This window comes from Wolbachia endosymbiont of Tribolium confusum (assembly GCF_020405475.1).
Taxonomy (GTDB): Bacteria; Pseudomonadota; Alphaproteobacteria; order Rickettsiales; family Anaplasmataceae; genus Wolbachia.
Map to the genome: position 1 here is coordinate 1 of NZ_JAIZNT010000005.1, position 57,671 is coordinate 57,671.

General features: G+C 33.7%; 53 protein-coding genes, 2 tRNA genes and 2 pseudogenes (1 of these 57 running past the window's edge). 24 read left to right on the forward strand and 33 right to left on the reverse strand.

Annotation, left to right across the window (positions count from 1 at the left end; translation table 11 throughout):
- Both LEM02_RS03865 and LEM02_RS03870 read right to left on the reverse strand, forming a co-directional pair.
- Positions 1-837: pseudogene (locus LEM02_RS03865) on the reverse strand (IS4 family transposase); the annotation flags it as partial.
- Between the two features lie 328 nt (positions 838-1,165).
- A complete protein-coding gene (locus tag LEM02_RS03870; protein WP_226079874.1) occupies positions 1,166-1,984 on the reverse strand; it encodes a transporter associated domain-containing protein in 819 nt (272 codons plus the stop codon).
- Positions 1,985-2,389: 405 nt separating this feature from the next.
- Here LEM02_RS03870 and hemE point away from each other — a divergent pair, with 405 nt between their 5' ends.
- From hemE to LEM02_RS03885, 3 genes are all read left to right on the forward strand, one after another.
- Positions 2,390-3,406, forward strand: coding sequence for a uroporphyrinogen decarboxylase (gene hemE / locus LEM02_RS03875; RefSeq protein ID WP_226079875.1), 1,017 nt, complete (start codon positions 2,390-2,392; stop codon positions 3,404-3,406).
- A gap of 406 nt (positions 3,407-3,812) precedes the next feature.
- Positions 3,813-5,006, forward strand: a complete 1,194-nt coding sequence (locus LEM02_RS03880; protein WP_226079876.1) for a pyridoxal phosphate-dependent aminotransferase — start codon at positions 3,813-3,815, stop codon at positions 5,004-5,006.
- A 48-nt stretch (positions 5,007-5,054) separates the two neighbouring features.
- Positions 5,055-5,372: a DMT family transporter gene (locus LEM02_RS03885; RefSeq protein WP_226079879.1), complete on the forward strand. Its 318-nt coding sequence runs from the start codon at positions 5,055-5,057 to the stop codon at positions 5,370-5,372.
- Between the two features lie 16 nt (positions 5,373-5,388).
- On the opposite strand, the gene LEM02_RS03890 is transcribed toward LEM02_RS03885, so the two are convergent.
- Positions 5,389-5,901 (reverse strand): hypothetical protein, encoded by a 513-nt coding sequence (locus LEM02_RS03890; protein ID WP_226079880.1) that lies wholly within the window; start codon positions 5,899-5,901, stop codon positions 5,389-5,391.
- Between the two features lie 388 nt (positions 5,902-6,289).
- Here LEM02_RS03890 and LEM02_RS03895 point away from each other — a divergent pair, with 388 nt between their 5' ends.
- From LEM02_RS03895 to rpe, 6 genes and pseudogenes are all read left to right on the forward strand, one after another.
- Complete coding sequence (locus LEM02_RS03895) at positions 6,290-7,525, forward strand: MFS transporter (protein ID WP_226079881.1); 1,236 nt, start codon at positions 6,290-6,292, stop codon at positions 7,523-7,525.
- Positions 7,497-8,774, forward strand: coding sequence for a serine hydroxymethyltransferase (glyA, locus tag LEM02_RS03900; RefSeq protein WP_226079882.1), 1,278 nt, complete (start codon positions 7,497-7,499; stop codon positions 8,772-8,774). The genes LEM02_RS03895 and glyA overlap by 29 nt, the downstream gene beginning before the upstream one ends.
- A 70-nt stretch (positions 8,775-8,844) precedes the next feature.
- On the forward strand, positions 8,845-10,032 hold the full coding sequence (locus tag LEM02_RS03905; RefSeq protein ID WP_226080031.1) for a phosphoglycerate kinase: 1,188 nt from the start codon (positions 8,845-8,847) through the stop codon (positions 10,030-10,032).
- 55 nt (positions 10,033-10,087) lie between these two features.
- Positions 10,088-10,913 (forward strand): annotated as a pseudogene (locus LEM02_RS03910) (EndoU domain-containing protein).
- 76 nt (positions 10,914-10,989) lie between these two features.
- The gene (locus LEM02_RS03915) at positions 10,990-12,456 is read left to right on the forward strand and encodes an N-acetylmuramoyl-L-alanine amidase (protein ID WP_226079884.1); all 1,467 of its coding nucleotides are present in this window, start codon (positions 10,990-10,992) and stop codon (positions 12,454-12,456) included.
- A gap of 241 nt (positions 12,457-12,697) precedes the next feature.
- Entirely contained in the window at positions 12,698-13,378 is a 681-nt protein-coding gene (rpe, locus tag LEM02_RS03920; protein ID WP_226079885.1) for a ribulose-phosphate 3-epimerase, read from the forward strand.
- Positions 13,379-13,478: 100 nt separating this feature from the next.
- On the opposite strand, the gene pnp is transcribed toward rpe, so the two are convergent.
- The 3 genes from pnp to truB are packed head-to-tail and all read right to left on the reverse strand — an operon-like array spanning position 13,479 to position 17,120.
- Positions 13,479-15,755: a polyribonucleotide nucleotidyltransferase gene (pnp, locus tag LEM02_RS03925; RefSeq protein WP_226079886.1), complete on the reverse strand. Its 2,277-nt coding sequence runs from the start codon at positions 15,753-15,755 to the stop codon at positions 13,479-13,481.
- A gap of 14 nt (positions 15,756-15,769) precedes the next feature.
- The gene (gene rpsO / locus LEM02_RS03930; protein WP_010403478.1) at positions 15,770-16,042 is read right to left on the reverse strand and encodes a 30S ribosomal protein S15; all 273 of its coding nucleotides are present in this window, start codon (positions 16,040-16,042) and stop codon (positions 15,770-15,772) included.
- A 7-nt stretch (positions 16,043-16,049) separates the two neighbouring features.
- Positions 16,050-17,120, reverse strand: coding sequence for a tRNA pseudouridine(55) synthase TruB (gene truB, locus LEM02_RS03935; protein WP_226079888.1), 1,071 nt, complete (start codon positions 17,118-17,120; stop codon positions 16,050-16,052).
- A gap of 133 nt (positions 17,121-17,253) precedes the next feature.
- Here truB and LEM02_RS03940 point away from each other — a divergent pair, with 133 nt between their 5' ends.
- Complete coding sequence (locus LEM02_RS03940) at positions 17,254-17,730, forward strand: hypothetical protein (RefSeq protein WP_226079890.1); 477 nt, start codon at positions 17,254-17,256, stop codon at positions 17,728-17,730.
- Between the two features lie 62 nt (positions 17,731-17,792).
- Here LEM02_RS03940 and ribD read toward each other — a convergent pair whose 3' ends face one another.
- Both ribD and LEM02_RS03950 read right to left on the reverse strand, forming a co-directional pair.
- Complete coding sequence (gene ribD, locus LEM02_RS03945) at positions 17,793-18,968, reverse strand: bifunctional diaminohydroxyphosphoribosylaminopyrimidine deaminase/5-amino-6-(5-phosphoribosylamino)uracil reductase RibD (protein ID WP_226079892.1); 1,176 nt, start codon at positions 18,966-18,968, stop codon at positions 17,793-17,795.
- On the reverse strand, positions 18,968-20,167 hold the full coding sequence (locus LEM02_RS03950; RefSeq protein WP_226079893.1) for a deoxyguanosinetriphosphate triphosphohydrolase: 1,200 nt from the start codon (positions 20,165-20,167) through the stop codon (positions 18,968-18,970). The genes ribD and LEM02_RS03950 overlap by 1 nt, the downstream gene beginning before the upstream one ends.
- Before the next feature lie 47 nt (positions 20,168-20,214).
- Between LEM02_RS03950 and LEM02_RS03955 the strand changes: the two genes are divergently transcribed.
- Entirely contained in the window at positions 20,215-20,661 is a 447-nt protein-coding gene (locus LEM02_RS03955; RefSeq protein ID WP_226079894.1) for a HesB/IscA family protein, read from the forward strand.
- A 27-nt stretch (positions 20,662-20,688) separates the two neighbouring features.
- Entirely contained in the window at positions 20,689-21,363 is a 675-nt protein-coding gene (locus LEM02_RS03960) for an ABC transporter ATP-binding protein (RefSeq protein WP_226079895.1), read from the forward strand.
- A gap of 246 nt (positions 21,364-21,609) precedes the next feature.
- Here LEM02_RS03960 and LEM02_RS03965 read toward each other — a convergent pair whose 3' ends face one another.
- A complete protein-coding gene (locus tag LEM02_RS03965; RefSeq protein WP_226079896.1) occupies positions 21,610-22,308 on the reverse strand; it encodes an alpha/beta hydrolase in 699 nt (232 codons plus the stop codon).
- Positions 22,309-22,443: 135 nt separating this feature from the next.
- On the opposite strand from LEM02_RS03965, the gene LEM02_RS03970 reads away from it, so the two are divergent.
- From LEM02_RS03970 to LEM02_RS03980, 3 genes are all read left to right on the forward strand, one after another.
- Positions 22,444-23,631: a cysteine desulfurase family protein gene (locus tag LEM02_RS03970; RefSeq protein WP_226079897.1), complete on the forward strand. Its 1,188-nt coding sequence runs from the start codon at positions 22,444-22,446 to the stop codon at positions 23,629-23,631.
- 200 nt (positions 23,632-23,831) lie between these two features.
- Positions 23,832-24,554, forward strand: coding sequence for a Bax inhibitor-1/YccA family protein (locus tag LEM02_RS03975; RefSeq protein ID WP_015588059.1), 723 nt, complete (start codon positions 23,832-23,834; stop codon positions 24,552-24,554).
- On the forward strand, positions 24,555-25,091 hold the full coding sequence (locus tag LEM02_RS03980; RefSeq protein ID WP_226079898.1) for a cytochrome c oxidase assembly protein: 537 nt from the start codon (positions 24,555-24,557) through the stop codon (positions 25,089-25,091). It begins immediately after the preceding gene.
- A 37-nt stretch (positions 25,092-25,128) separates the two neighbouring features.
- Here the strand turns inward: LEM02_RS03980 and LEM02_RS03985 are convergent, their stop codons facing one another.
- Together LEM02_RS03985 and LEM02_RS03990 are read right to left on the reverse strand one after the other, a co-directional pair.
- A complete protein-coding gene (locus tag LEM02_RS03985; RefSeq protein WP_226079900.1) occupies positions 25,129-25,281 on the reverse strand; it encodes a hypothetical protein in 153 nt (50 codons plus the stop codon).
- A 334-nt stretch (positions 25,282-25,615) separates the two neighbouring features.
- Positions 25,616-25,828, reverse strand: a complete 213-nt coding sequence (locus tag LEM02_RS03990) for a hypothetical protein (protein WP_226079903.1) — start codon at positions 25,826-25,828, stop codon at positions 25,616-25,618.
- Positions 25,829-25,946: 118 nt separating this feature from the next.
- On the opposite strand from LEM02_RS03990, the gene LEM02_RS03995 reads away from it, so the two are divergent.
- Together LEM02_RS03995 and LEM02_RS04000 are read left to right on the forward strand one after the other, a co-directional pair.
- On the forward strand, positions 25,947-26,924 hold the full coding sequence (locus tag LEM02_RS03995) for a quinone oxidoreductase family protein (protein WP_226079905.1): 978 nt from the start codon (positions 25,947-25,949) through the stop codon (positions 26,922-26,924).
- 617 nt (positions 26,925-27,541) lie between these two features.
- The gene (locus tag LEM02_RS04000; RefSeq protein ID WP_226079907.1) at positions 27,542-28,051 is read left to right on the forward strand and encodes a hypothetical protein; all 510 of its coding nucleotides are present in this window, start codon (positions 27,542-27,544) and stop codon (positions 28,049-28,051) included.
- Here LEM02_RS04000 and dapA read toward each other — a convergent pair.
- From dapA to elbB, 9 genes are all read right to left on the reverse strand, one after another.
- Entirely contained in the window at positions 28,038-28,958 is a 921-nt protein-coding gene (gene dapA / locus LEM02_RS04005; protein ID WP_226079909.1) for a 4-hydroxy-tetrahydrodipicolinate synthase, read from the reverse strand. The two genes, LEM02_RS04000 and dapA, sit on opposite strands and share 14 nt — an antisense overlap.
- 9 nt (positions 28,959-28,967) lie before the next feature.
- A complete protein-coding gene (ssb, locus tag LEM02_RS04010; RefSeq protein ID WP_226079911.1) occupies positions 28,968-29,429 on the reverse strand; it encodes a single-stranded DNA-binding protein in 462 nt (153 codons plus the stop codon).
- Between the two features lie 68 nt (positions 29,430-29,497).
- Positions 29,498-29,571, reverse strand: a tRNA-Arg gene (locus LEM02_RS04015).
- Positions 29,572-29,583: 12 nt separating this feature from the next.
- Positions 29,584-30,372, reverse strand: coding sequence for a hypothetical protein (locus tag LEM02_RS04020; RefSeq protein WP_226079913.1), 789 nt, complete (start codon positions 30,370-30,372; stop codon positions 29,584-29,586).
- Positions 30,369-30,977, reverse strand: a complete 609-nt coding sequence (locus LEM02_RS04025) for a hypothetical protein (protein ID WP_226079915.1) — start codon at positions 30,975-30,977, stop codon at positions 30,369-30,371. Before LEM02_RS04025 ends, LEM02_RS04020 begins: the two co-directional genes overlap by 4 nt.
- 4 nt (positions 30,978-30,981) lie before the next feature.
- Entirely contained in the window at positions 30,982-32,421 is a 1,440-nt protein-coding gene (locus LEM02_RS04030) for a hypothetical protein (RefSeq protein ID WP_226080033.1), read from the reverse strand.
- A gap of 280 nt (positions 32,422-32,701) precedes the next feature.
- Entirely contained in the window at positions 32,702-33,628 is a 927-nt protein-coding gene (ispH, locus tag LEM02_RS04035; protein WP_226079918.1) for a 4-hydroxy-3-methylbut-2-enyl diphosphate reductase, read from the reverse strand.
- Positions 33,629-33,694: 66 nt separating this feature from the next.
- Positions 33,695-34,003 (reverse strand): hypothetical protein, encoded by a 309-nt coding sequence (locus tag LEM02_RS04040; protein WP_226079919.1) that lies wholly within the window; start codon positions 34,001-34,003, stop codon positions 33,695-33,697.
- A 137-nt stretch (positions 34,004-34,140) separates the two neighbouring features.
- Positions 34,141-34,839 (reverse strand): isoprenoid biosynthesis glyoxalase ElbB, encoded by a 699-nt coding sequence (gene elbB, locus LEM02_RS04045; protein ID WP_007302219.1) that lies wholly within the window; start codon positions 34,837-34,839, stop codon positions 34,141-34,143.
- Between the two features lie 141 nt (positions 34,840-34,980).
- Between elbB and LEM02_RS04050 the strand changes: the two genes are divergently transcribed.
- On the forward strand, positions 34,981-35,958 hold the full coding sequence (locus LEM02_RS04050) for a glycine zipper family protein (RefSeq protein ID WP_226079920.1): 978 nt from the start codon (positions 34,981-34,983) through the stop codon (positions 35,956-35,958).
- A 587-nt stretch (positions 35,959-36,545) separates the two neighbouring features.
- Here the strand turns inward: LEM02_RS04050 and LEM02_RS04055 are convergent.
- The 9 genes from LEM02_RS04055 to LEM02_RS04095 all read right to left on the reverse strand — a co-directional run bounded on the left by LEM02_RS04055 (position 36,546) and on the right by LEM02_RS04095 (position 45,189).
- Positions 36,546-37,070, reverse strand: coding sequence for a 5-formyltetrahydrofolate cyclo-ligase (locus LEM02_RS04055; protein ID WP_226079921.1), 525 nt, complete (start codon positions 37,068-37,070; stop codon positions 36,546-36,548).
- The gene (locus tag LEM02_RS04060; protein ID WP_226079922.1) at positions 37,054-37,674 is read right to left on the reverse strand and encodes a ferredoxin reductase domain-containing protein; all 621 of its coding nucleotides are present in this window, start codon (positions 37,672-37,674) and stop codon (positions 37,054-37,056) included. Before LEM02_RS04060 ends, LEM02_RS04055 begins: the two co-directional genes overlap by 17 nt.
- A 32-nt stretch (positions 37,675-37,706) precedes the next feature.
- Positions 37,707-38,834 carry a SurA N-terminal domain-containing protein gene (locus LEM02_RS04065; protein ID WP_226079923.1) on the reverse strand — a complete coding sequence of 376 codons (1,128 nt, stop codon included), beginning with the start codon at positions 38,832-38,834 and terminating at the stop codon, positions 37,707-37,709.
- Between the two features lie 117 nt (positions 38,835-38,951).
- Positions 38,952-39,042, reverse strand: a tRNA-Ser gene (locus LEM02_RS04070).
- 339 nt (positions 39,043-39,381) lie between these two features.
- Complete coding sequence (ppa, locus tag LEM02_RS04075; RefSeq protein ID WP_226079924.1) at positions 39,382-39,888, reverse strand: inorganic diphosphatase; 507 nt, start codon at positions 39,886-39,888, stop codon at positions 39,382-39,384.
- 80 nt (positions 39,889-39,968) lie between these two features.
- Positions 39,969-41,231 (reverse strand): WD1261 family protein, encoded by a 1,263-nt coding sequence (locus tag LEM02_RS04080; protein WP_226079926.1) that lies wholly within the window; start codon positions 41,229-41,231, stop codon positions 39,969-39,971.
- Positions 41,232-41,342: 111 nt separating this feature from the next.
- Positions 41,343-42,455, reverse strand: a complete 1,113-nt coding sequence (mnmA, locus tag LEM02_RS04085; RefSeq protein WP_226080035.1) for a tRNA 2-thiouridine(34) synthase MnmA — start codon at positions 42,453-42,455, stop codon at positions 41,343-41,345.
- Between the two features lie 227 nt (positions 42,456-42,682).
- A complete protein-coding gene (locus tag LEM02_RS04090) occupies positions 42,683-43,750 on the reverse strand; it encodes a rod shape-determining protein (RefSeq protein WP_226079928.1) in 1,068 nt (355 codons plus the stop codon).
- Between the two features lie 20 nt (positions 43,751-43,770).
- Positions 43,771-45,189, reverse strand: coding sequence for a gluzincin family metallopeptidase (locus tag LEM02_RS04095; protein ID WP_226079931.1), 1,419 nt, complete (start codon positions 45,187-45,189; stop codon positions 43,771-43,773).
- 271 nt (positions 45,190-45,460) lie between these two features.
- Between LEM02_RS04095 and LEM02_RS04100 the strand changes: the two genes are divergently transcribed.
- From LEM02_RS04100 to ftsH, 3 genes are all read left to right on the forward strand, one after another.
- On the forward strand, positions 45,461-45,940 hold the full coding sequence (locus tag LEM02_RS04100) for an OmpA family protein (protein WP_226079933.1): 480 nt from the start codon (positions 45,461-45,463) through the stop codon (positions 45,938-45,940).
- Positions 45,941-46,079: 139 nt separating this feature from the next.
- The gene (gene tilS, locus LEM02_RS04105; RefSeq protein ID WP_226079936.1) at positions 46,080-47,375 is read left to right on the forward strand and encodes a tRNA lysidine(34) synthetase TilS; all 1,296 of its coding nucleotides are present in this window, start codon (positions 46,080-46,082) and stop codon (positions 47,373-47,375) included.
- Positions 47,376-47,387: 12 nt separating this feature from the next.
- Positions 47,388-49,217 (forward strand): ATP-dependent zinc metalloprotease FtsH, encoded by a 1,830-nt coding sequence (gene ftsH / locus LEM02_RS04110; protein WP_226079938.1) that lies wholly within the window; start codon positions 47,388-47,390, stop codon positions 49,215-49,217.
- 214 nt (positions 49,218-49,431) lie between these two features.
- Here the strand turns inward: ftsH and LEM02_RS04115 are convergent, their stop codons facing one another.
- Together LEM02_RS04115 and LEM02_RS04120 are read right to left on the reverse strand one after the other, a co-directional pair.
- Positions 49,432-50,232 carry a hypothetical protein gene (locus LEM02_RS04115; protein ID WP_226079941.1) on the reverse strand — a complete coding sequence of 267 codons (801 nt, stop codon included), beginning with the start codon at positions 50,230-50,232 and terminating at the stop codon, positions 49,432-49,434.
- Between the two features lie 29 nt (positions 50,233-50,261).
- Positions 50,262-50,414 carry a hypothetical protein gene (locus LEM02_RS04120; RefSeq protein WP_226079943.1) on the reverse strand — a complete coding sequence of 51 codons (153 nt, stop codon included), beginning with the start codon at positions 50,412-50,414 and terminating at the stop codon, positions 50,262-50,264.
- Positions 50,415-50,650: 236 nt separating this feature from the next.
- On the opposite strand from LEM02_RS04120, the gene LEM02_RS04125 reads away from it, so the two are divergent.
- The 3 genes from LEM02_RS04125 (at position 50,651) to LEM02_RS04135 (ending at position 53,504) form a co-directional block, all read left to right on the forward strand.
- The gene (locus LEM02_RS04125) at positions 50,651-51,145 is read left to right on the forward strand and encodes a WBM0748 family T4SS-associated protein (RefSeq protein ID WP_226079946.1); all 495 of its coding nucleotides are present in this window, start codon (positions 50,651-50,653) and stop codon (positions 51,143-51,145) included.
- 277 nt (positions 51,146-51,422) lie between these two features.
- Positions 51,423-52,685, forward strand: a complete 1,263-nt coding sequence (locus LEM02_RS04130) for a pyruvate dehydrogenase complex dihydrolipoamide acetyltransferase (protein WP_226079948.1) — start codon at positions 51,423-51,425, stop codon at positions 52,683-52,685.
- Positions 52,686-52,742: 57 nt separating this feature from the next.
- A complete protein-coding gene (locus LEM02_RS04135) occupies positions 52,743-53,504 on the forward strand; it encodes a hypothetical protein (protein WP_226079950.1) in 762 nt (253 codons plus the stop codon).
- Between the two features lie 99 nt (positions 53,505-53,603).
- Here LEM02_RS04135 and LEM02_RS04140 read toward each other — a convergent pair whose 3' ends face one another.
- Together LEM02_RS04140 and LEM02_RS04145 are read right to left on the reverse strand one after the other, a co-directional pair.
- Positions 53,604-55,349, reverse strand: coding sequence for a type I secretion system permease/ATPase (locus LEM02_RS04140; protein ID WP_226079953.1), 1,746 nt, complete (start codon positions 55,347-55,349; stop codon positions 53,604-53,606).
- A gap of 287 nt (positions 55,350-55,636) precedes the next feature.
- A protein-coding gene (locus LEM02_RS04145) for an ankyrin repeat domain-containing protein (protein ID WP_226079955.1) crosses the window boundary here: on the reverse strand, positions 55,637-57,671 show its 3' portion. It continues 1,583 nt past the right edge of the window; only the last 2,035 of its 3,618 coding nucleotides appear in the window; the start codon falls outside the window, past its right edge; it ends in the stop codon at positions 55,637-55,639.

Sequence of the window (57,671 nt, forward strand, 5' to 3'; positions counted from 1 at the left end):
AAGATGTGTATCCATGTGATTTCGCTAATCTATTAGCCTTCCTTCTTCTAGCCATAGACTGTTCCTCAGTTAGCTTTTATTCTTACTCTAATCTTTGCCTCTTTTCCCAATAATACTTCTCTTTCTAGAAACAATTTATCCTCTAAACATTCCAATAACTCTATTTTTTGATTTGTTTCTATGTCATATATATTGGTATCTGATTTATACCGACTGATAAAATAAGCCCCTATGTCATTGATTTGTTTAAAAGAACTTTGCACAAAATAACCCAGATCAGATATTAGCAAATCATTGCTTGATATATTACTTAAATGTTTCCTATACCCCTGATCTTATTCCTTCCGTTAAATCAAGTTGGTCTAATGTCTGATTTAGATAGTCAAAAACTAATTGTAACTTTATTCCAGACTTAGTGTTGCTTTCATAGCCACTATAGCTGGTGCTATACCCTTGATACATATCTTCCATACTGTTAGTATAGCTACTGTCCAATAATTTACTCTATTAAATTGCTGCAAGATTTTGCAATCAACTTGCAAGATATTTTTAAATAGAACCATAGATTCATTATACATCCTTTTCATAAATTCCACTGACTCTTCAGTAAACCTAAAATCTAGACCCTGTTTTGTTATTACTACAGATGCTTCGTTTAATAATTGGCACATTGTATCTATGCTGCAGTTTGCAACTCCTATATTACCCCAAATTATAGCTTTTACGAATGATGAACCACTCAATTTTCTCTTTCTTTTCTGTTTCAATTGATATTTTATCTGCCTTTTCATTGAAAAATTCGTTGAGGTTATTTGATAAGCAAGTTATTTTATTCATTGTTAGTTCTCTCACTAAAAATATATCTGCTAGAACTTATACCTTATTATTCTATCTCCTTCATACCTTTGTTTCCTTAACTTGACGCGTATGCTTTATTTAACACTCCCTTTTTGAAAGTTATAGATCGCTAAAAATATTTAAACAACTAATTTTTATAACTTTGTACCAATAAAACTATTCCCACCTTAATTATCAAACAGTAACGTATAGAACTACAAACTTTTGTATATTAAGAAATTGTTTAAATTGCATACTCAAGTTGCATACCTGGCTACTATGCCCCCTACTTCCAAGATAAAGTACCTTTCACTAAAAAATATTGAATTTAATTTTTGCAATCACTTAAGTCTAGTATTATTTTGTTAATGTATCGTTCATTTGCATCCTTGATGATAAATTTTATACCATTTTTATATCTTATAACTTCATCTACAGAAGGTACCTTACCAGCAATTGAAAGAACCAAACCACTAAGTGTGGCATAATGCTCTTCAGAGTCACACAACTCTATTTTTAGATTTTCCTCTATATCCTTTATAAGGGCCCTTGCCGATATTTCAAACTTATTTTGAGATAATTCAGTAATGGTGTGTTCTGAATTTACCTCATTCTCGTTATCAATATTTGGTATCAATTCTTCTATAAGATCATTTATCGAAATTAAACCATCAGTTCCGCCATATTCATCCAGTACAACAGCTAAATATGATTTGGAAGATTTCATTCTAACAAAAAGATTTGTTGCTTTCATTGAGGCTGGGACAAATATTACATTTTGTATAATATTTCTCAGATTAAAATCTTTATTCTTATTGAAAATGATATCTTTTACGTAAAAAAAGCCTATTACGTTGTCAAAGTTATTCTTATAAATTGGTATCTTAGCATGGTAAGTGTTTTTCACCTTCTTTATTACCTCATCCTTGCTCGATTCAATGTCTACTGCACATATCTCCTTACGTGGAGTCATTATATCCATGATACTACAATCACGGAATTTTAATAGACTATTAAGTATGTCAAGACCTGACAGGTCACCCATTAATGCCTCAGTCGCACATTTTTTTAACACAGAAGTTTTGTTGAAGAGAAAGAGAAAAATTCTGTATGCTATTTTTTCTACTAAAGTTCTTTTCTTATTCAACTTATTCCCTTTAAATGGTGAAAATATCTTTAGATAAGGTCTATCAAGAAAACTGTTATTAAATGTTTAATAAGCATGTGAATAATGTCAAATTAATTTGTGAATTATTTGTTGACATAAAATACTAACAATTGATCAACAATTTTTTCAATGACATATACATAATTATATAACAATCTATGATAGTAAAGCTTTTTTCCATAAAAGAAAATTACTAACATTCTAGATATCTTACTTATACACATAAATCATAACAGAAAATCAACAGTATACAGAAGTTATTAACATATTTATCCACAAGTTAAATAACACTTATTTTTACTGAATTTTAAGTTATTAACAAGCTATTGATAGAACTATTATTACTACTATAATTTAGTATAAATAAAGAACAGAGAGAATAAATTGGGAAGCAGTAAAACAACAATAGAAAAAATTATCAAACAAAACAAGCCGGATGAAAGAGTGCCTGTTTGGTTAATGCGCCAGGCTGGTAGGTCTCTTCCTGAGTATCGCAAATCCGTAGAGAACATAAGTAACTTCATGGAAATATGCTATAACACAGATTTAGTAGTGGAATTAACGTTACAGCCAATAAAAAGATTTGATATGGACGCAGCGATAATTTTTTCTGACATTTTAATAATAGCTGACGTTTTGGGTTGTGATGTGAATTTTGTGCGTGGTGTGGGTCCAATAATAAAACCTGTGAAAAGCTCTAAAGAGTTAAAAAATTTACAAAAAATTGAAACCAAAACTTTACCAATCTTAAACGCCATAAGAGAAGTAAGAAGCCAATTATCAGCGGAAAAGTCCCTTATAGGCTTTGCTGGAGGGCCGTGGACGGTAGCTTCATACATCATAGAGGGTGGTAGTAGTAAAACTTTTTCTAAAGTATTAAATTTCTGTTCCCTAGAACTAGAAGAAGTAATTAAAGAAATAACAGAAGCGACAATTATTTATCTAATCAAACAGATAGAGTTTGGAGCAGATGTCATTCAGTTATTTGACAGCAATGCTGTTGTATTACAGGGGGAACTGTTTGAAAGATATGTCATCAAGCCAACAAAGGAAATTGTTTCGGCAATAAATAATAAGTTTCCTGATTTTCCTATAATAGGTTTTCCAAGGTCTGCTGGAAATTTTTATACAGATTACTGCGAGCAAACTGGCGTATCTGCAGTAAGTATAGATTATAATGTTCCAATAGAATGGGCAAAAGCAAATCTAAAAATTCCTCTGCAAGGGAACCTTGATCCTAGTCTTTTAGCCTACAATAAGGCAGAAGCAATTGAAGAAGCAAAGCGCATAATAGATTGTTTTAGAGGTTTGCCTTTTATATTTAATCTTGGACATGGAGTGCTTCCTGATACTCCAGTTGAAAATATTGCTGCATTAGTGGATCTGGTAAGAAATTACTAAGACTCCTACATGAAAAGTCTTTATTAGAGTGAAACGAAAACCTTACTTGACAAATCTTTACACTTTCCTTACTATGGTAATAAGAGTATTTATCCTTGTTTTTGGGCTCAACGACAAAATTTAGTAAAAAAACTCAAATACTTATTGGCGAGTTACATAAAATTATAGCGGCTTTTTTTATTTTTTCTACGTTCAGCCAAATCGCGCTTGTTAGCACATTATCAATTTACATTATTAAAACTCGCTATACAGGGGTTTATTTGCCTTTTTAAATTTATTAAGCTTTTTAATATTTATAGTTAGTATATTTAAGAATACAAAAATACCAACCTTTATGTAAAATAATAAAACTTCTAGCTTTTTTGTTGTGTAGAGTTTATCATTTTTATTTAACTTTAGTGAGATTATGTCAGACCTTGCAAAGAGGATGTCTCTGATAAAACCGTCGCCTACAATTGCTGTGACCGATAAGGCAAACAGATTAAAAAGCGAAGGAAAGAAAATTTGCGTTTTAGCTGCGGGAGAGCCGGATTTTGACACTCCAGATCATATAAAAAAGGCAGCTATTCAATCGATAAATGAAGGTAAAACTAAATATACTGCTGTTGATGGAACGCATGAGCTTAAAAAGGCGATAATCAATAAGTTAAAAAGGGATAACAATCTAGAATATACACTGAACCAAATTTGTGTTGGCGCTGGCGCTAAGCAGGTACTATTCAACTTGTTTATGGCAACAATTAACCCTGGGGATGAAGCTATAATTCCAGCTCCTTATTGGGTTTCATATGTTGATATGGTAAGTCTTTTTGGCGGACTGCCAGTTATTGTAGAGTGCAAACAAAACTTTAAGCTTACACCGGAGTTACTGGAAAGCAATATAACTGAGAAAACTAAATGGTTAATTCTTAATTCACCGAACAATCCAGCAGGAATTGTCTATACATATGATGAATTGAAAAGCATAGCGAGAGTATTGCTTAAACATCCACATGTGAATGTTGTTACAGATGATATTTATGAGCACATAGTATACGACGAAAAGTTTTTTACCATTGCTAAGATTGAGCCAAAACTTTATGATAGAGTTTTTGTGGTCAATGGAGTATCAAAAGCCTATGCAATGACTGGCTGGAGAATAGGTTATATTGCAGGTAGGAATGATATAGTAAAAGCTATTTCTACACTACAGTCTCAAAGCACTTCTAACCCAAACTCGATAGCACAAGCAGCAGCAGTTGAAGCGTTAAACGGCGATCATAATTTTTTGAAAGAAAGAACAAAAATTTTTAAGGATCGTAGAGATTTTGTAATAAAAAAGCTAAATTCTGCTTCAGGATTGTCAGCATCTATTCCGCAGGGTGCATTCTATTTGTTTGTCTCATGTGAAGGTTTATTGGGTAAGAGCACGAAAAGTGGTAAAGTAATAAGCAATGATCTTGATTTCGCTGAATATTTGTTGGAAGACTATTTAGTTGCCGTTGTTCCAGGAATTGCATTTGGTCTGGAAAATTTTATCAGAATTTCTTATGCAACTTCTCAGGAACAATTAGAAATTGGATGCAACAGCATCATTAAAGCATGTGAAATGTTGAGTTAACTTTTTAATATTCTTATGTATAATATTTCAGTGAAATAGAGTTAATGTATGGCTTGGGTGTATTTGCTATTAGCTGGTTTGTTTGAGATAATATGGACCACAGCACTAAAATATAGCAATGGCTTTACTCGTGTTATACCTGTAGTAATTATTTTAGCTAGCGGTTCTGTGAGTCTTTACTTGTTATCACTAGCAATGAAGTCTATTCCTCTTGGTACATCTTATGCAGTTTGGACTGGTATAGGTTCTATAGGTGCAGCAATAATAGGAATAATATTTTTTAATGACCCGGTAAATTTTGGGCGTTTATTTTCCTTTGTTTTGGTAGTGCTGGGTATCATAGGATTAAAAGTATTTTCCAATTAGGAAAAGTTAGATGCGTCTATTTTACCATCTCAGGACTTTCTACTAAAGTTGCCTTGGATTTCTCAGTTTTTGAAGAGGGCATTCCTATTGATTTGGCAAGTATCTTTCTAATGTTCAGTGTTTCATTTTTCTCATTTTGTTGGATTAAGTTAATATCGTTTATTTTATTCACTAAATCTTTTCCTTCCTTTAAAATTTTTAAATCGCTTTCGTTGATGTGATGTTCATTGTTAAATTCTGCAACAATCTCTTTCTTCTTTGGATGAGTATTCAGAAATTCTAACACCTGGTGTTTAGCAACAGCTTGAATAAATTTCTTATCGTGAAATATTGAATTGTTATGTAATTCTTCTAGGCTTTTATCATATTGTTTTGCTTCATTTACAGTAAGTTTTATTATTTCTTCTGCACTACTTAAAAGTTCCCTGTATAACTTGTCGTATCTATTGCCTGTGTGTGCGGCAAATGTTTGTTCAATGTATTTTGTTATGTAGTTTTGTAGCGTATTGTCTATTGTATCTATGTTCATTCACTCACCTTGCTTTTATGTTATATTTTACACGCGAAAAGGTTAATATTAAGTTAACTTAGACGTCTCTAAAGCCAAGTTTTACTAAAAATTATATTATTTAAAATATAATTGTTATCACGAAATAAAAGCGTAAGTAAAATGAATTTTGTAACAAAACTAAAACTTATAGTAAAAAAAATAAAGCTTAAGATGAACAAGGGTAAAATTATAAAAATCCTTATCATCTGTGGTATAATTTTTTTCATATACTTTATCCATGAACCAGTTATAGATGTGCTAAAAGGTCTCTTTTAAGAAATATCCTCAAGTTAGAATAGATATTTACAAAAGTATTGCTTCTTGCTGATGAAATACCTATAATCTCAGCTTTGGGGTAAAATTAGCGTTGCAGAGAAACTTTTTCATATGGTTATTAGCATCATTGTTCTATGCGTACCAATATATATTGCGCGTAATTCCAAACATAATTGCGCCTGAATTAATAACGAAATTTAATATAAGTATTACAGATGTTGGTCAATTTGGTGGGCTATATTATATAGGCTATACGCTTGCTCATATACCTGTTGGTCTTGCCCTTGATAGATTTGGGCCAAAGTTTGTTTTGCCTGCATGTATTGTCTTAACTTTTGCTGGAACATTGCCGCTGATATGCTTTGATCAGTGGTATTACTCAATACTTGGTAGAATGATTGTTGGAATTGGATCATCTGCTTCAGCAATTGGGCTCTTTAAAGTTGCAAGCATGTATTTTTCACAAGAAAAATCAGCAAGAATGGCTAGCTTATCTATAGTAATAGGGTTACTGGGAGCAGTTTATGGTGGATTACCTCTAGACTTCTTACTCAATAAATTTGGCTGGGACTATGTTATATACACTTTCTCAGCATTTGGTTGTTTGCTTGCTCTGCTATTGCTTTTAATAACGCCAAACTCTAACATAGAGGAGAGTAGAAATGACAACATACTTCAAGATTTAAAAACTGTACTTTTCAACAAATATATCATTCTAATCAGTTTTTTCGGTGGCTTAATGGTTGGACCACTAGAAGGTTTTGCTGATGGTTGGGCAAAGGCGTTCTTATGTGAAGCATATCAAATGACCGGAGATTTGGCATCTTCGCTTTCTTCCCTTATGTTTATAGGTATGGGAGCTGGGTCATTCTTTTTAGCTTACTTACTGGAGAAGTATCCAGACAAACATTACGAAGCAATTGTTGCATGTTCTTTTGCAATGATCGCTAGTTTCCTTTTGCTTTTTACACAAGTTGGCGGTTTATATATTGCACTACCTGCACTTCTTGTTATCGGCTTTGCATCTGGGTATCAGGTAATTACTATTTACAAGGCAATAAGTTACGTAAATAATAACTTGGTAGGCTTAGCTACGGCTATATCAAATATGATAGTTATGGTTTTTGGCTATTTTTTTCATACAGGGATTGCAAAGATAATAGACTTATGTTGGAATGGAAAGGTAATACAAGGAAATCCTGTGTATGGTACTGAATTGCTAATAAAAGCAATATCAATTATTCCTGTATGTCTGCTTTTGGCTGTTTTCGGATTTGTATGGTTAAAGAAAAAATCTTATGACAATTGCTTCAGAAAGGGTTTGTAACTCTGAAAATAATTTAAAGTCTTTTGATAATGAAGTTTATCAATCTATAGAGAAAGAACTGCAGCGTCAAAGATCGCAGTTGCAATTAATTGCGTCGGAAAATTTTGCAAGTAAAGCAGTGATGGAAGCGCAGGGTTCTTTTCTGACTAATAAATACGCAGAAGGTTATCCTGGTAAAAGATATTACTGTGGCTGTGAGTATGTAGATGAAGTTGAAAATTTGGCTATAGAGAGGCTTTGTAAACTGTTTGGTGTTAAATTTGCAAACGTTCAACCTCACTCTGGTTCTCAGGCAAATCAAGCAGTGTTTGCTTCACTGCTTGCTCCGGGTGATACAATACTTGGATTGTCACTGAACTGCGGTGGACATCTAACTCACGGTGCGAAGCCGAGCCTCTCTGGTAGGTGGTTTAAGTCGGTTCAATATGAAGTGAATAAAGACACTTACTTGCTGGATATGGATGAGATAGAAAAGCTAGCGCTGGAGCATAAACCAAAATTAATCATTGCTGGTGCTTCTGCTTATCCAAGAGAAATAAACTTCGAGCATTTTCGCGAAATTGCGAATAAAGTTGGTGCATATTTGCTTGCAGATATTGCCCATTATGCGGGGCTTATTGCTGCAGGTTGTTACCCATCCCCTGCCAAATATGCGCATGTTATAACTTCAACAACTCACAAGACTCTACGTGGTCCTCGTGGTGGAGTGGTGATGACAAATGATGAAGCGTTACATAAAAAGATTCAGTCTGCAGTTTTTCCAGGGTTGCAAGGTGGGCCACTTATGCATGTGATAGCTGCAAAAGCTGTTGCATTTAAGGAAGCATTAGCGCCAGAGTTTAAAACTTATAGTAAAAAAGTTGTAGAAAATGCGAAAGTGTTAACTCAAGCGCTGCAAGGGCATGGGCTGAACATTATAACCGGTGGCACTGACTCTCATATAGTGCTGGTTGATTTAAGATCGCAGAAGTTGACGGGAAAAGACGTTGTTGATAGCCTTGAAAGGGCTGGTATTATCTGCAATAAAAACTCTGTACCATTCGACACAGAAAAACCAACCATCACCTCAGGGCTCCGTTTTGGTACTGCTGCTGAAACAACGCGAGGACTTGAGGCAGAAGATTTTAGGGAAATAGCTAATCTAATAAATGAAGTAATTAAGGGATTAATTGATGGAAATAGTCCTGATATTGAAAGAGCAGTAAAAACTAAAGTTGAAAGGATTTGTAGTAATTTTCCTATTTATTAATATTCGAATTTCCTTCCTTTACTTTGAATCAAACTATTGTATAGTGATTTTATAGCTCTTTAATTTTATGATAAATGTACCTAGCATAGAGAGTTGTGATTTTCACAATAAAAATGTTCTGCTCAGGGTTGATTTCAATGTTCCTATAAAAAATGGAAGAATTTGTGATATCACTCGTATTTTGAGAGCTCTACCTACCATTCAATATTTAGCAAATGCAGGTGCAAAAGTTATTATTGTTTCACATTTTGGGCGTCCAAAAGCAAAAGACAATAACCTATCGCTAAAAAAAGTAGTTGAAACTTTATCGCAGCTGCTAAGCAAAGAAGTGAAATTTATTGATGATTGTATTGGTGAGAGAGTACAAAGAGCAATAAATGCGATGGATGGAGGAGATATAATATTACTAGAGAATCTGAGGTTTTATAAAGAAGAAGAGCAGAATGACTCAAATTTTGCTAAACAATTAGCATCTCTAGCAGATATATATATAAATGATGCGTTTTCTTGCTCTCACAGAGCTCACGCTTCTATTTCACGCATTACGGAATTTTTACCTTCTTATGCAGGATTTTGCTTGCAAGATGAGCTAAAGTATCTTGAGCAAGCCATATCGTTTGATGCTAAACCTATTACTGCGATAGTTGGTGGAGCTAAAATATCAACTAAAATAAAAATGCTTATAAAGCTAGCAGAAAAGGTTGATTACCTTATTCTGGGCGGCGCAATTGCTAATAATTTTTTGTTATTTAATAAAGTTAATATAGGCAAGTCTTTTTTTCAAAATGGCGTTGATGATCTTCTGCACGATATTGTTAAGACGGCAAATAAAAACAATTGCAAAATAGTTGTGCCAGAAGACGTTTTGGTTGCAGTAAATTCTGATTATAACACTGGCATTTTAAGAAAAACTGAATCCATTTTGGACGGTGATATAATTTTAGATATCGGACCTCAAACTTTAAGCACAATAAGCAGTATAATAGCAATTAGTAAAACTCTACTATGGAATGGACCTATTGGTGTTTTTGAACATTCAGCTTTTGCAAATGGTACAGTAGAGGTGATGAGATTAGTAAGTAATTTAACGCACAAAGGAAAATTGACCAGCGTAATAGGAGGAGGGGATAGCCTATCTGCAGTAAATGCTGTAGGTCTTACTGATAAAGATTTTACATATATTTCAACTGGTGGGGGAGCGTTTTTAAGTTGGCTAAGTGGTGATGAGATGCCAGGACTGCGATTAACATCTAATTAAAACTTTTTTAAGCTGTTGCTTGTACCTTAGCTTTTTTATACGTTGTGTTGTGGTTATGTCGAAAGCAGCTAAATTAATCTTATGCTTAATAATACCAGTAATAGGATTTGTTTTTTACATTAAGGAGCACTATCTTGATGGTACAAATTCACTAATTAGCTTTGAGCCGTTTTTCAAAACAGATTCTTCAGATCCAGACTATATTCCACCACTTCCGGAGCTGACTGATTTTGATAGAGGAGTATTAAGAGTTTGTGGAGATTGGGGAACACACCCTGATGAAGAAGATTTCAGGATTTTGCTTGATTGTCCGCAGCATCAAGAAGTAGTGAAAGGAATATATGATAAGCTTGATCATCAAGTAATTACGCCAGATGCGGATTTGGAGTTATTTAAAGATGAATTGGCTAACATTTGGTTTACTCCAAGCGGAACTGAGAAAGAAACTATAGGATTTGGGCATATTTTTTGTGGTGAGCCAAACGGTAAGTTAGGCGGTATGCATTTTGTAGGCAGATATGTTGAAGCTCAAAAAGATAAATGGGCAGGTGCGATTTGGAATGATAAGTCTCTGTGCAATAAATTGGAAGTTGATCCACCAGTTTATACATTTGGAATGAAATATTTAGGTAAGGACGGGGAAGTAAAAGTTAAGTGCCCAAATGGGTATGCACATAACCTTCATGCTGATGATATTTCAGTTTTTGCGACTAAAGCATTTAAGGAACTGGGAAAAGATGGAGTGTGTCTGTATAAAAATGGAAGATGACAATTATCAATCAGTGTTTGTGAGAAAAAATAACGCTGTACTTACGTTCTATCCTGACTTAACACCAAAATGTAATGATAAAAGTACTAATTGTAGCTGTAGCAAGTTTTGATTAGCTGAAAAAAAGAGTAAGCATTTTATATATATTATGTTAATTTAGTTATATTGCGGGCAATTTGTAGAGCTGCATGAGACTTATAGTAAAAAAATGTTTGTCAGTTTTATTTCTGTTGCTGCTTGTATCGCCTCTTATATATGGACAGCAGTCTTGCTTAAGTGATATCGAGAACGATTTTCAAGATTTGAAAACATCATTAAAAAATCCAATATTTTTAGATCCTGCGTCAAATTCAAATTATGATGATAGAGAAAGCAAAAAAGTGTTGATGGTGGTAGTGCATCATACCGAATCTCCAACATTAAAAAGCACAAAATGCGCATTAAATTCTGCAGGGATATCAGTACAACTTATTGTTGATAGGGATGGTAGCATTACTCTGATGGTTCCACTCGAAAAACGGGCATGGCATGCTGGTATAAGTTATGCGAAAGTTCAAGTAGATAATGTGGTTGAAGAGCTACGAAAACTGAATGATTATTCTATAGGTATAGAGATTGTAAACACAGGGCTTGAGCCTTTTCCAGAAGAGCAAATAAAATCTGTCAAAGATCTGATTTTGTACCTCATGAAGCGCTTTAAGATTAGAAAAGATATGATATTTAGTCACGCTGAAGTAGGTACTATAGTATATAACTCAGCCATTAAAGGCTACGCAATGCGTAAACCCGACCCACATAAGTTATTTGATTGGGAGTTATTAGAGAGAAATGGCATTGGACTTCATATAGGTGATAGAATCAGTCCTCAAGACGTAGAACAAAAAGTAAATGAGGTTTTGTATAAGGTAGGCGATAAGAGTGAAAATATTTTGAAATTAAAAAAAAGGTTAAACGGTTTTTTTTATAAAATACTGCCTTGGAATGATAAGGAAGGTAATGCTGACAATAATGCTGATTACTCAAATGAGTTTGATGAGAATTTTGCGTGGATTATTAATCAGTTTTCAATGCATCACTTGCCGAAAGAGATTAGAAAAGACTTGCCTCTAAAATTAGAACAGGAAGATATTTTGCCTGAATTTTTAAGCGAATATGGCAATTGTATTTTCAACAGGTTCATATCTTTTAATAATAAAATTGAATCAAGTTTACAACCACCATTTTTGAATGAGGAGGATTACAAGCGTTTATTATCTTCTCTTGCAGAATATGAAAATAATATTTCTTCTAGTGCATTTGCTATGCTCATGTACAAGATTAAGCTATATTATGACTCTTATCTAAGGTATAATATAAGATCCTCGCTTTATATTCCATTTAAGCTTAATTCATTTGAGAAGCTAGATGTTTTAAAGAATGAAATATTGTCTTTTAAGTCTATAAGCCCTGAAAAGGCTATAGAAGTTTCGAATTTAATTAATGGGTTTAGGTCAGAAGTTTTGTCTGATTTCCAAAACTTTGAGAAGCAATGGTTTCAAGAATTTAAGGACACTTGGAAACAAAAATTTATACCGAATATGGAAAAGCAAATGTCTTGGACTGTGCTACATGAAACTGTGTTGGAATATTTAGAAAAGGCGAAGAAAGAAGTCTAATGAGTATTACAATGACCAGATGCATGGGCAGAGGAAAATATTGGATGAATTGCAAGCACTATGTTTTTTTTACTAGTGCTAACAATTATTTGTGGCGAAAACTATTCAAACTAAGAAAATAATTCGAGGTTGGCAATTACACATAGGATATTAAAAAATTTCTAAATGAGACTAATGTAGTATTGGGATGACAGAGTTTAAAAAATAAGTTACTTTTTTTATTTTTGGTGAAAAGTAGTCTATGGGTATTAAAATTGCACCTTCTATACTTTCAGCAGACTTTGCAAAATTAGGAGAGGAAGTAAAAAGAGTTAGCGACTTGAATGTAGATTATATACACATAGACGTTATGGATGGAAATTTTGTTCCAAATATTACAATAGGTCCGAATGTTATCTCTGCAATACGTAAATATAGCAATCTTCCTTTTGATGTACACTTAATGGTTAAATCTCCTGGTGACCATATTAAAAGCTTTATAAATGCTGGTGCTGATATTATCACTATACATGCAGAAGCAGAGATACATCTTGAGAGGCTAGTAAAAAGGATAAAATCATACAAAAACATAAATGATACAAAAAAAACAATACAAGTTGGAGTTTCAATTGTCCCTTCAACTTCTCCAAGCGTGCTTGAATATATAATACATGAGCTAGATATTGTACTAATTATGACAGTCAATCCTGGATTTGGAGGACAGGAGTTTATTCATTCGCAGTTGAGTAAGATATCTACCGTGAGGAAAATGATACAGGACCGTAATCTTAAAACACAAGTTTCAGTAGATGGTGGAGTTAACTTTTCTAACGCAGCTGATATAATAAAAGCAGGTGCAAATATATTAGTTGCTGGATCAGCAATATTTAAAGCTGAAGACATGAAAAAGGCTATAAACGATCTTAAAAATCTTTCGTTATAACCCTACAGATAACACAAACCATTTTTGTTATCTTGTCAGTTTTAAAAATTCCTATTATCCCAGTGCTTCGACACTGAGATAATAGAAAGTAAGTTCAACCTCAATAGAAACCTGATGATGAGTCATTATTACCAAATTTTGGTCTGTTTCTATTACTAAAACCAGAACGAGGACGGGTAGGTCTATTACTATGATAATTATCTCCAGGTTTTTTATTAAACGAGTTGTTATAATAATTATCCCTATTATTTAAACCATCTCTCCTTTCTTCATTGTAAAGCTTACCTTCAAAAAATTCACCTGTTTCTTGATCAACACGACGTCTTGATAATTTTGGACATCCACCTTTTTCAAAGTCAATTATCAAAGCTTTGAAGGTATCACCCTGTTTAAGTATATCCTCAATGGACTCTACATGTTGATTAGCTACCTCGCTTATATGCATTTTTCCTTTTCTTCCATTAAGAAGTTCTAGCTCTACAATAGACTTCTCTATCTTTACAACTTTAGCATCAATTATAGAACCTTGTTCTAGCTCTGTTATTGAATCAATCATCATATTCTTTGCAGCTTCAGCTTCAGTACTACTAATGGCAAAAACAGAAACTTTACCGTCATCCCCTATTTCAATTTTTGCATTACTTCTTTCACATACACTGCGTATATTTTTTCCTTTAGTACCAATAGCTGCAGAAATTTTATCTTTATCTATATAAAACGATAACACTCTTGGTACATGATCTTTTATATCCTTACGATGTTCTGAAATTACTGCATTCATTTTTTTTAAGATATGTAATCTTCCGACTTTTGCTTGTTCTAAAGATTTTTCAACAATTTCAAAGCTTATACCAGGAATTTTCATATCCATCTGCAGTGCTGTAATCCCTTCGCTAGTTCCTGCTACTTTGAAGTCCATATCACCAAGATAGTCTTCATCGCCCAGTATATCAGAAAGTATTATATGCTCATTTTTGTCTTTGATGAGACCCATAGCAATTCCTGCAACGGGAGCCTTTATTGGCACACCTGTATCCATTAATGCAATGGAAGTTCCACAAACTGTTGCCATAGAAGAAGAACCATCAGATTCCATAATCTCAGATACTACCCTTATTGTATAAGGAAATTCAGATTTATCAGGTAAAACAGGATGAATTGCTTTCCAAGCAAGTTTACCATGACCAATTTCTCTCCTTCCTGGTGCGCGTATAGCAGAAGCTTCTCCAACAGCAAATGGAGGAAAATTATAATGCAACATAAAATGTTCACGTCTATCCCCTTCAATGTCATCCACAATTTGCTCATCTTGTGTAGTACCAAGAGCAGTAACAACTAGTGCCTGAGTGGTACCCCTTGTAAATAGCGCAGAACCGTGAGTCTTGGGTAGAATGTCAGCCTCAATTTCTATCTGGCGTATTTCATCATACTTACGGCTGTCTATTCTCACACTTTTCCTTCTAATCATTTTACGCACTAAAGATCTTTCAAAGCTTTTTACTGCATAAGTAATTAACTTTTCGTCTTTTCCAGCCTCTTTAAGAGTATTCAATATATTATTCCTGACTACTTCTAGAGCTTGAACTCGCTCTTGTTTTACTGTTTTTGAATATGCTTCTTCAAAGTCTTTTCGATATTTTTCAAGTTCTTGAGTTATATCTGATATATCAACAGGAGCAAAGCTTTCAGGTTTATTGCCTACTGTATCAGCAAATTCTTTTATAAGCTTAATAACAGGTTGAAGATGTTCATGGCCGAATTTTATTGCACTCAAAACATTTTCTTCAGAGAGCTCTTTAACTTCCGATTCGACCATTAAGATCGAATTTTCATCACCAGACAAAAACAGATCCAAGTTGCTTGCTTTCATCTCTTGAACGGAAGGATTGAGTATATAATTGTTATTTTCATCACAACCGACCATAACTCCAGCTATAGTAAAGTGGAAAGGAACACCAGAAATTGCAAGAGCTGCGACGGTACCTATCAATGCTGGTACTTCAGGAGAATTGACCGTATCGTAAGTTAATAGATTACATACTACACTAATTTCATCATGAAAACCTTCAGGAAATAACGGCCTTATACTTCTATCTATTACTCTTGAAATTAAAGTTTCTCTATCAGATGGTTTTCCTTCTCTTTTAAAAAAACCACCAGGAATCTTACCCATGGCATAACTTTTTGCAATAAACTGCACATTTAAAGGGAGAAAATCAACACTTTCTTCCTTCTTTTTTCGTACAACAGTGACTAAGATAGAAGTATCTCCATAATTTACAACTACTGAACCATCAGCTTGACGTGCTATTTTCCCAGTTTCTAAAGATAAGGTACGCCCCTCCCAATCTATAGATTTTTTTATAATTTCAAACATACAAAATTCCTCAATTATTTTCTAATGCCTAACTTCTCTATTAACTCTTGATAGGCTTCATTACCAAATTTACGTTTTATATAATTTAAGTGCTTGCGCCTTCTACCTATCAATACAAGTAAACCGCGCTTAGAATTATGGTCATGCTTATGCGTTTTAAAATGCTCAGTTAAATTACTGATTCTCTCGGTTAAAATTGCACACTGTACAAAAGATGAACCTGTATCATCTTCTTTAATTGCATATGTACTAATCAAACTTTTTTTCTTTTGGGATGTTATTGACATCTAAACCTCATTTCAAAATATTAAAAACACGAATAGGCTTCACATAACCATGAGTAAAACTGCAAATTGCAATAGGTACATTACCCACTATCGTACAAAAAGTATCATAATTCTTTAAATTACGCAAGTTATTTAATATAATTTCTTGACCTTTTCTGATTTTCTCCGCTTCCTCTAAGGAAATTTCAATTTTGAACATCGGTTTTAAAGCCGATTCAATGGGGATGATGAAACTTTTTGTATTACCTCCATCATCTTCTGCCATCCCACCTCCCTCTGTCATCCCAGTGCTTGACACTGGGATCAAGCCTATTTCATCATGAACATTGTTTTTGACATATGCTCCTAGAATCTTTTGTCCATTACATGATTTGTAAGTATTTGTATATCTGGATCCCAGTGTCAAGCACTGGGGAGAGTAAGTTGTTGTGTTTTTTTTAGTAAGTTGCTCAATTGTCACTGATTCATCTTCCTTGAAATTACCTACCATCGTTCTTCTTAATTGTGTAATATGTCCAAAACAATTTAATTCAATTCCAAGATCTCTTGCAATTGATCTTACATATACACCGCTACCGCAGATCATAGAAAAATCGGCAATATTATTTATGGTGTCCAAAAATATCAGCTTTAGTTCATGTATTTTGACTTGTCGAGGTTTTATATTTACCTTTTGCCCACTTCTTGCCAACTTATATGCTCTTGCTCCCTTGATTTTTACTGCTGAAAATTGAGGAGGAGTTTGTGTTATCTCACCAATAAAATCCTTAATCACACAATTTATTTGGTTATATTCAGGTTTTATAGTGCTAGTTCTAATAATATCACCATCTAAATCGTCCGTAGTTGTTTGCTTTCCCCATTTGATTGTGAAATTGTATGCCTTTAAGTTACAAGATAAATACGGTATAGTTTTTGTTGCTTCACCAAGAGCGATCGGTAATACACCTGAAGCCAAAGGGTCAAGTGTTCCCAAATGGCCGGCTTTTTTTATTCCAAAAATCCTTTTAATTTGAGTTACAGCTTGCGCAGAACTCATTCCTATTGGTTTATCAAAATTGAGCCAGCCATTTACCATATATCAATCTTATATAATTAGTAGCAATTTAGGAAGTAGATAAAGTATTAAGTTATTAATAAAATGCTTGATTAGCGTGCATTGTTAATAAACAATTAACTTTTTATTAACCTTAATTAAGGAGGAAGTGATTATGATTACAAGCATATGGAAATTAGAAAACATAGCACCTATAACAAAAATGAGTATTGAAGGTACAGTTGCAACTGCATCTTTAGCAGCAGCAATAACAACAGTATTGATTGCTACTAAAGTAATTGCTGGACCTGCATTTTTAGCACTTGTTGCTAGCTCTGCTGGAATTGCAGTTCTATTTATTGCCGCTGTATATTTTGCCGCAGCAGCTTATGCTTCATATCAGCAAATGCATAAGAATGAAGAAATAAGTGAAGCTAGAGCAGGCGCTGAAACAGCAGCTAATAAAGCTGAAGCAGCTAAAACAGAAGTTGAAGAAAAAACTAAAGATTTAGCTACTAAAGATGAGTTGAATAGCAAAGCTGACAAGTCTGAATTGGATAGTAAACTAAATTCAGATAGTCTTAAATCTGAACTACAAAAACCTCAAATTATGAGCATATTTGAAGGCAAGTTTCAAGAAAAAACAGCATAATAATTACACAGGAGGTAGATTTTCTACCTCTTTTTTTCTCCTTTCATCTGAATATACAAAAGTTACAATAGCCTATCCCACATCTCAACTACATCCTCATCAAAGTCTATTACTTCTGTTTTTTTGAATCGGTAGCAGTTGTTGATGGATTGAATCCCTAGATCTCCTATAAAAGGAGTGGCATCATTACCTAAAATTTTACCACTACGGCAGATTATCAACCTGTCGATTAAATTGTGCTTTAATAATTCTGTAATCAACACTCCTCCACCTTCAACTAATAACTTTGTTATACCAATTTCTGAAACAAGTTTTGATGCCATGTCCTTTAAGCAGATTTTTCGATCCGATGTCATTCCAGTGCTTGACACTGGAATCCAGTCTTCACTACTCAATTGCTTGAAGTTTTCTGGATCCCAGTGTCTGGGCACTGGGATGACAGGAGGTGTATTAACTATCAAATAATTAATGTTTTTTATTTTTCTCTCTACTTCCTTATTTGTGATTACCCAAGTTATTACTTTGTCTGCAGTCTTTGCAATATTATGCTCTTCCTTCAATTTCCCTTGGCTATCGATAATTAGCCTTATTGGCGACCTGTCTTCGAGTCCTGGTAATCTGCAAGTTAAGAGAGGATCGTCATTGATAAGGGTACTACTGCCAATCATAATTGCATCATATTTTGCTCTGAGCTCATGTACCCAATTTCTCGTATCTTCACTTGTTATCCATTTGCTATCACCTGTAAACGTTGCGATTTTTCCATCGAGAGTTGTTGCGATTTTGCAAGCTATAAATGGTCTATGGAGTTTCTTACTGGTAAAAAAGCCAACATTCAGTTTCTCTGCTTCTTTCTGCATAATCCCTTGTTTTACTTCAATTCCTGCATCTGCTAAAGCTTTTATCCCTCTACCTGAAACCCTACTATCTGGGTCAATTGTTGCAATCACCACCATTTTTATTCCAGATCTTATGATTTCCGTAGTGCAAGGCTCTGTAACTCCAAAGTGGCAACATGGCTCAAGAGTGACGTACATAGTTGCACCATGAGTTAAGTCTTGAGCATTTTGCAAAGCAACTACTTCTGCATGTGGACGCCCACCGATTCCTGTGTAGCCTTCACCAATTACCATACCGTCTTTTACAATGACACACCCAACAGCAGGGTTTGGTGCAACACTTCCAAGACTTTTTTCTGCAAGTTTTAATGCGATCGACATGAAATAATCGTCGTTCATTAGAAAGAAGTCATTTCGTATGAGGTATCAAAAATTCTTCTGTGCTCGTGTATGGCAAATCTATCTGTCATACCTGAGATATAATCACATATTATTACTGAACGCTGAGATTCACAAGCAAGCTTGTTCCACTCTATAGGTAATAACCCTGGATTTTCATAAAAGCATTGAAAAAGCTCCTGTACTATACGTTTTGCTTTGTTCATTGTTCTATTCAATTTATAGCTTCTGTATATTTTTTCCATGTTAAATTCTTTTATCTCTTTTGTGGCATTTGCAATTTCTGGTGAAAATGTGACTAGCATTGTATTTAGACTTCTTACATCTTCTACGCTTTTTATTTTGTAGTCTTTAATATTTTTTTCAGTCTGAAAAACGACATCATTTATCATAATCCCTATAGTTCTACTCAATGATTCATGTATGAGTTTGCTCTGAGACAAGTCTGAATATTCACTCCTTACGTTTTTAAACATTTTGCCAACTAAGGGAACATTAAGCAAATCTTCAATAGTTACTAAATTTGCTCTAAGTGCATCATCAAGATCATGCACACTGTAAGCGATGTCATCGGCAATTGAAGCAACTTGTGCTTCAATGCTTGAAAATTCCTCAAGTTTTAGATCATATTTTTCATTATATTTTAATAATAGCTGATTATTTGTAGAAGACTCTGCGTTTTGACCAAGCAAGGGACCGTTATGTTTTGCAACCCCTTCAATCACCTCCCAACTTAGATTCATACCATCAAAATCAGCATGTTTTTGTTCAAGATAAGTTAAAATCCTTATAGCTTGAACATTATGATCAAACTCATACTTCTCATTATCAAGATTCAAATCTTGAACTGATTTCTTTAGAGCATCTTCACCTGCATGACCAAATGGAGGATGACCAAGATCATGTGCGAGCGCTATGCATTCAGTGATATCCTCATTTAAGCCAAGTCTACGAGCAATGGACCTTGCAATTTGTGCAACTTCAAGGCTATGAGTTAGCCGAGTGCGATGGTAGTCATGCTCATAATTGATAAAAACTTGTGTTTTGTATCCTAGTTTCCTAAACGCATTAGAGTGAATAATGCGGTCCCTATCACGCTGAAAGCAGCTGCGGTTTTCATCTTCTGGCTCTTTAAAATTTCTTCCTTTTGTTTTATTTGGAAAGCACGCGTAACTTAATAGAAAATTATTGTTTGACATGTAAAATTTCTACTATAATAGGTTATCAATAATGAACGGTGGTTGTTATGTCAACAGATTACAATATTAGCTTAACTGACAATGCATTAAGGAAAATCCACTCCCTTGTAGAACAGGAAGGAGATGAGAGTTCTATTTTGCGGGTTGCAGTTTCAGGTGGTGGATGCTCTGGCTTCAAGTATAATTTTCTTATGGATCAAATAAATAAAAAGATGTCTTTGGATGACGATTTTGACGATGATGAAGACGACGATTTTGACGATGACGAAGATAGCGAGGGTTATAGAAGCCACTCCAGTTTTAGTGAAAAAGGTAAAGATATAGTAATTAATGATGAAAATGGAAATCCTGTATTAATGGTTGATAATTGTTCAGCGAAATTTTTAAATAATTCAACTATAGATTATACTGAAGATCTAAGTGGTTCTGGTTTTCAAATCAAGAATGCTCTCTCTAAGTCTCGATGTGGGTGTGGTAATAGTTTCTCGGTCTAATTCTCCCTCCTGGATCTTTATTATAATATGGGTGGTGGTGTAACACTAGAGCTAGCTTCTGTAAGTAAGAGCTTCAAAAAAAGCCCTGCTATTGTAGAAGATATCAATCTGAGTCTTACAAGAGGACAAGTAGTTGCGTTGATTGGTAATTCGGGATCAGGAAAAACAACTATACTACAAATTGCAGGCCTATTGGATAAGCCAACTTTAGGTGTAGTGACAGTAGATGGAGTAAATTGTACTCAAGCCAGCAATAAATATAAAACTTATGTAAGAAGAAATTTTCTTAGTTTTGTTTATCAATTTCACTATTTATTACAAGAGTTATCGGTGTTGGAAAACGTTATGCTTCCTCAGCTTATTGCAAGAATAAGCAAAGCTGAAGCAAAAAAAAAATCGCAAGCAATATTGGAAAAATTTGGTCTGGAAAATAAAGCAAGTAGTATGGTATCTGAAATTTCTGGTGGAGAAAGGCAGCGGGTCGCAATTGCAAGAAGCATTGTAAACTCTCCAAAGCTTTTACTTGCAGATGAGCCAACAGGAAATTTAGACCCAACAAATTCTTTGAATGTATTTTTGCTGTTACATTCGTATGTAAAGGAAAATAATAGCTCTATGCTTATAGTAACACACAATTATCTTCTTGCAGAAAAAGCAGATCACATTTTCCAGTTAAGTAATGGATCATTAGTGAAGCTGTGAATGGAAGAAATAGTACAATACAAAACTACTTACACCTTATACTTATTTAACCAATGATCATTAACAGAGTATAATTCACATGAAATGTTTTCATTGCTTTTTATACATGGACTCTTTAACTTACGCTGTTTACTTAGGAAACACCCTGACAACATAAACATAGCCAAAACAAGGAGTAATAACTGCCTAAACATAACAAGACTTTTTTTATTCATATTAATACGCTCATTTTTCTCGTTTGTAAAGTTAGGCATATTCTTTTACCCTTATCTCTTTTTTTACTTTTTTGGAGGAAGTGACTGCACTGTTTAAGCGTAGTTTTATATAATTATCTATAATTTGAGCTACTTCCTCTTCTTTATCCCTTAAAAAGTGGTTAGTATCGTCTACTATGTGGTATTCCATGTGGTCACTTTTTACCGAATTTATTAACCTTTGTGCTAATTCTGTTACATCGCTTTCTTCTGAAATTGTATCATTACTGCTTTGTATTATAAGCCCAGGAATTGGACAAGGAGAGAGAAAAGAGAAATCGTACTTAGTTGCTGGAAGAGAAAGGGCGACAAAACTTACTATCTCTGGACGGCGCATTGTTAATTGCATAGCTACCCATGCTCCAAAAGAAAAACCGACTATCCAAATCGGAACATTGTTAGAGTTATGCTCCTGAAGCCAATCAATAGCTACTGCAGCATCAGTTAATTCTCCTATACCCTTATCAAAAGTTCCTGTAGATTTTCCGACGCCACGAAAATTAATTGTCAATGCAGAAAAGTTATTATCGATAAAAGATTCATATATACTGTGTATAATCTTACTATCCATACTACCACCATATTGAGGGTGGTGATGTAAAATTAGTACAACCGGCGCATTAGTATCTTTGCTCTGATGGTACCTGCCTTCTATCTTTTTCGTTGTATTATTTAAAAAGACTTCTACCATGATTACTCCTAATAAAAACCTGTTTTAACAGGGATTGATGATGTGAATTATTTATTAATTATGTATTAATTTCGCTGTTTTTGCAATAAATTTTTTATCGTGTTAAAGTTAACGTACATAATTGGTTAATGGTAAGTGACAAATAAGCCTATCAGTTTATTCTCTCTGGAAAATAGTGGTTGCGTGTATGCCGATTATAATGCAACTGCTCCAATGAGTGAAAATGTAAAAAAAAGTATACTTGAGGTTTTGTCAAAACAAACACTAAATCCATCATCGCTGCATAAAAGAGGGCAAGAAGCGAGGAAGATTCTTAAAGATGCAAGAGATAACGTACGTGATGCTCTTAGCGTTCCAGATGGTAAAGAAATAGTTTTTACATCTGGTGCAAGTGAAGCAAACAATCTCATCATGAGAGGAATGAAAGGCTATCTACATGTAATTTCAGCTATAGAGCATCCTTCAATTCTTAATTCTGCATGTAATCCACGTATAATATCCGTTAATCAAGAGGGTATTATTGACTTTTTAGAGCTAGAGAAAATTCTAAGCGAACTTGAGGGGAATAAAGTAATAATTTCAGTGATGATGGCCAACAACGAAACTGGAGTTATCCAATCTGTTAAAGAAATAGCTAAAATGGCACATAAATTCGGTGCAATCTGTCACACTGACGCTGCTCAAAGTATTGGGAAAATCAAAGTCAATATGAAAGACTTAGAAGTGGATTTACTTACTCTATCTGCCCACAAATTTGGTGGTATAGCAGGCAGCGGAGTTTTAATATTTGACAAAAAGCTTGTAATAGAACCCATTATAATAGGTGGTGGGCAAGAAAAAGGATTACGTGGTGGCACAGAAAATATTGTTGCAATTGCAGGTCTTTCTGCTGCATTGCAAAACATTCCAGATCTTCTATCAAAAATGAATGAAGTAGAGAAGCTGCGTGATCAATTGGAGTGTGAATTATTAAGTCTTGTCAATGATATCAAGATTTTTGGCAGAAATTCTGAAAGATTGCCAAATACAAGTTTTATTTATATGCCGAGGGTAAAGAATGATCTGCAGCTCATGCATTTTGACTTAAATAATATTGCAGTCAGCAATGGTTCTGCATGCTCTTCTGGAAAAGTTGGACCTTCTCATGTTTTGCTTGCAATGGGAGCAACAAAAGAGCAAGCAGAGTGTTCAATTAGAATCAGTATAGGTCCAGAGATTAAACCGCGAGACATAGAAAAAATAGTGGATTGTTGGTATAGTGTCTATAAGAAGAATGCTTTAGTAAATGCAAAAACTACTTTCACCATTCCCCTTAAATCATGATAGAGGGGATGGTGAAGGTAGTTTCTATTGCCAGAGGTTGTTATAATAGTTACATGTTGCTGAAAACCGATTTGCTTATAGTTATGGAAGAAATTCTCTAATTGCATACCACACCATTCAATTGTAGTATGTCATTTTATACTTGATAAAAACGCTGTATTGTATTATAATATACCATCAAGAGATAATAAGGAGTTACTATGTCTTATATGAAAAACGAACAGGATATTCGCTCTCAGGGCGTTTATTATAGTGCTGGACTCAGGAGTTACCTAACTAAAGTATACAATTATATGGCTTTAGCTTTAGGTGTTACAGGGCTTGTTGCGTTTTTAACAGTGTTTTCTGGTCTTTTCCAGGTGATTTATTCCAATCCTGTTCTATCGCTTGTGGTGATGCTATCTCCAGTTGCATTGGTGTTTTATATGTCTTTTAGGCTTCAACACCTAAGTGCTCAGTCAACACTTACTGTATTTTTTCTATTCTCAGTTTTAATGGGAATTTCTTTATCTCATATCTTTATAATTTATACTGCAGAAAATATAGCGAGAGCATTTTTCATTACATCGATCATGTTTGGTTCTATGGCTTTATATGGTAATACTACAAAAAAAGATCTGACCAGTATGGGTTCTTTTTTGATTATGGGAATCTGGGGATTAATCATTGCATCTATAGTTAATCTGTTCCTTGGGAGTAGTCCACTCTATTTTGCAATATCATTTGTGTCAGTAATAGTGTTTACTTTAATGACCGCATACGATGCTCAGAGAATCAAAGATGTTTATTATAGGTATAATGATGGCTCAGAGGTTGCAACTACTAAGCTGGCAGTACTTGGTGCAACTAATCTTTACTTTGACTTCATCAATATATTCCTCAATTTACTCAGGTTACTTAATTTATTCAACAATAAGGATTAGATGATTTCCTTTTTAAGGGGAAATAATGAAAATTCTATAGTTTTTTTCCTAGTATCTTTAGTGGTATTGATGCTGTGTCTTGCATATGCTTCAGTGCCATTGTATAGTATCTTTTGCAAAGCTACTGGATATGGTGGCACAACGAGAAAAGCAACTAATACGACAATAAATGTAACTGACCAAAAAATCAGGGTTTACTTCAATGCTGATGTAATGTCCGGTCTGCCTTGGGAATTTAAATCAGAAACTAACTACATTGATACGAATATAGGGCAACAAAGTTTAGTATTTTATTATGCAAAAAATTTATCTGATCAGCCTTCTTTTGGAATGGCAGTGTATAATGTCACACCTTTTAAAGCAGGTAAATATTTCAATAAAGTTGCATGCTTCTGCTTTGAAGAACAAATTTTGCAGCCAAAACAAAAAGCAGCTATGCCAGTATCCTTTTACATAGACCCTGAAATAATTCGTGACAATAGTACAAAAGATTTAAGTGAAATAACGCTATCGTATACGTTTTTTAAGCTTAAATAACAAACCTTTTTCTATAAATAGTAGTTATGCAACAGATCTATTGAATTGAGCAGCGGCTCTTATTTACTTTTTGTACACTGACTACTTGTGTTTCAGTGCTTGGTGTAATCAATTCCCATTCTTCACTATTTGCTTTACAAGCATTCCAGTACTCAGTTAACTCTTTATTACTTTTTATAGAGTCTGGCATTTTACTGTGAGTTTTTTTTCTAATGTATGCTCAATTAGAATCTTACAGCAATCTTCACAGTTAATTGACTTATCTGTACTATATAATTTAGTAACGCAATCTAAAGCGGTATTTCCACCATAGTTTTCATTTGGGCTATCACTTACCCCCCGCTTCTATGAGAGCCTTTAACACGTCTGGAGAACGAATCAAAGCGCAGGCATGTAAATATCCTTTTTCGCTTTGCACGTTAGCCCCTGCTTTTATTAAAACTTGCGCTAGATTTGTTAAGTGTATGGTTTATAATTAATGGCAATAGAAAAAAGACTATCTATTGGAAAGCCATCATAATCTTTCAAGTCAAATTGGTGATTAATATCAAATCCTTTTTTTCCCAAGAAGTATATAAATATTTACAATAATCTCTTTTTTTATCTGATTTTTGTATTCTATATTCTAACCTTTCTTTTATTTTTTTTATTACATTGTTAACATCCAAATCATTATCTTCATCCACTTTGCACAACACATTGAATAAAACACCATAAGGACAGATTTCTCTGTTCATGATAATTTGCGCCTCAAAACTATTAACATACGCTCATGTAGTGTATAAACTCTAAATAACATTTTGCAAAATATTAATTGCTAGATAACATAATTAAAGTTTTTGTCTTACATTTATCATGGTTAGAGCTATACAAATTAAAAAAACTGGGGGGCCAGAAGTATTAGAATTTGTAGATAAGAGCATAGGTGAGCCAAAAGATGAGGAAGTCTTAATACGTCATACAACTATCGGCTTAAATCGTTATGATTTAGAACATAGAAAAGGTATGCGCAAAATTAAAGATCTGCCATCAGTACTTGGAGTGGAGGCAGTAGGAGTTGTTGAAAAGCTTGGTAAAAAAATTAGTGATGGACTTAAGGTTGAAGATAGAGTTGGATATTGCACAGCTCCTCCAGGGGCATATTGTGAAAAGCGCATTGTACACCAGAAATATTTGATAAAAATTCCGAATGATATACCTGATGAAGTTGCTGCTGCAGTATTGTTTAAAGGTATGACAGCTCACTATTTAGTTAATCAATCTTATAAAATCAGGCCTGGTGCTTTTGTACTAGTTCATGGAGCTAATGGTGGTTTGGGGCAAATAATATGCCAATGGGCAAAGGATAAAAAAGGTATAGTGATAGGTTCTATAAGCTCTGACGAAAAAATGAAGATAGCTTCACAAAGTGGCTGCACATACGCAATCAACTATAACGATAAAGACTTCGTTTCTAAAATTATGGAGATTACGAAAAATAGAGGAGTAGGTGCAGTGTATGACCCTATAGGTTACGCTACAAGCAAGCTCTCTTTTGAATCTTTAGGTAAGTTTGGCATGTATGTTTCCTATGGGCAGATATCAGGTAATGCTCCTCTTAGTTTTTCTTTACTTAGTTCACGTTCGTTATTTGCAACTGGAACTTCGATATATCACTATAAGTATGATAGATTTACATTAGTGCTTACTGCAATGGAAATATTCGAGATGATAAGAAAAAAACTTTTAACCATACGGATTAATAAAAAATATAAATTTGATGAAATAATAGAGGCTCATTGTGACATGGAAAATAGAAAAGTAAGTGGGCTAAATATTATCAAGGTTTCTTAAATAAATTAGTAACCTAAAATAATTATTAATTAAGTCATATCAACAAGAATTTCACATGGTTAATTTTCTTTTTGGGAGAGTTAAAAGCATGCAGCTGTAGCTAAACTGACTGAGATTTTTACCGGACTAGGTTGAAAAACTTGTCATTCTGCTACTCGTTAGTGGCGTGGTAATGCAATGTTTTATCTATAGATATTATGTTCACAGTAGTTTCAAAAGAAGCTGAGTAAATAAGTTATATTTCAAATTAGATTTGGTATCATATCTAACATTATAAGTATTATCACTTCAATAGTATATGGAGCTGTTATTTTTCTTTTAAATGAATGATTTTTTCTGTTTTACAATAGTTTTAAAGTTGAGGTTATAGTACTTAGAAAGTTTACATTGCTTTATGAATTGTCTCTGTTGTTCTGATATATCCAGTAATTATAAGTTCTCTTTTAATGGCATTTTGTTCTCATATTTTATATACCATTACACTCTGGGACCATACATATAAGGCTAAAGTGTGCTGAAAGTCAATTAGAAACTCCAAAAAGAATAACATAGAAGTATTGACTATAATGTGTTAATATGTTAGCCTTTATATAAGTTTTAATTAAAGAGATAAAGTTATGAGTGGTTTCCAAGACCAAGAATTTAAATCAAATCTGATATGTGCAATGGCAATAGCAGGGATATGCTGTGGAATAGCGGGGGGGATAGTAGCAGGCTTAGGAGCTATTGATGGAATTGTTACAAATTATGCTATAAGCTCTATTTCTGGTTTGTTACCTCTTGTTGCAGGTGGAATGGTTGGTGCTGGGTTTCTATTATCATCGTTATGTGCAATAGGTTTAATAGCAAAACTCTCAACTTCGGGCTTTAAGGACTCTTCAAAAGAAATAGTGCAAGCAATTGCGTATACTGGTGTTAGATTTGGGATAGGAGCAGGATTGGTTGCTCTTGGCTTTACATCACCAGCAGCTATAGGTGCTATAGGTGCTGTGGTAGGTTATATTGCTTATATTCCTTTTAAATTGTTGATCGATAAAGCAATGCCTGATACCTCTATGAAAATTGATGGTATTGATGCAGGATACTGGTTTCCTGAAATATTTGGCAATCCTCTCACCCGAGGATAATTTCATTTACTTGCCTCAATTTTTCAACGGAAGGCAAGTCTTCTGTGCTGAGTGGTAGACGAACAGTTTTGTGTTCTATAAGCCCAATGTCATGCAAGAGTGCTTTAGTAGGTATTGGATTGCTGGCAGTAAATAGAGTTTTGCAAGCTTGTTGCCAGATATCTGTTGAACTTTTTACGTCATTTTCTGTCATTTGAGTAGTTGCTTTCCTTCTGGATTCCAGCGTCACGCGCTGGAATGACAGTAGACACTGCTTAACATATTTATGTGCTACGCGTGGCCAAAGATTGGCAGCAACAGAAACCAGACCAGCCGCACCCTTAGCAGCCATATCAAATATCATATTATCATCTCCGCAAAAGACCTCAATATTTGGTGCAACTTTCTTATACTGAGTTAAAGTATTAACGGTGCCACTTGAATCTTTGATAGCCCAAAATTTTTCGTGGCTGGATAAGTTGCGTACAGTTTCAGCGTGAAGACACACTCCTGCTCTTGATGGAATATTGTAAAGCATGGCTGGCACATGTGCTTTTTCAAGCAGCTTTTCAAACCATAAAGTTTGCCCCGTGATTCCAGGCTTTGCATAAATGGGAGTTGTCATTAGATAGCCATGAATAGGCATACCCTTGCAAAAATCAAGCCATTCAAGAGTCTGATATAGATTCACTCCTGGTACACCAATTATAATTTTCGTATTTAATTTTAGCTCACATACAAATTCAACTAATGTGCGCTTTTCAGAATCAGTAAGTGATAAACTTTCACCGGTGCTACCGAGCAACACTACACCATTTTTAGCTTGAGCCTGCATTGCAAGCAAGCACTGCAAACTTTGGTAATCTATGCTATCTCCATTAGAATTAAAAGGAGTAACACAAGCAGTCCATAAAAATATAGATTTCAATTGAAGTTATTAAAATGGTATTTCATCATCGATTAGTTCGTCTTTTGTATCGTTGTCAAAACTTCCGTATTTATCTTTTTGTTCACTTGGCTTGTAATCAGAGTTTGACATACTGTTTCGTGAATCTAAAAGGGTAAGGGCACTATTAAAGTTATATAGCACCACCTCTGTCGTATACCTTTCACTACCATTTTGGTCAGTCCATTTTCTAGTTCTCAGAGAACCTTCAATGTAAACTTTACTACCTTTGCGCGCAAAATCCTTAACAATTTTTACTAATCCTTCACTAAAAATTACAATATTATGCCATTCTGTCTTTTCAGAGCGCGTACCAGAAAATTTGTCAGTCCAACTTTCAGATGTGGCTATCGAAAAACTTGCCATCTCTTTTCCATTTTGTGTAGTCCTAATTTCAGGATCTTTTCCTAAATTACCAACTAATATGACTTTATTTATAGTACCACTGGACATAATTATGCTCTAAAATCAATCTCTTTATTATCTTCTGTGAAAGTATTATTGTCAAATTTAATTAAAAACGCGCTTGGAGGGATTCGAACCCACGACCTTTGCCTCCGGAGGGCAACGCTCTATCCAACTGAGCTACAAGCGCAGATGTATTAGATTATTTAATAGATAAACTATCTAAATCAAATTTTTGTTCTGGATAAAGCGTAAACATAATACCTCCATGTCCAAAATGTACATTTTTAGAATTGCTTATCCGTTCTTTTTTTATCTTTTGGTTTACAGCCCATGAAAAAGTTACATAATTTTCAGTTACTGAGTGCACTTTTAAATCCTTAGTATTTATAAACAACTTTCCATTTACCCATATTTTCCATGTATCGGGGGAAAAGTATAAAATTGAATCTAAACTGACTACTTTACAATTGAAATTTTCTTCCTCTGTAACTCCTGAAGACTGTAAGTTAAACTTTTCCATCTCACTAACTATTCTATTAACCTGCTCTTCATCAAAAAAAATGCTTTTTATGCTACCATATTGCGATAAAGTACTCTCTGCTGCCTCTTTTATTATATTGTCTCGATCTATATAATAATTGTTGATAAAAAAACACTCCTTCGCACGCAAATTTGCTATATCAATGAAGTCATTTATTTCTTGATTTCCAACTTTTAAAATACTTTTTAAGTACTTCTTTTCTATAATCATTCCATCATTAGAATGATGACAGACCATTTCATCATTGCCTTGTCTTTCTATATATACACATAAATTTTCACTATTTAACCCTAATATTTTATGCTCAATAAAATCTTCATTACTAATATGCTGTTGGCAAGAATATTTTTTACAAATCCCTATATTTTCTACAAGATCTTCGCAATTGCAATATGCACTAACATTAAAAAATAGCAGCGTAAAAATAAAAAACAACTTTATATTCATCTACTTAATATGGTATACCAATCAAAAACTATACTAGCTCTCACTGTCTCTATCATATTACCACTTAAAATCTGGTTTATAACTTCAGCATCTATATTTCTCTGCTTATTCAAGGTAAGAGATCTGATCATAACATAACCAGGAAGATTTGGAATAGACTGTAGAAATAAAAAAATATGCTTATCGCTAATTGAGCTTAAACTTAGAACCACTTCACTTCTTATTACTTTTGTATGTTTACTTTTATTGTGGAGTTCAGCTTCTTCAGGTATAGAAATTGATATTTCAGGTTCTAACATGTAGTGTTTTTTATATAGCTTGTTAAGCTCAAAATTTAAATTTGCAATGTATCTACTACTATGTAAATTTGAAGAAGAAATTCTTTTCCATAAATCTAGATTTTTATTTAGAATAACTTCCTTTTTTTGAATTTCAGCAATCTGTAAGTTAATAGAACGTATTTCCTCAATTGCAGTTTGATTTTTATTATAAATCTTCTCGTTATAGATAACAAAATACGTTGATAACCCTATTAATACAATAGATAACGATAAGTAAGATATAAACTGAATTGCGGCTTTTCTTTTTAATTGAGAGATAGTCATCAAATTACATTGCCTCTCCTATTTCAATATCAATAGATAGATTTTTCTCTTTAGTAGTAGGTAAGCTAGAAATACTAACATCATGAGTACGAAAATTATCGTTTAAGTTTTCCTGTAGTTTTCTGTATAGATAAGAAGTGTTTTTATTAGATTGAAAATTAAACCTTAAAGTTGTGGTAATATAACTTTTTGCCTCATTATAATTCCACTCAAGTGATTGAAGCTCTACATCTGGTACTTTTAACTTTTCTACATACTTAACTTGTGTAAGAGGAGAGTACTCTATTTTTGATAAAATATTATTGATATTAATAAAATCGTAAACTTCATCTATCTTTTTTACATTATAGCTTTGGCTAAGTTTTATTAATTTGTTATTTAAAGCGCTCCACTTTGCAGATAAATTATCAGCAATATTGAAATTCGAATACAAATTTCGCAAACAAAAGGCGTTAATTACAACTAAAACCAAGACAAGGTATAGAAAAATCTGAGGAGAGTTTAAATAAAGATAATTGAATAGATAAAATTCTTTAGTTTCTTTTGTGTTAAAAATATTTATTGGCTTATTCTTAAAGCTATGGAACAAAATTGTAGTATCACAAAAGCTATCTTTTTCGCATATAGCTAATTCTGCTCCCAATAGTTTACCTAGCTCATATGGAGTCAATATGTTCACACTATTCTCTGAAAAATTTATAACTGATAAACTAGATTTAATAGCTTCTGATACTATGATGCAAAAGTCGATAGGGTCATTTTTTTCAAATCCAAACTTAGTTAAAGATTGAATTGTATTTTTCACTTCCTGATATATTTCACCAGCAATGATTCCTGGTAAATTATCATTAGTAAATGGTATTAAACGTGTAAATATCATTTTGTTCTCTTTAAGAACCACTTGTCTATAGCCACCTGTTTTAGTTGCAGCAACTATGATTTTCCAGTTACTAGGATCTTTGTGTAGAATCTTTTTTGCTATACTGACTAGTTCTATAGGAAACATTAATATTCCTTTAAAGTTAGAGCCTATTTCAACAAACACGTCCAACCAATATTCTATTAAATGATTTGCTTTTGATGAAACAAATAGGTACCACCAGTTTTGATTAAATTTATTCGGCTTTTCGACCAAGAGAATAGAATTTATATCATTATTATGAGCAAAATGCTCTACTTTTGTTTTTGCTGATAGATAAGCACTAATCCTATTTACTTTTGGGATAGACTGTAGCAAATAGTTCTGATCAGCGTGATTGAGAACCAGATATAAGGGTGCTTTTTTATCTGATGAGAGACATGAAATTAAGTCAGAAACAGCTTTATTATTTTTATCCTTAGCAAAATATCTTTTATTTAAAGTATCATTTTTAAAATATAGTAACATTGTGCCTTCTTTCCCTATAGAAAGCATAAACTTACTTTTGGGTTTTGACCCAAACATATTAACAAAGTGTATACTCATCTAGAATTAAAAAGGTAATTTATTGAAATTCATTAAACATTAGATGACAATATTACTTATATTATAAGTTTTTGATAAAATTAGTAGTAATATTAACCCTTTTGTATGATGAAGGTTTTTTATATTTTAATGTTTCTGTGCTAGACACAACTTAACCTGACAAACGAGGATTAATTATATCTCAGCTTGATATTTTATTCTCCAATAGACTGAAAATTGAATTGAGCTAAAGACTTGATTTGACGCACTTTGTTGCACATTACCATTTAGTATACTTAAACTGAACATTTTCAGTGAATCCATCTGGCATGACTGAAACTTTTGTATTCATATTTATTTTTAAGTAATTTACTAGCTCATCAACTAATATATCAGGAACAGAAGCACCTGCAGTAATTCCTATTTTTTCTGCGCCCTGCAACCAATTTTTGTTCATGCATTTATAATTATCAATCAAATAGGCTCTTTTTCCTCTGGAAATACACAGGTCTAATAAACGGTTTGAATTTGAACTGTTTTTGCTTCCTACAATTAACACTACGTCTGTAATTTTAGCCAATTTTTTAACAGCGTTCTGCCTATTTTGTGTTGCATAGCATATATCTTTTAAGTCGGGGCCTGTAATGCTTGGAAATCTGAGCTTCAGGGCAGCAATAATTTCTTTGGTATCGTCAATACTTAAAGTGGTTTGCGTTACATAAGATAAATTATCTGGATCTTTAACTTGTAAGTTGTGTACGTCTTCCATAGTTTGCACTAGAGCTATAGGATTATTTACTCTTCCTATAATTCCTTTAACTTCTGGATGATTTTCATGTCCAATTAGAATTAATTCTTTACCACTATCCTCATACCTTTTTGCCTCTTTATGTACTTTGCTAACTAGGGGACATGTTGCATCAATAATTTGAATACCCTTTCTTTTTGCCTCATCCTCTATACTTTTTGACACTCCATGTGCACTGAAGATCAATATTCCTCCATTGTCTTTAATGTCTTCTATGCTGCTTACAAAAACCACTCCTTGTTTCTTAAAGCCCTCTACTATATATTTATTATGAACGATTTCGTGTAGTACATAAACTTGGCGTTCGTTTTTGTATTTCTCTAAAGTCATTGCTAATATGTCTACAGCTCTTTTGACTCCCGCACAGAAACCGCGTGGTTCAGCTAAGATAATCTCCATTTTTTTTCAAATCAAGTAAGTATGTAAACATTGCTAAAAAGTAAGCTCCGCTCACTATGTTTCATATCATGACTGCTTTACTATAATTTCAAATTTATCATTACCAAGATTCTTATTAATATACCAGGAACCGTCATCTTTAATTACAAATTCGGGACTCTTGAGGTCTCTTTTTATTGTCTTTCCATCTTGGCCATCCATAGCAATATGGATATCGAATGTAACGATGTCTAGATTTACCATGGCTTTTTTCCCATTGTCTGAATTTAGACTAAACTTGCCCAACATGACATCATTAATACTCACTTCTCCTGCATAAGTATCACACTGACCATCTACACAACACTCACTTTCAATATAAAAAAGGTCTGACATATTTACATCTATAAAAAAAAGAACTAAACTTACATACTAAATATAGCTTACCATTAATAAGCAATTACAGATTACTTTGGCTACAACAATAATGCAACTGGAAGTATAACATAATTAATTGTATAAGAAACTACACTTTAGAGAAATGGTTGTTTGGTTTTTTTATTAATTTTTTTCACCATACTGTCAATCATGTGTTTTATTCCTTGATATACAGAGTGTGTACTTTCATCACTACGCATATAAGCAGAGCAGGAAAATATATTATGCTTTTCGTCTTCTATTGATAGCTTTGTATCGCATGTTATATGTTCGCCGCCGAGCTTCTCTATCAACTGGTCTTTGTCGTCTCCTATAGTTACCTTAATCTTACTTTCTTCTTTACCTATCTTGCTACTTAAAATTAAAACAATAATGGCTGGAGATATACATATAGTTCCTATTGGCTTTTTTGCAACAAAGAACTCTGAGACTAATCTTTCAAACTCAGGCATTACTGTTTTATTTTCAGCTAAGTCAGATAAATTTTTCGCAACTCCATATCCACCAGGTACGACTAGCATGTCAAAATTTTCAGCTTTAGCTTCTCTTAGGTCATATATCTCACCTCTTGCGATTCTTGCTGCTTCTACAAGTACATTCCTTTTTTCTTTTACCGCCTCTTTTGTTTTGTGATCCATAACTTGTGTGATATTGATATCAGGTGCAAAACATTTAACATCCACTTCCTGCTGATCAAGCACAAGCAAACTTAAAACTGCTTCTCTCACCTCTGTGCCATCGAGGTGGCCGCATCCTGATAAAACCACAGCGGCTCTTAATTTTTTCTCACCCATAAAATACCTTGATTTCATATAATCTAGGTATTGTAATACAAATTCCATATTTGGAAAGGAGTAATTATTTTATGCCAATTATAATATAATTAATAATTAGTATATATAATTAGGCATATTTATAATTGATAGGAATTGAATATGGTACAAGGTGGTGCAGTAAACCCAACCAATTCGGACGAGCTCATTGAAAATGTAGTAGAATATATTAGTAAAAAAAAAGATTTGTTACAAAAATTGCAAGGTCTGTTAACACTACGTGGCTTTGAAAGAAAAAGTGAAATTTTTGACGAATCAGATATCGATAGTATGTCTAAATTTCTGATAGAAAATAAAGATATTTTGGGGAGTGTAATAGGTCTTATATTGGAGGATATTGAGAAAAACAAAATTGAATCAAAAGAATTTTTGGAGCAAGTAGATAAAGTAAAAGGCATGGAGGAAAAGCTTGAAGCTTTAGGTAACCAACTGTTAGCTCAGGGGGTAATAAGTGGAGCAGCAGTGACAACACTAACAGGTGTACTAGCAGGTTTATTAACAGTAGGAGGAGTGACTGGTGCATTAATTGGTGGTGGGGCAGCATTCGTAGGGTTTGTAGCACTAGTTGCTATAGCTGCTATTGGTTATCTTATATACCAGAATAGAGGTGAGATAAAAGAAGGTGCAATTGAATGCGGAAAAGCAGTGAAAAGTTTTGTGAAAGATGTGATCGATAAATTACCTACGATTCAAGCAAAAAAGAATAATTTTAAAAAGTTAATAAGCAATTTAATGGAAAAGAATCTTGAAGCTGATGAAGGAGAAAGAACAACGCTTAGTAATGAAATAAAAATAATAAAAATGCTTCAAAACAAAGAGCAATTAATGGCCATAAAGGAATTAGTAAAAAATGGAAAAATTCAAGATTTTTCAGAAATAAACAAGCTTCTGGAAAAGGGCTTCAGTACTCATGAGAGTGATGAGAAAGCACTTAAGGAATTTATGGAGAAATTTCAACCTGCAATTATGGCAATTGGTAATAATAAAATAGAGGAGGTGGAAAAAAAGGTTAATGAGAAAGTTGAAGAAATGAAGCCAAGTTCTGAACGAGTGAGTGAAGAAGGGAAAGGAGTGAATTGATACATTTGAGGAGCATTTTGACGCAAAAATGTATCTGTCTATCTTATTTTGCCACCCTGCTAAGCGGACATAAAAAATTACTTCCGCATATTTTAAATCTGATTATAATAACAATTATAGATATTTTTAGAGCTCAAAAATCTATCTTTGTCTGCAGACCTTTTTTATTAAACTCATAAAAAAATGTAGCGTATCCTCTTCAGTGTATACTTAATTTCTGTCATGTGTGCGCTGCATTTTTTTCTAATCTTTTTTACAGGGGGATTTTATGTCCAGAATTCCAGATATTTGACCTTTACTTTAGCTAATAAAAACCAACTGGTACCTGCGGTTTTTATAGCTACGTTTCTCAAACAAGTTTCAAATGAATAGATTTCTTGCATAACTGGAATTCAAAAGTTGATGTCATTCTAGCGCGTGACGCTAGAATCCAGTCCTTTTGTGCAAAAAACGTTGTAAGGTAACTTAGTTGGATCCCAGTGTCAGCTACTCTGATGACAAGAAAGGGAGCACAGGTTTCAATATTTGCATGCGTCTGAACAGATAAGCAATTACTATCAGAAAGAGGGAGACTATGCTACTCCTTTCTATCCACTTCTACACCTAACACACATCTCAGTGATTATAATATCCAATTTTTGATCATGTTTTTCTACAGGTAAATTTTTACAATATTGCTTCTCATAGGCTACACCTATAAATATTTTTCTAAGCGGTCGTAATTTTTTTATCATTTCATCATACCAACCACCGCCAAAACCTAACCTATTAAAATGATCATCAAAAGCAATAACAGGAGTAATGATTGTGTCGGGAATTATATCTTCATCTGCTTTATTCCATTCTTCGAATTTTAATAACTTGTTTTTATTAGGAATTGCTACTTTATATCCTAAATCGAGTAAATGATGCATCAAAGGCACAACATTAATTTCCCCGTCTGTTGGAATGTAAGCTGCTATTGTTTTACCTTTAACGCAACTTAAGTTTTTGTTAAAGAGATTAATAAGAGAATTTGCTGCATAACTAGAATAACTTTCATCAACATCTTTTCTTATGGTTCTATATTGCTTCCTTAGTTCCTCTTTGTTCTGTTTAGTATCTTTGAACATGTTCTATCCATTTTGCAGTGAGCTTTTCTTGTAAACTATTTTGCTTCAAGCGCTCACTTAAAAAATCAAAGTCAACAAGCTCCATATCCTGGTCTTGATTACTGCAACTATAAACAAAACTTATTTCTCCTGTTTCCTTATTTATGTGTTGCTGAATACATTGAGCGCAGATTTCTTTCATCATGCACTGCATAGGAGAGTTAACAGATGATATTGCTATGTGTTTTGGTTTTAGATATGGCTTTAAAATTGTTTTTCTAGCTTCATTTATAGCTTTCATCATTTTATCAGAACCAATAGTGATGATTTTATCTATAGTGTTCAAATTAATATCTACCTTTTCTCGTTGATAAGAAACTATTGCATCAACTATATTACCATGAAAGGATTTATCCTGTTCTCTGCTTGTTTCTATCAATCCTTCTTCACATGCCCAAACTGTCACGTTTGATGCACGTTCTATCAGTGCTCGTTTAAATACATCACTTAATTTTTTATAGCCAGCGAAATATAAAACCTTATGATTGTTTTCAAGATAAGCTTTTCCTATCGAAAATAATACTGCATTTCCAACTCCGCCGCCAATGAGCATTATATTCTTCATAAATTTTTATAGAGTAAAAAACTTCTCTAACTTCAATTAAACTGATAACTAACAGCTGCATTTTTACGCATATTATCCAATAACAGGTTGCTTTGTATAATAATCTTTTGTTGATACATTTCCTGTTTGATTGCTTCTATATTCACTGAATTACTCTTGATATCACATAACATCATTAGCCTTGCAGTGCTATTTTCTCTTAATTCTACTATTTCATTCGTACTTGTTTTACTAAATAAAATCTGTAAATCAGGATTTAAATCTCGCATTTTTATTTTAAATTCTTTTGCGCTTGGCAATTTGAAATCGTCTGCTAATTTGTCAAAATTTAGACAACTGACCTTTTGCTCCTTAAAATTAGAGAGTAAATTTTCTGAATCTTTAACCACAACTTGTTTTACTTTTAAAATACTTTCCAGCAGTGTATGATCGAGCTGTACCTTATCTATAACTTTTATAACAGAGTAACCTTCGCTTAAACTAATCGGACCTGCTACGTCACTGATTTCTAATCCTTCCAAAACATCCTTGAGGTTACCTTTTAGCTGACTTAAATTAACGGTTGCTTTACGCATCTTTATTGAAGATTTTGGGTTATTACTGGTACGTAATTGTTTTATTAAATCTTCAGCCATCTTCTGATCAGGAATTACAAACTCCTGAAACGTAATAAGGTAATCAGGCTTCTCTTTTTGTTTTCTTATGTCATCCACTTCTTTATCGCTTATATTGATAAGCGGTACAATTCCTACTTCAATAATCTTGTTCCACAGCAGCTGACACTTTACTTGTTTTTTTAGGGTATTGAGATCTATATTATGCTTTTTTACGTATTGATTAACTTCATCAGCCTCAAGTTTTAAACTTTGAGTTAAGAATAACGTGACAGCATTATTTAACTCCTCGTTGCTCAATTCTATATTCATCTTCTGCGCTTCGTTGACAATGATGACTTCGTCTATTAACTGTCTTAGAATTTGAGATTTTACCTCTTTTTGATTAATCTTCTGAGTACCAAGCAATGAATTTATGAAGTTGATACGTCTTTCGATATCTAAATTTGAAATTGGCTCACCATTTACATCTGCAACAATTTCAATCTCAGTTGCAAGTAACCTAAGCGGCAACATTATTAATAGTAAAATTAATATTTTATGCATATAAGGCTATTCAGCTAATAACCAATTCTATAATAAATACTGATTGAATGCTAGCTAACTTTTAATAGTGAAATAAGGAAAGAAAACCACTGCAATGAATACCTAAACAATAACATACGGAAGGAGAGGGATTCGAACCCTCGATACGACTTTTCAATCGTATAACGGTTTAGCAAACCGCCGCCTTCAGCCGCTCGGCCACCCTTCCAAATTATTACTATAATATCAAGACCTTTATTGCCTGTCTAATGCTTTTAATTGCAATATTTGTATCTGTTCAGATGCATGCAAATATTGAAACCTGTACTCCCTTTCTTGTCATCAGAGTAGCTGAAACTGGGATCCAACTAAGTTACTTTACAACGTTTTTTGTGCGAAAGGACTGGATCCCAGTGTCAAGCACTGGGATGACACCATTTGTTGTAAATACACTTTTACTCTATGGTTATACTACCTTGCCGCTATCCTGAACGGATACCAATATTTACCCATTAAAAACAACAACATTTTTCCGAATAACTGTAATTTCAGGCTAAATCAACGCAAACTAATTTTTACTTTTCTCAATGATTTCTTTTGCTTTTTCCACATTAGCCCATTCTCCAACTGTTACCGTTTTTCCCTTTTCTAAATCTTTATAGTGAGAAAAGAAATGAACAATTTTATCTAGTAGGTTTTTAGATAAGTCAGAATAGTTCTTTATGTTGTCATAATAGTTGTCAACACTGGAGATAGGCACAGCTAATATTTTTTCATCCTCTCCTTTTTCATCATGAGTTAGTAATGCACCTATTGGACGTACCAATATCAAAACCCCGGACACTAAAGGAAATTGAGTTAACACCAAAACGTCCACAGGATCACCATCACCTGCACAGGTGTTTGGTACAAATCCATAATTGCAAGGATAAGTCATTGAAGTAGACAAAAATCTGTCAACTTGTAATAATCCGAGCTCTTTATTAAATTCATACTTTACAGGTTCAGCATTTGCACTTATTTCAATTACTACACTTATTGCATCTGGTTTTGTCGTTACTTTACTTAAATCCATAAATTACCTATTTATTCAAGAGAAAAGATTATATAGCATATGCTTTAAAAGTGCTACATTTATCATTTATAAGTAGAGATTCATGAACGCCTGGACTGTATAGGACCATTTGTAAGATCATTAATAATTGCACCATTGACTGCTGAATGTGGCGGTTCTTGAGGTGATTTTAGTAGTTGAAATAAAGCATATACTATTACGATAGTAAGTACTGCAGCAACTATGAAATTGATGAGATTATTTTGTGGCAAAATATTTGTTATTGAGTTGAATAACTTTTGCTCCATAAAGAAATAATCAGCAGCATATAATCCAACAGATAATATAAACATGCCTAAAGCTAATTTACAGAACGTATTTTTATGGTCTTTGTTTTTTTTCTTACTGATAGTGAGATTTGGCCTACATTCATTCTCTTCTTGCGGTGCTGAATAATGTGTGTTGTTTATTATCCTATCTTCAAACTTATTGCTATTTTGCTCCTTTAACAGCTGTTTCAAAATTGGTCCAACTCTTTTCAAGAATAAAAAGCCTTGATTATTATAACCTGCAGACGCCGATATATTGAATGTTCTGTTTAGAGTGCCTATCTTTTTACAATCCAGCGTATATTTAATGGCTCTATTTTGATCTTTCAAATTAATACTTTGCAGTAATCCAGCTAAATTCGCTATATATTTGAGAACAACCATGTTATCTATTATTGGTAAATTTTCCTTTTTTATAGACTCTTTGTGATATTCAGAAAGTTTATGATAGTCGCCAAGTATAGAAAATAACAATACTACACCACTGTCTACTTTTATGTCTTGATGAATAGAATAATAGAAGTCAATAATGCATTTATTTAAGGTAAATTCTCTATCATATTCGTTTAATGCATTTTCTTCACTTAACAACCTTCTAACATCAATAAGCACCTTATTTTCAAAATCTTCTGCTGTTTTAAATATTGATTCTCTCTTTGGATTTGCCAAAACGTTAAGTAAATCTAATTTTCTTCCATCTACTATTTCGTATATGTCTTTACCTAACTCAGACTCCTTAATAACTTTATATATTTCATCTATGATATCTTGAGTGCTCAGATTATTACTTCCGCTTAAAATTTTATAAGCTTGAGTATAAATTAGGAACAACCCTTGTAGACTAAATTGTAAGTTAAAATATTTATCTAATGATTCCTCTTTTTTTCTAACGAATGAAGACAAACCAATATGGTTTCTGTGGTCTATTTTACCAGTTAAGTTAGCATGTTGAAAATTGCCTAAAAAAATAAACAAGGCCTCTAATAAATTGCCCTTACCAACAATTTTTATTAACTCTTCAACTTCCTTAACCATCCCTCTAACCCACAATATAATAATTATATTTATAGTATAAAGAATATAGAATAAAACAGCAATAAATTTTATTGTATATTTACATTCTGTATTAAAAATTAAACCACCAAGTTAGGAGCATATCCACCCTCCACCGATAACTTGTTCGCCCTTATATGCTACACAGGCTTGACCTGGACTGATGCCAAAGTAATCGTCGTTTAAAATTACACAGGCTTTGTTCTTTTCGTCAGTTGAATATATTGTCGCTGAGCTTCCTGCATGTGATGATCTGAGCTTCACAGTTACTTCCATGCCTTCTTTTGGTTGTTCTAACCAATTTAACTCTTTGACCAATATCTTTTTTTGCATTAGAGCATTGATCGGGCCTACTACAACTTCATTATTTTCTGTATTAATTCTTACTACATAAAGAGGCTCACTGTGTGCAATGCAGAGGCCTCTTCTCTGCCCCACTGTAAAATTTACTATGCCGCTGTGCTCACCTAGAACTTTTCCATGAATATCTACTATTTTACCTTTCTGTACAGATTGTGGAGCTAATTTAGCTATTGTTTTACTATAGCTTTCGGAAACAAAGCATATATCTTGACTATCCGGCTTTTCAGAGATTTGTAAGCTAAAATATTTTGCTAATTTTCTTATATCACTTTTATAGAACCCACCTAGTGGAAATCGCAAAAGCTTTAACTGCTCCTCAGTTGTAGCAAACAAAAAATAACTTTGATCTTTACTTTTATCAATACTTCTGCACAACTTTACCTCACCATTTTCTTCTAATCTTCTTACGTAATGTCCTGTTACGAGCACATCCGCACCAAGATTTTTTGTGACTTGCAATAGATCACGGAATTTTACTGTTTGGTTACATCTTACACATGGTATGGGGGTTTCCCCACGCATGTAAGTATTCGCAAAATCTTCTATTACTTCCTTTTTAAATGTTTCTTCGTAATTTAAAATATAATGAGGAAAGCCAACACTTTCAGCTACGCGTTTGGCGTCGTAAATATCTTGTCCAGCACAACATGCACCTTTTCTTGCGTTAGCATTACCGTCGGTGCCATATAGCTGAAGAGTCACACCTATCACTTCGTACCCAAGGTTATACAGCAGTGCTGCAGCAACGGAGCTATCAACTCCACCGGACATTGCAACAACAGCCTTGGTTTTGTGCGGAGCTTTATCTTTTAGTAAAGGTTCAATTTCAAATTCTTTTAGCATATAATTTATAAACACAAACCTGGTGTCAAGCACTGGAATCCAGTTTCTATTACACAATTTCATCGAAACAGCATACTTATTTGTAGTCAAGTTCCAGTGTCAAGCGCTGGGATGACACCCCTTCCTGCTGGAAGTTGCCTTTAAATTACTTGGTGCGTGACACTGGGATCTCATTTATATTACATAATTCCATCAAAACAATTCGATAAACTGTCTTCAAAAACAATTTAATCTTGCTTGAATAAAACATGGCCAAAATAGTCCATGTTTTCAAGTACTTTTCCGCTACCCAGGGCAACACAACAAAGAGGGTCATCTGCAACACGAACTGGTAATTTTGTTGTGTCACTAATAACTTTACCCAAGTTACGCAATAATCCACCGCCACCAGATAAAATTATTCCTCTATCAACTATGTCAGAAGAAAGTTCAGGTGGAGTACTCTCCAGTGCAGTCCTAATAGCAGAAATTATTTGATGCACAGGTTCTATCAAACTTTCTGCAACTTGGTATTCTGATAAAATCATTTCCTTTGGCATGCCACTTACTAAATCCCTGCCTTTAATTATCATTCCCTCTTTGTTGTTTTCACCTGGAAGATTGGCTGAACCTACGTTTTTCTTAATTTTTTCAGCAGTTGTTTCGCCAATCAATAACTTATGATTTTCACGAATGTATGACCTTATTGCCTCATCCATAATATCACCACCTACTCTGGCAGAACGTGAATAAACAATTCCACCTAAAGAAATAATTGCAACTTCAGTTGTACCACCTCCTATGTCAACAATCATAGAGCCTTCAGGCTCGGTAACGGGGAGTCCAGCTCCAATTGCTGCAGCCATTGGTTCTTCAATTAAGAATACTTCATTTGCACCAGCACTTTCTGCTGCATCTTGTATAGCACGCCTTTCAACTGGAGTGGACCCAGATGGAACACATATTATAATATTAGGTTTATTTACAGTGAATTTTGTGTTTGCATTACGTATGAAATATTTTAACATTTCTTCCGCACTTTTAAAATCAGCAATAACTCCATCTTTCAAGGGCCTTATCGCTTCTATTTCTCCAGGTGTTTTTCCGAGCATCATCTTAGCTTTTTTGCCAAAAGCATAAGGAACGTAACTTCCTTTTTCTTTTACTCTTGCTACAACTGAGGGTTCGTCAAGCACTATCCCCTGACTTTTCTGATAAACTAAAGTATTTGCAGTACCAAGATCTATAGCAATATCGCTAGCAAATAAACCTTTGAAAGTAAAAAAATTTCTGATTAAATTCTGAACAAAACTCATACACAACTCAAGAAAACCATTTATTGAGACAAATTATACTTTTCAGATAAGTAACTAGTGTAGCACTCAATATCTAAATCCCTACCTGTTACCTTTTTTAGCTGTTCCAAAAAGCCATAATTTGCACTATATACATTTTTAGAGAACCAATCGATAAGTAAACTGAAATCTCCTTTTACTATAGAATCTAAAAATTCGTAATGATTTTTCTTAATGAAAGAAAAAAACTGCACAGCAGCGATTAACGCTATGACTTTAATAGGAAAGCAGCCTATAACACCACTTATCCAATACTCATCTTGAAAATAAGTGTCTAGCTCATTTTTAGCTTTTACTGAAATCTTGTAATGCTTCATACCTTCCAACCATTTATCGTGTAGATCTTTAACTTCTAACGTACCATTTATTAGATCTTGTTCTAATTTAGTTCTTAGCATAATGTGAGCCAATAAACTAAATTCATCCGCATTCTTCAAAAAAGATGAAAGATTTACTTTATTGAAAATCAAATACAAATTTTCAACACTACTATTAATTTTGCCTTTTGTAGAAAGTTTCTCCTTTATGTGTGGTTGAATGAACTCAATAAATTCTCTGGATGTTCCAATGATCCTTTCCATGAATAACCCTTGAGTTTCATACATAATATGTTTCGTAATTGAGCTCTTTATAGAATTTTGCGCTAAACATTTTTGATGAATTGCATAACCAGTATGCCGTAAAAGTAAAAATAAACCATAACAAAGGTCAGATTCATCATAATCGATAGGATCGTAATAAGAAATGGAAATCTCATTTGGTGTAACACTCATTTGCTGTAAGAATAAGGAACCAAGTTCAATCTGTCTCTGAACCGTAACTTTTTGTATATTAGTAACCTTATCCTTCTTCTGCTTTTGAGTTACTTTCTCTACATTTTCACTAAAAAATTTACCTAGCTTAGGAAATATTTCCTTTATGTTCTTTTCTGTGATATTAGAGTCATAGTCAGCAAGCAATGACTCATAGTTTGAGCGCTTTAATTGCTGCGATTTTATAGAAGCTGCTTCACGAGTAAGCTTAATTAGGTTAGTAAAGCATTCTTTCAGCTTTTCTAAGTTACTAATTTCAGAATTAGTTAGCCTCCATAAGTTTTGGCATTCAATCTTAGCTTTGGACAAAGATTTTACTAAATCAACGGGAATAGCACTGCTGCTTTTGTATATCCCCTCTATTAACTTCAGCTGCTGAATATTCGCACTCTTTTTATTCCTAAGAGCATTTGCTAATGATTCCTTTATTGCATCATGAGAGATAATTTCATGTCTGATTTCCTCTAGAAGACACATTTGTTCAACTTTGTCCTCTACATTCAATTGGCTTTTGCTTAGTAGTTTTAGTGTGTTTTCGATATTCCTTACCTTATGTAATACTTCCTCTAAAAACTTATAAGATCTCATTTTTATTCATTGCTTTGAAACATCTGCTTAATATCGTAATAGATTAATAATAAAGTTAAAAGTATATTTGCTTAAAGTACAATAAAAAATTGTATTTTTATTCTTTTATTGTACTTCATTGCTAAGAATTGAGCATCTTATCAGAATTAATTATAAGATTGTAAAGAAAACATTTAGTTTTTATTTTCCTTGACTCTATTCTAGTATAGAGGGATTATTAGTACTAAAATTAAAATTACGCACTATATTTTAAATTTATGGAGGTTTAGTGATGTGGAGTAGACTGATTATGATGTGTTGTTTTTGTTTACTGCTTACTGGTGTAAGTTCTTGCCCTAAAAAAGGAGTAAATACGACAAATAAAATGAATGCTGTTATTAAGCAGATAGGTGATAAAAAAGTTTTCTTTGATTATGATAAATCTAGTATCAGTGAAGTGAGTGCAGATGTATTGCTTGACGTGATGGAAGTGTTACAAAATAATCCTGACGCAAAGGTCACTTTAACTGGTCATACTGACAATCGTGGTTCTCATGAGTATAATCTTGCACTAGGAGCTAGAAGAGCAGATGCAGCTAAAAAATTTATGGTCAGCTGTACACCTTATCTAGAAAATAGAATAAAAACTGCTTCTAAAGGTGAAACTGAGCCTTTGGTTAATGTAAAAGATGATTCTAGAAATTCCAAGTATGAGAGAGAGCATGCTAAAAATCGTAGAGTAGAATTTTCATTCTCTGGGATCAAAAGTTAATCTCCTCCGCATCCCAGTGCTGAGCACTGGGATGATACAGTGTACAAATCCTTTGCACAGATTGTTAGTTTGCTTGTATTGAAGTTCCGTAGCGATATGATGTAGAGAGACATAAACTACCTAACCGTCAAGAAACATAATGCGATTGGAGCTGTCATTTCAAAATATAGTTAATAAGTTTGCTTTTCATGATAATCAAGTTGCGATTGCAGTATCAGGTGGTGTAGACAGTGTAGTTTTATTGCACTTAATGATTAATTGGGCAAAAAAAAATAAACCTTCACTTCCTATAGCATTAACAGTAAATCACGGGTTACGTTTAGAATCTCAAAAAGAAGCTGATTTTGCTGTAAGCTATGCAAAAGAACTTGGGGCAAAGGAATCGTTCATATTAAATTGGGAGAAGAAAAATATTAAAGGCAATATTCAGTTGCAGGCACGAAAAGCACGGTATAACTTATTAACAAAATGGTGTAAAAATAATAATGTTAAATATTTATTTGTTGCTCACCACAAAAATGATCAAGCAGAAACGTTCTTGTTGAGATTAGAGCGGGGTAGTGGAGTAGATGGATTATCATCAATGGACTACAAGTATTTCTTAGATGGTATTTATGTATTTAGGCCGTTGTTAAATTTTAGTCGTAGTGAAATAGAAAAGTATGCTAAACTTCACCAATTAAGATGGATCGAAGATAGAAGCAATTATGACTTAAAATACAGACGAACTTTATACCGTAACTTACTTAAAGCAAGTGATAATCAAGATGTTCTAACAGAGCGAATATGCCTTACAGCACTTCATATGAAAAGAGCTGCAAAAGCGTTGATGCACTACACACGCCTTGCACTTAATGACTGCGTTAATATTCATGGTCTTGGTTATATTGAAATTAAACTAGATGAACTTTATAAACTGCCAGAGGAAATAGCTTTAAGGCTTCTCCTTTATTCTATAATGGCAATTGTCAACAAGCACTATAAACCAAGGTACCGTAGCCTTATCGCAATATTTAACAAAATATCGCAAAAAGATAGTGATATTAACTGTACACTCTCTGGGTGCAAAATAAGAAAATATGGAGAGGGCATCTTGATAATTAGAGAATCGTCAAAGATACAAGAAGTTACTGTAAATTTGCCTATGTATGAACCTATTACATGGGATAATAGATTTAGCTGCACAATACTTGGAGATCAGGAATGTTCAGTAACTATTGCTCCGCTAAAGAAAACACAAAAAATCCCTGAATTTCTAAAAAATTATGGTTATTGCTTTGAAGTTTACTACTCTTTGCCAACAGTGCTAAAAAATGGAAAGGTAATTGCTTATCCTGATGTAAATTATAACGAAAAAAATACTGATGACGACAAGGTTCAATTCATTATTAATAGCACGATAAAACAAAATTTGGTAAACTTAATTAGTGTTTAGTTAGAAATAGAAATGAAAAAATTTTTAGAAGGCTTATTGATCTGGTTAGTGATTATTGTTCTTATTTCAGTTGCTTATATTCAATTTAGCGGAAGTATAGGTAAGAGTAAAACAACCATACCTTTTTCAGAATTTTTAACTAGACTAGAAGATAATGATATAGAAAATATTACAATAAGAAACCAAAGCATCGAAGGGAAGTTTAGGGATGGGTCAGCCTTTAACTCAAGTGGTGTTATATATAGTGACTTAATAAAAAGTTTGCATGATAGGAAAGTGAAGTTCTCCTTTTCAATTGGAGACTCTGCAATGGGTATAATTGGTGGATTACTTATTCAATGGGTTCCGACGCTTATCTTTATCGGTTTATTACTTTTCCTTTTTAAACAAACGCAAGCAGGAGGTAATAGAACTATAAGCTTTGGCAAATCAAAAGCTAGGCTTATGACTAGTGGAAAAAAAGTGACATTTGATGATGTTGCTGGGATTGATGAAGCAAAAGAAGAGTTGGTTGAAATTGTTGATTTTCTTAAACAAAGGCAAAAATTTCAAGTGTTAGGTGGGAAGATACCAAAAGGATGTCTTTTAATTGGTTCTCCTGGAACTGGTAAAACTCTACTTGCTCGTGCAATTGCAGGTGAAGCTAATGTACCGTTTTTTAGTATTTCTGGATCTGATTTCGTTGAAATGTTTGTCGGTGTTGGTGCAAGCCGTGTCCGGGATATGTTTGATCAAGGCAAGAAAAATGCTCCTTGTATAATTTTCATAGACGAAATAGATGCAGTAGGTAGGCATCGTGGCATTGGTCTTGGTGGCGGTAACGACGAAAGGGAACAAACATTAAACCAGTTACTGGTTGAGATGGATGGTTTCGAGTCTAATGAAGGTGTGATAATAGTTGCTGCAACTAACCGTCCAGACGTCCTAGATCCAGCACTACTTAGACCTGGTCGTTTTGACCGACAGATTACTATTTCTTTACCTGATATAAATGGGCGTGAAAGAATATTAAATACGCATATAAAGAAAATATCGATAGCACCAGATGTAAACGTAAAAACAGTTGCTAGGGGAACGCCAGGTTTTTCAGGAGCTGATCTAGCAAATTTAGTGAATGAATCTGCGCTTATTGCTGCAAGAAGAAATAAGAAAATTGTTACCATGGATGATTTTGAGTATGCACGTGATAAAGTGATGATGGGCATGGAAAGAAGGTCCTTAGTCATTACAGAAGAAGAAAAAAAGCTTACTGCTTACCATGAAGCTGGTCATGCAGTAGTTGCAGTTAATATGCCTGCTTCTGATCCTATACACAAAGCAACAATTATTCCACGTGGTAGAGCACTCGGTTTAGTTATGAGACTACCAGAAACAGATAGAGTGTCCCTCACAAGAGAAAAGATGCTAGCAGATATAACTGTTGCAATGGGTGGACGTGTGGCAGAAGAGCTAATTTTTGGCTATGATAAAGTCACAAGCGGCGCATCTTCAGATATAAAACTAGCATCAGATTTATCACGTGCTATGGTGACAAAATGGGGAATGAGTGACAAAATAGGGCCAATATATCACAATCGTGAACAAATCACACATGATTCTGAGACAATTTCTGAAGATACGTTAAGACTTATAGATGAGGAAATAAAGAAAGTTGTATTTTCTTGCTATGAAAAAGCAAAAGACATTTTAACCAAGCGTAGGAAAGACTTGGAGCTCATTGCTGAAAATCTACTGGAGTTTGAAACTTTAACAGGAGATGAAATAAGAGACATATTAAGTAGAAAAAAAATTGTTAGAAATGAAAATGAAGGTAAAGAAGAGATAAGAAGATCCTCTCTCTAATAAGATCTGGCTTTATTTAACCGCTAAAACAAAAATTTTTAATTAATTAGCTTAAGTTATAAGATCATAGTTAAGCCGATGTATTTTATAAATGGACTTTTTTGAACATTCCTCCAATTTTTTTCTAAATAACTCTTGGCCTTCTTATATTTTCACTCCTGTTTTCAGAGAGATTCAGTATATGATTTTACCTTTCATCTATAGTACCGCTCTGTCAAGATCTGATGGTCTCTGATGATCTACTTAGAAAGGCATGTTCAGTGTTGGAATTTTCCAAATCGCCATTAGGAGGAAGATTTGACCCTTCTTGACCTTTAAACATCTTTATTAGCTCTAACATAGGAGCAGTTCCTGCTACAATAGCTCCTATAACAGCAGTAGCACCCATGATAAGAAGAAGCGGTTCTGCAGTGGTGATTACGCAAAGCTCAATACATAAATCAGCAATGACCATACCAACCATTGTACCAATGAAAGCACCTACAATTATGGACGAAACTACAACAATTAATTGTCCTATTTTTGAACTAAGTGGTACTTCTCTTTCACGTCTAACACGTCTAACAAAATTTGGCCGCATTCGCCTTCCCGCTCTTCTTCGTTCTCTCATTATTGTATATTCATCCCTATTTTCGGAGAGATTTAGTGATACTTCACTTGGCTGCATTTGTTCTGCTGGTCTTCTTATATTTTCACTCCTGTTTCCAGAAAGATTCAATGACGCTTCTCTTTCTCTAACAAAATTTGGCCGCAGTTGTTGTTCTCTTGCCCTTCTTCGTTCTCTCATTATTATGTTTTCCTCAAAGAGGTTTAGTGGTACTTCTCTTTCACCTCTAATTCTAACATGATTTAGCTGTGGTTGTTCTACTAACAACCTTATTATACTTTCTATTTCATTTAGCGGTGCTCTTCCTCCAACATCCTTAATTGTCTTTTCAAATTTTAATAGCGACTTGTTGTTTAGTCTAACATGATCCTGAGAATCACAAGCAACGATCCAGTCTAAAATTGGCATTTTTTGACTATCAAATCCTGTACCATGTTCTATATCATCATTAATGTGTTCTTTATTTTTTTAATTATCTCTACTGCTCTTGTTTCCATAGCTTCTATGGCGCTATCTTCACTTTCTATGAGTATATTGAAAACAATTCCTAATAACTCCTGTTGTAAATCCTTTCGTTCTTTAATATTCATAATTAGCCTCAACTTTTATATGCTATTTTGCCAAAATAATTTTACCAAATAAGTAATATATATACAATAATTCTCGTTTAAAAATTTTTTTACATTAGCCTATCTAAGTTATGTTTTAGGATGTAAAAGCTTCTTACTTTAATAATTTATTAAAGTAAACCATATATGGATTGCTATTTAGGAGTAGCTGTTGTACTTTAATCAGAAGGTACAGTAATGTAAGAAGGAGGTACTTTATGTCTTTAAAAAATGAAATTTCTGAGTTGATAGAGCAACAGCTTGGCATTAAATATCATGACAATTACTTAGCTTACACTATCCATAATTGGGCTGCAGGTGAAATATCCGATTCTATTGCTCTTTGCATAGTTGGCTGTGGCGATTGTAAAATTAAATATCAAGGTATTGCTAACTCATTTAACATAACAAAAGAGGAGATTGAGCAAGGTGATATAGTCAATATAGAAAATAAAATAAAAAATGAAGCTAGAAAAGAAGGTAGTGAGTTTTCTGAGTTGATTTCTAGAATGAATAAGTCGCTAACAGAACAAAGTGAAAAGTCTATTATACAGATTTTAAATTCATCTGCTGAAGAGATGCTAAAGAGTTTTTGTGGTAGTTCTATACAGAGGACAGAGGATAAAGAAGTTAGTGTATCCTCTGCTTCACATGAAGAGCCTGCTACAGAAGATTCGGAAACTACTGTTAATTCTGATCTTTTATCAATTTAACCAGCTCCTCATATAAATTTTTTCTGTACCCAAGCTATATGTTTGTGAGAGGATAGTAAGCACTACTATTTCCATTATAACAGATTTGTCTATTTTCATGATGATCTTACTATTTGTACTCTGTCTAGGACTAAGCAATAGAAATAGTAGGATAACAGTAGTCAACCAAGATTCCAGCATCACGTACTAGGATGATATAAGTATCATAATTTACGATTAGATTGACATAGGGTAAAGAGTAAATTAAAAATTAAATAGATCTTTTAATGCAGAATAAATGCCTATAGAAATATTGATGCCTGCTCTTTCCCCAACAATGAGTAAAACTGGAGGAAAAATTGTAAAGTGGTGTAAAAAAGAACAAGATAAAGTTGAAATAGGTGATGTAATCGCTGAAATTGAGACTGATAAAGCCATAATGGAGTTTGAATCTGTCGATGAAGGAGTTTTGGCAAAAATTTTAGTGTCGGAAGGAACAAGTGGCGTGCCTGTAAATCAACTGATAGCTCTAATGTTAGAGGAAGGGGAAGATAAAAGCGCACTTGATTTAGCTTCTACCATCAATACCAAGGTTGAGAAGGAGGTTGAAGCCGATTTTTCAGTATCATCCAACCCTTCGATTTCATCTAGCTCTTCAATGTCATCCCAGTGCGTGACACTGGGATCTAAAAAAGAGGATAGAGCAACAGAAAATAGAATAAAAGTAAGCCCCTTAGCTAAAAAAATAGCTCAAAATGAAGGTGTTGATATAAAGCGATTAAAAGGTACAGGTCCATATGGTCGTATCATCAAAGCTGATGTATTAGAATTTTTAGATCAAACTAAAAGCTATGAGAGATTTGAGGAAAATACAACAGTTGAAGTAAGTAATATGCGCCAAGTGATAGCGCAGCGCCTGGTTGAATCTAAGCAAAATATTCCACACTTTTATTTAACTGTAGACTGCCACGTTGATAAGCTAATATCGCTCAAAAATGAGGTTAATTCAGCAAATGAAAACAATAAAGTAACAATTAATGACTTAATTATAAAAGCTGTGGCTTTCGGCATGAAAAAATTTCCTGATATAAACTCATCGTGGATAGATACTAAAATAGTAAGATACTCAAATATAGATATCTCAATTGCTGTAGCGCTTGAGGATGGACTGATTACTCCTATAGTAAAAAATGCTGATGAAAAAAGTGTTTTATCTATATCAAAAGAAGTGAAAGATTTAGTAAGTAGGGCAAGATCTGGAAAACTAAAGCCTGAAGAATTTCAAGGAGGAGGATTTACTATCTCCAACTTAGGTATGTTTGGTATAAAAACTTTCAGCGCTATAATCAATCCACCGCAATCTTGCATTATGGCTGTTGGTGAATCTAAAAAACAGCCGGTTGTCATAGGTGAAAAAATAGAGATAGCAGAGATAATGACAGTTACTCTCTCTGTTGACCACAGAGCAGTTGATGGAGCACTCGGAGCAAAATTTTTAAATGCCTTTAAGTACTATATAGAAAACCCTACGGTGATGCTTCTTGAGCCTTTATTATTATAATAAAATTAATACCTCTTAATTTATACTTTTATTAATTGATAGGTTTAGAGGTAAAATATGACTGATAAAAAGATAGAAAAACGTAGTATATCTTTTGATGCTGCAAAATCAAAATTTTCAAACGATAGGTTTCAAATAGATTCCTCATCTAATGAGTCAATAGATACTATTGGTAAAAAATTTAAGTATGAAGTGAAACTTCCAGGTGTTATTCACACTACAACAAGAAAAAATAATGTTGGAAGCGGATTAAATGAGTTAGATCTAAGAAAGAAAAACGAAAACTCTTTCAAGACACCAATAAAGAATATTGAAGAATCAGATAGTAAGAGAAACCAAAGTCATTTGCTGTTTCAGGAGGACTCATTTCCAGAACTACCAGCATGTGCATATAAGCCAGCACTGCTGCCAAAACCATCAAAAGAAAAAATAAAGGAAGCTGTAGATAAAATGCGCAATAATAGAAAAGCTCATAATTCTGCAAGTGTTGAAAATGGTGTTAGTTCAGACAGGTTCAAAGTGCGCCCGTTCTTATGTAGTGATATAGATGGATATGTAGCTCCTGACAGACGTGACCGTAATCTAGAAAGGTGTAGGGTTACACATGATAGCAGTAAGCTTGAAGCACAAATGGAAAGAAAGCATGGGTTTCAGTCAGATCCAAGTGTTAAGCATGTAAAGGCTGATACTGTAGTATGTTCTATTACTAAAGGTCATGACAAAAAAGGCGTTAAATCTGATGTCTCATATATACAAGAGCCTACATCAGAAATGTCTAAGGTTAATGTGAGAGAATTAGCAAATAGGTTCCGTGGCTAATCATTATTGGATTTTTCGAATAACAATTGCTTAAGATTTTATAAACTGTGCATATAGTACTCTATAAGAGAAAGAGAAGTGTGACAACTTCTCTCTTTCTTAACCACTTGCTGAAGAACGTTTATCTTCTGTGGTATCTGGTGATGGAGCAACTAATCTGCTCAAAATCTCATCTTTTGGTCCCATAGCATAAATAACACCATCTGACATGATAATCACTTTATCAACTACGGATAGTAACGGTAGCTTATGAGTGATGATAACAGTGGTAGTATTTTGCTCTCTTGCAACATTGATTGCATTAATCAAGCGCGCCTCTCCATTACTGTCTAAGTTAGCATTCGGTTCATCAAGCACTAAAAGCTTAGTATTACCATAAAAAGCCCTTGCAAGTCCAAGAAGCTGTTTTTGGCCACCAGAGAGTATTACTCCTCCAGGTCCTCCTATTGTTGTATCATACCCATTTGGTAAGCTCAGTATTAATTCATGTATTCCTGCAATTTTTGCTGCTTTGATTATTTCTTCAGGATTTGGATCTAGTCTCATGCGGGCAATATTAGCTTTAACGCTCGTGTTAAATAACTCAATATCTTGAGGTAAGTAACCAACATAATTACCAAAGTTCTCTCGATTCCAAGTATATACATCAGCACCATCTAGTCTGACTACACCTGATATGGGTTTCCAAACACCAACGGTTAGTTTTGCAATGGTCGACTTACCAGAAGCACTTGCACCAATAACACCAACAACATCCCCTGGTTCTATTACAAATGAGATTCCTTTTACTGTTGGCTTATTGCTCCCATAAGGAGTAAAAAATACCCTATCAAATTCCAACTTCCCTTCAGGCTCTGGTAGAGCCATAGTTTGCTCTCTTTTTGGGGATGTTAGGATAAGTCTTTGCAGCCTGCCATATGACATCCTGGCTTGATTTAAAAATTTCCAAGTATGAACTGCTGCATCAAATGGAGCCAATACTCTACCCATCAAAATCGAGGCAGCAATTATACTACCGGCAGTTTTGTGAGCTGTAATTGCAAGTAATGCGCCTGTTCCAATTACTGATATTTGCAGAGTTGAGCGTAGAAACTTAGTAATCCCAGTAATCACATTAGAACGATTCTGTGCTGTAATTTGCATTGCACGATTTTGATCATTTCGTTTACACCAATCAGAGACTATAAATTCTGACATACCCATAGCCTCAACTACCTCTGCATTTCTTGTTGCAACATCTATAGCATTAATATTGCGTATAGTTTCTTCATTGGTTTCTCTCAATATACGCTTAGTGGCAAGTTCATTCCATACTGCCATTGAAACTAATATAATGATTCCGGCAATAGCTATAAACCCTGTAGAGGTATGTATCATAAAGATAACAACAAGATAAATTAACGACCATGGAGTATCGAACAGTGAAAATATACCATTCCCTGTAATGAAATTTTTTATCACCCCAAGATCTCGTATTGCTTCACCGCTGGAAGTTGAGCTCTGCACTGATGTTAGCCTGATGGACCTTACTATTAGATCTGGTGTTGCAGTTTTATCAATCCAATCACCAATTTTAGCCATAGCTAAATATCGACAAGTTTCAAGCATTGCAGAACATGCAAATGCAGATAAAGTAATAATCGTCAGCATAACTAGTGTTGACACACTCTCGCTCGATATCACTCGATCAAGTACCTGAGAGGTATAAAGTGGCAAAAATAACATTAACGCATTAATCCCTGAGCTAAACCAGAAAATAAACCAAAACGCACTCTTGCACTTCTCTAGACAAGTATATAGTATACTTTGCTTTAATTCCTTTTTTATTGACGGAGTGATTTCCACAATCTTCCTTTTTATTTAATTATATGTACCATATATAGTTTTTATTTCAAAAGTATTAACAGTTATTGCCTTACCATATCATTAATGTAATAAAATATTAATGATATGCGAATATAAACTTTTTCATGGAAATTTAGCAAGGCTATCTAATTTCTTCTCTACTATAACCTTATACGATAGCCTTGCCAATTGTTCTACGTTTTACTACTCAATGACAGTTTACTAGAATGCTTACTATTACTCCTCTGAAAGTTGATGCTATCAGAGTCAGTGACTACAATCTGCATCTATTTTCCTCTTTTTATATGATCAGGAAGTATTACATATTCCAATGATCTAGCTGTAATTGCTCTTTTTCTCACACAAGATGGACTTGAATATACCCTTGGTCTATATCTTTCGAATTTAAAACAGTCAACAGTAGTCCCCTCCTCAAAGTTAGAAAGTATTAGAGGTGGAGATTTACTAACTTCCTTATCACTCACAGGATTATTTGCACTACCATAACTCACATGACGCGCTGCACTATGATTGTTACCACACTCTTCTCTTGAGGTTGAATCGCTTGGATTAAAAGGAGTCGAAAATATTGAATACCTATTGGTATCACCAAATCGTTTTATCAACCCACAGTTTTCTTCATTCATTTTTGTAATATTCTCTTGATTAGCACCTTCTGATAAGCTTGATGAAGCAATAAGATCTTCTTTTTTCTTACTAAAGATATTGCCCATTTTTAGCTTGATTGCAACATTCTTGAATTTGTTTTTCGGAGCTTTTGGTTTAATTTCTGGATGCTCATTTATAGGAATTACACATGATGGATTATCTAACTTGTCCATTGTATTTTGTACTCTACTGTTGCGTCTTGAACACGGACTAAATTTTGCTGTTAAATTATTCAAAACAGGTGAACTTTTTCTACCTTCTAAAGACTTATTCGAACATGGTACTGCACTACCACCCCTACTCATTTTCTGAGGAGAAATATTGAGTTTGTCTTTACTCTCTAATCTAGTTTCATGCGTAAACTTGTAAAGTCCATTTTCCAATCGTGAAATATCTTCTGCATTCTTTATTAATAGTTCCAATATTGAGTTGTATTCCTCTAAATCACGATTCCCTACTTTTGTCTTAGCTAACTTTCCTGTGACCTCTTCAATTCTGTTTATTTTTTCAGTATAGTTTTCTATCTTACGTTTAACAAGTTCTTTTTGACGGCCAATCGCTAAGTTGCATAAGAAAAAAAGAAGTGATATCACAGAACATCCAATGGAAATCCAGGTAAAAGTTTCTTCTGTTTTAGATTTTGACTGATCAGATACAATGCAAGCAGAAACAATCACACTTGATATTGATACGGATATGTTAGCGCAGTCTAAAAATTTTTTGCTTCTCTTTTGATATTTTAGCTCAAGTTTATTATATTCCCTTTCTCTGTTTTCCTTTGTTTCATACAAAGCATCTAAAAATAACCTCAAGATATTTGTGTCGTTATATTTAAAAGCATAATCTAAAGCTGTTTTTTTTGCATTATCCTTTATATCAAAATCTATTTTCTTACTTACAATTTTCTCTCCGTTGCTGATTGTTAGGTAGAATAAGGCTTTAATAGCTTTTTCCCTTAAGTGCTCATTTTGTTTACGCTTTTTTAAAACCAACTTTTTCAAAAATTGATCTTGCGTAAAATCCTCATCTAAGATTCTTGCAAAATCATTATTATGCACTACAAGATAGTGTAATGGTGTTCTTCCAGATTTAGATACAACATTAAACATTTCCTCAGTATAGGGATCATGATGATCTATCATAAAATATTCTATTACCTCAGCATTAAGGCTCATGGCAGCTAAATGTAGAGGTATAAGCCCTTGACTGTTTGTGTGAAAAAGTGATGCTGTGTTCCTAATAGTTGACTTAGCAATACTTTCAATAACATACTGAGAGCATCCTATGCCGTCGGCAAGAGCAGCCATGTGTAACGGTGTATTGTCGTTTTCATCATATAACACTTTGATGCTATCAGCCACCTTTTTACCTACACGTTCTTTTGCCACAAATTCAAGACATTCCTTATTGCTGCTCAAAATAGCTGCAAATAACAACTTTTTTTGTGTATTTTCTTCTGAAAAAATACTAATTGGGATTTTTTTTACCAAATACTTAACGCATTCTACTCTTCCACTGAGGATAGATAAGTGTAGTAAAGTTTGTCCATCCTTATTTTTCTTACTTAATATTTCTCCCACTCTCTCTTTTTTAAAAAGGTGCTCAAGGCATGATTTATTACCAACACGTGCTGCCATATGAAAGACGGTGTCA

Coding starts and splice junctions, on each gene's coding strand:
- LEM02_RS03965 (WP_226079896.1), bottom strand. CDS start 22,308: ATGGTAGAAGTCTTTTTAAATAATACAACGAAAAAGATAGAAGGCAGG.
- LEM02_RS04080 (WP_226079926.1), bottom strand. CDS start 41,231: ATGGTTAAGGAAGTTGAAGAGTTAATAAAAATTGTTGGTAAGGGCAAT.
- LEM02_RS03985 (WP_226079900.1), bottom strand. CDS start 25,281: ATGCCAGACTCTATAAAAAGTAATAAAGAGTTAACTGAGTACTGGAAT.
- LEM02_RS03915 (WP_226079884.1), top strand. CDS start 10,990: ATGAGACTTATAGTAAAAAAATGTTTGTCAGTTTTATTTCTGTTGCTG.
- LEM02_RS04040 (WP_226079919.1), bottom strand. CDS start 34,003: ATGTCAGACCTTTTTTATATTGAAAGTGAGTGTTGTGTAGATGGTCAG.
- LEM02_RS04135 (WP_226079950.1), top strand. CDS start 52,743: ATGACTGATAAAAAGATAGAAAAACGTAGTATATCTTTTGATGCTGCA.
- LEM02_RS04125 (WP_226079946.1), top strand. CDS start 50,651: ATGTCTTTAAAAAATGAAATTTCTGAGTTGATAGAGCAACAGCTTGGC.
- LEM02_RS04095 (WP_226079931.1), bottom strand. CDS start 45,189: ATGAGATCTTATAAGTTTTTAGAGGAAGTATTACATAAGGTAAGGAAT.
- LEM02_RS04055 (WP_226079921.1), bottom strand. CDS start 37,070: ATGTTCAAAGATACTAAACAGAACAAAGAGGAACTAAGGAAGCAATAT.
- LEM02_RS03940 (WP_226079890.1), top strand. CDS start 17,254: ATGATTACAAGCATATGGAAATTAGAAAACATAGCACCTATAACAAAA.
- LEM02_RS04120 (WP_226079943.1), bottom strand. CDS start 50,414: ATGAATATTAAAGAACGAAAGGATTTACAACAGGAGTTATTAGGAATT.
- LEM02_RS03950 (WP_226079893.1), bottom strand. CDS start 20,167: ATGTCAAACAATAATTTTCTATTAAGTTACGCGTGCTTTCCAAATAAA.
- LEM02_RS04090 (WP_226079928.1), bottom strand. CDS start 43,750: ATGAGTTTTGTTCAGAATTTAATCAGAAATTTTTTTACTTTCAAAGGT.
- ribD (WP_226079892.1), bottom strand. CDS start 18,968: ATGAACGACGATTATTTCATGTCGATCGCATTAAAACTTGCAGAAAAA.
- LEM02_RS04100 (WP_226079933.1), top strand. CDS start 45,461: ATGTGGAGTAGACTGATTATGATGTGTTGTTTTTGTTTACTGCTTACT.
- ssb (WP_226079911.1), bottom strand. CDS start 29,429: ATGTCCAGTGGTACTATAAATAAAGTCATATTAGTTGGTAATTTAGGA.
- LEM02_RS04020 (WP_226079913.1), bottom strand. CDS start 30,372: ATGAATATAAAGTTGTTTTTTATTTTTACGCTGCTATTTTTTAATGTT.
- LEM02_RS03980 (WP_226079898.1), top strand. CDS start 24,555: ATGATTTCCTTTTTAAGGGGAAATAATGAAAATTCTATAGTTTTTTTC.
- LEM02_RS04025 (WP_226079915.1), bottom strand. CDS start 30,977: ATGACTATCTCTCAATTAAAAAGAAAAGCCGCAATTCAGTTTATATCT.
- LEM02_RS03890 (WP_226079880.1), bottom strand. CDS start 5,901: ATGAACATAGATACAATAGACAATACGCTACAAAACTACATAACAAAA.
- LEM02_RS03885 (WP_226079879.1), top strand. CDS start 5,055: ATGGCTTGGGTGTATTTGCTATTAGCTGGTTTGTTTGAGATAATATGG.
- rpsO (WP_010403478.1), bottom strand. CDS start 16,042: ATGTCAATAACATCCCAAAAGAAAAAAAGTTTGATTAGTACATATGCA.
- ppa (WP_226079924.1), bottom strand. CDS start 39,888: ATGGATTTAAGTAAAGTAACGACAAAACCAGATGCAATAAGTGTAGTA.
- rpe (WP_226079885.1), top strand. CDS start 12,698: ATGGGTATTAAAATTGCACCTTCTATACTTTCAGCAGACTTTGCAAAA.
- ispH (WP_226079918.1), bottom strand. CDS start 33,628: ATGGAGATTATCTTAGCTGAACCACGCGGTTTCTGTGCGGGAGTCAAA.
- glyA (WP_226079882.1), top strand. CDS start 7,497: ATGACAATTGCTTCAGAAAGGGTTTGTAACTCTGAAAATAATTTAAAG.
- ftsH (WP_226079938.1), top strand. CDS start 47,388: ATGAAAAAATTTTTAGAAGGCTTATTGATCTGGTTAGTGATTATTGTT.
- LEM02_RS04030 (WP_226080033.1), bottom strand. CDS start 32,421: ATGTTTGGGTCAAAACCCAAAAGTAAGTTTATGCTTTCTATAGGGAAA.
- LEM02_RS04000 (WP_226079907.1), top strand. CDS start 27,542: ATGAGTGGTTTCCAAGACCAAGAATTTAAATCAAATCTGATATGTGCA.
- elbB (WP_007302219.1), bottom strand. CDS start 34,839: ATGGGTGAGAAAAAATTAAGAGCCGCTGTGGTTTTATCAGGATGCGGC.
- LEM02_RS03955 (WP_226079894.1), top strand. CDS start 20,215: ATGTCAACAGATTACAATATTAGCTTAACTGACAATGCATTAAGGAAA.
- pnp (WP_226079886.1), bottom strand. CDS start 15,755: ATGTTTGAAATTATAAAAAAATCTATAGATTGGGAGGGGCGTACCTTA.
- LEM02_RS03995 (WP_226079905.1), top strand. CDS start 25,947: ATGGTTAGAGCTATACAAATTAAAAAAACTGGGGGGCCAGAAGTATTA.
- LEM02_RS04065 (WP_226079923.1), bottom strand. CDS start 38,834: ATGCATAAAATATTAATTTTACTATTAATAATGTTGCCGCTTAGGTTA.
- LEM02_RS04050 (WP_226079920.1), top strand. CDS start 34,981: ATGGTACAAGGTGGTGCAGTAAACCCAACCAATTCGGACGAGCTCATT.
- LEM02_RS04115 (WP_226079941.1), bottom strand. CDS start 50,232: ATGCCAATTTTAGACTGGATCGTTGCTTGTGATTCTCAGGATCATGTT.
- LEM02_RS04060 (WP_226079922.1), bottom strand. CDS start 37,674: ATGAAGAATATAATGCTCATTGGCGGCGGAGTTGGAAATGCAGTATTA.
- tilS (WP_226079936.1), top strand. CDS start 46,080: ATGCGATTGGAGCTGTCATTTCAAAATATAGTTAATAAGTTTGCTTTT.
- truB (WP_226079888.1), bottom strand. CDS start 17,120: ATGGTAAATGGCTGGCTCAATTTTGATAAACCAATAGGAATGAGTTCT.
- LEM02_RS03975 (WP_015588059.1), top strand. CDS start 23,832: ATGTCTTATATGAAAAACGAACAGGATATTCGCTCTCAGGGCGTTTAT.
- LEM02_RS03960 (WP_226079895.1), top strand. CDS start 20,689: ATGGGTGGTGGTGTAACACTAGAGCTAGCTTCTGTAAGTAAGAGCTTC.
- LEM02_RS03990 (WP_226079903.1), bottom strand. CDS start 25,828: ATGAACAGAGAAATCTGTCCTTATGGTGTTTTATTCAATGTGTTGTGC.
- mnmA (WP_226080035.1), bottom strand. CDS start 42,455: ATGCTAAAAGAATTTGAAATTGAACCTTTACTAAAAGATAAAGCTCCG.
- LEM02_RS04130 (WP_226079948.1), top strand. CDS start 51,423: ATGCCTATAGAAATATTGATGCCTGCTCTTTCCCCAACAATGAGTAAA.
- LEM02_RS03880 (WP_226079876.1), top strand. CDS start 3,813: ATGTCAGACCTTGCAAAGAGGATGTCTCTGATAAAACCGTCGCCTACA.